General features: G+C 40.1%; 59 protein-coding genes (2 of these 59 cut by a window edge). 12 read left to right on the top strand and 47 right to left on the bottom strand.

Annotated features, from left to right (window positions below):
• The 4 genes from trmD to ffh form a co-directional block, all read right to left on the bottom strand.
• A protein-coding gene (gene trmD, locus AC27JL_RS03195; protein WP_305397834.1) for a tRNA (guanosine(37)-N1)-methyltransferase TrmD crosses the window boundary here: on the bottom strand, nt 1-713 show its 5' portion. It extends 55 nt beyond the left edge of the window; only the first 713 of its 768 coding nucleotides appear in the window; its start codon is at nt 711-713; the stop codon falls past the left edge of the window.
• A complete protein-coding gene (gene rimM, locus AC27JL_RS03190; RefSeq protein ID WP_006792802.1) occupies nt 713-1,249 on the bottom strand; it encodes a ribosome maturation factor RimM in 537 nt (178 codons plus the stop codon). The genes trmD and rimM overlap by 1 nt, the downstream gene beginning before the upstream one ends.
• 17 nt (nt 1,250-1,266) lie before the next feature.
• Nucleotides 1,267-1,515 carry a 30S ribosomal protein S16 gene (gene rpsP / locus AC27JL_RS03185; RefSeq protein ID WP_006792801.1) on the bottom strand — a complete coding sequence of 83 codons (249 nt, stop codon included), beginning with the start codon at nt 1,513-1,515 and terminating at the stop codon, nt 1,267-1,269.
• Nucleotides 1,516-1,775: 260 nt separating this feature from the next.
• Nucleotides 1,776-3,155 carry a signal recognition particle protein gene (gene ffh / locus AC27JL_RS03180; RefSeq protein WP_006792800.1) on the bottom strand — a complete coding sequence of 460 codons (1,380 nt, stop codon included), beginning with the start codon at nt 3,153-3,155 and terminating at the stop codon, nt 1,776-1,778.
• 249 nt (nt 3,156-3,404) lie between these two features.
• Between ffh and AC27JL_RS03175 the strand changes: the two genes are divergently transcribed.
• On the top strand, nt 3,405-4,211 hold the full coding sequence (locus AC27JL_RS03175) for a cytochrome C assembly family protein (RefSeq protein ID WP_006792799.1): 807 nt from the start codon (nt 3,405-3,407) through the stop codon (nt 4,209-4,211).
• A gap of 61 nt (nt 4,212-4,272) precedes the next feature.
• Nucleotides 4,273-5,544, top strand: a complete 1,272-nt coding sequence (locus AC27JL_RS03170; protein ID WP_008132535.1) for an HlyC/CorC family transporter — start codon at nt 4,273-4,275, stop codon at nt 5,542-5,544.
• 43 nt (nt 5,545-5,587) lie between these two features.
• On the opposite strand, the gene AC27JL_RS03165 is transcribed toward AC27JL_RS03170, so the two are convergent.
• Together AC27JL_RS03165 and gshA are read right to left on the bottom strand one after the other, a co-directional pair.
• Nucleotides 5,588-6,202, bottom strand: a complete 615-nt coding sequence (locus tag AC27JL_RS03165) for a transglycosylase SLT domain-containing protein (protein ID WP_039036803.1) — start codon at nt 6,200-6,202, stop codon at nt 5,588-5,590.
• Nucleotides 6,203-6,336: 134 nt separating this feature from the next.
• On the bottom strand, nt 6,337-7,914 hold the full coding sequence (gene gshA / locus AC27JL_RS03160) for a glutamate--cysteine ligase (RefSeq protein ID WP_487194780.1): 1,578 nt from the start codon (nt 7,912-7,914) through the stop codon (nt 6,337-6,339).
• Nucleotides 7,915-8,355: 441 nt separating this feature from the next.
• On the opposite strand from gshA, the gene AC27JL_RS03155 reads away from it, so the two are divergent.
• Entirely contained in the window at nt 8,356-9,903 is a 1,548-nt protein-coding gene (locus tag AC27JL_RS03155; protein WP_487194855.1) for a methyl-accepting chemotaxis protein, read from the top strand.
• A gap of 64 nt (nt 9,904-9,967) precedes the next feature.
• On the opposite strand, the gene clpB is transcribed toward AC27JL_RS03155, so the two are convergent.
• The 3 genes from clpB to rluD form a co-directional block, all read right to left on the bottom strand.
• Entirely contained in the window at nt 9,968-12,544 is a 2,577-nt protein-coding gene (clpB, locus tag AC27JL_RS03150; RefSeq protein WP_487194779.1) for an ATP-dependent chaperone ClpB, read from the bottom strand.
• A gap of 97 nt (nt 12,545-12,641) precedes the next feature.
• The gene (pgeF, locus tag AC27JL_RS03145; protein ID WP_487194778.1) at nt 12,642-13,373 is read right to left on the bottom strand and encodes a peptidoglycan editing factor PgeF; all 732 of its coding nucleotides are present in this window, start codon (nt 13,371-13,373) and stop codon (nt 12,642-12,644) included.
• A complete protein-coding gene (rluD, locus tag AC27JL_RS03140; RefSeq protein WP_006792792.1) occupies nt 13,373-14,350 on the bottom strand; it encodes a 23S rRNA pseudouridine(1911/1915/1917) synthase RluD in 978 nt (325 codons plus the stop codon). The genes pgeF and rluD overlap by 1 nt, the downstream gene beginning before the upstream one ends.
• A 141-nt stretch (nt 14,351-14,491) precedes the next feature.
• Here rluD and AC27JL_RS03135 point away from each other — a divergent pair, with 141 nt between their 5' ends.
• Entirely contained in the window at nt 14,492-15,256 is a 765-nt protein-coding gene (locus tag AC27JL_RS03135) for an outer membrane protein assembly factor BamD (RefSeq protein WP_006792791.1), read from the top strand.
• A gap of 56 nt (nt 15,257-15,312) precedes the next feature.
• Here the strand turns inward: AC27JL_RS03135 and glnB are convergent, their stop codons facing one another.
• Nucleotides 15,313-15,651 carry a nitrogen regulatory protein P-II gene (gene glnB, locus AC27JL_RS03130; RefSeq protein ID WP_006792790.1) on the bottom strand — a complete coding sequence of 113 codons (339 nt, stop codon included), beginning with the start codon at nt 15,649-15,651 and terminating at the stop codon, nt 15,313-15,315.
• Nucleotides 15,652-15,810: 159 nt separating this feature from the next.
• On the opposite strand from glnB, the gene AC27JL_RS03125 reads away from it, so the two are divergent.
• Nucleotides 15,811-16,362 carry a GspH/FimT family pseudopilin gene (locus AC27JL_RS03125; protein ID WP_487194777.1) on the top strand — a complete coding sequence of 184 codons (552 nt, stop codon included), beginning with the start codon at nt 15,811-15,813 and terminating at the stop codon, nt 16,360-16,362.
• A 78-nt stretch (nt 16,363-16,440) separates the two neighbouring features.
• Entirely contained in the window at nt 16,441-16,968 is a 528-nt protein-coding gene (locus tag AC27JL_RS03120) for a GspH/FimT family pseudopilin (protein WP_008132543.1), read from the top strand.
• 2 nt (nt 16,969-16,970) lie between these two features.
• Here the strand turns inward: AC27JL_RS03120 and AC27JL_RS03115 are convergent, their stop codons facing one another.
• The 13 genes from AC27JL_RS03115 to murJ all read right to left on the bottom strand — a co-directional run bounded on the left by AC27JL_RS03115 (nt 16,971) and on the right by murJ (nt 31,858).
• Nucleotides 16,971-17,387 carry a type IV pilin protein gene (locus tag AC27JL_RS03115; protein ID WP_277054216.1) on the bottom strand — a complete coding sequence of 139 codons (417 nt, stop codon included), beginning with the start codon at nt 17,385-17,387 and terminating at the stop codon, nt 16,971-16,973.
• A gap of 9 nt (nt 17,388-17,396) precedes the next feature.
• Nucleotides 17,397-20,624: a pilus assembly protein gene (locus AC27JL_RS03110; RefSeq protein WP_487194776.1), complete on the bottom strand. Its 3,228-nt coding sequence runs from the start codon at nt 20,622-20,624 to the stop codon at nt 17,397-17,399.
• A gap of 1 nt (nt 20,625) precedes the next feature.
• Entirely contained in the window at nt 20,626-21,129 is a 504-nt protein-coding gene (locus AC27JL_RS03105; RefSeq protein ID WP_276753783.1) for a pilus assembly protein PilX, read from the bottom strand.
• Nucleotides 21,117-22,124 (bottom strand): PilW family protein, encoded by a 1,008-nt coding sequence (locus AC27JL_RS03100; protein WP_277054215.1) that lies wholly within the window; start codon nt 22,122-22,124, stop codon nt 21,117-21,119. Before AC27JL_RS03100 ends, AC27JL_RS03105 begins: the two co-directional genes overlap by 13 nt.
• Before the next feature lie 2 nt (nt 22,125-22,126).
• A complete protein-coding gene (gene pilV / locus AC27JL_RS03095; RefSeq protein WP_008132554.1) occupies nt 22,127-22,687 on the bottom strand; it encodes a type IV pilus modification protein PilV in 561 nt (186 codons plus the stop codon).
• 106 nt (nt 22,688-22,793) lie between these two features.
• Nucleotides 22,794-23,501, bottom strand: a complete 708-nt coding sequence (locus tag AC27JL_RS03090; protein ID WP_487194775.1) for a LytR/AlgR family response regulator transcription factor — start codon at nt 23,499-23,501, stop codon at nt 22,794-22,796.
• The gene (locus tag AC27JL_RS03085; RefSeq protein WP_487194774.1) at nt 23,498-24,532 is read right to left on the bottom strand and encodes a sensor histidine kinase; all 1,035 of its coding nucleotides are present in this window, start codon (nt 24,530-24,532) and stop codon (nt 23,498-23,500) included. The genes AC27JL_RS03090 and AC27JL_RS03085 overlap by 4 nt, the downstream gene beginning before the upstream one ends.
• A gap of 40 nt (nt 24,533-24,572) precedes the next feature.
• Complete coding sequence (ispH, locus tag AC27JL_RS03080) at nt 24,573-25,502, bottom strand: 4-hydroxy-3-methylbut-2-enyl diphosphate reductase (protein WP_424072519.1); 930 nt, start codon at nt 25,500-25,502, stop codon at nt 24,573-24,575.
• Nucleotides 25,502-25,942: an FKBP-type peptidyl-prolyl cis-trans isomerase gene (gene fkpB, locus AC27JL_RS03075; protein WP_008132561.1), complete on the bottom strand. Its 441-nt coding sequence runs from the start codon at nt 25,940-25,942 to the stop codon at nt 25,502-25,504. The genes ispH and fkpB overlap by 1 nt, the downstream gene beginning before the upstream one ends.
• On the bottom strand, nt 25,939-26,439 hold the full coding sequence (lspA, locus tag AC27JL_RS03070; RefSeq protein WP_010555931.1) for a signal peptidase II: 501 nt from the start codon (nt 26,437-26,439) through the stop codon (nt 25,939-25,941). Before lspA ends, fkpB begins: the two co-directional genes overlap by 4 nt.
• Nucleotides 26,440-26,451: 12 nt before the next feature.
• Nucleotides 26,452-29,280: an isoleucine--tRNA ligase gene (gene ileS / locus AC27JL_RS03065; protein WP_487194773.1), complete on the bottom strand. Its 2,829-nt coding sequence runs from the start codon at nt 29,278-29,280 to the stop codon at nt 26,452-26,454.
• A 5-nt stretch (nt 29,281-29,285) separates the two neighbouring features.
• The gene (ribF, locus tag AC27JL_RS03060) at nt 29,286-30,236 is read right to left on the bottom strand and encodes a bifunctional riboflavin kinase/FAD synthetase (protein WP_006792776.1); all 951 of its coding nucleotides are present in this window, start codon (nt 30,234-30,236) and stop codon (nt 29,286-29,288) included.
• Between the two features lie 83 nt (nt 30,237-30,319).
• Nucleotides 30,320-31,858, bottom strand: a complete 1,539-nt coding sequence (gene murJ, locus AC27JL_RS03055; protein WP_487194772.1) for a murein biosynthesis integral membrane protein MurJ — start codon at nt 31,856-31,858, stop codon at nt 30,320-30,322.
• Between the two features lie 294 nt (nt 31,859-32,152).
• Here murJ and rpsT point away from each other — a divergent pair, with 294 nt between their 5' ends.
• Entirely contained in the window at nt 32,153-32,413 is a 261-nt protein-coding gene (rpsT, locus tag AC27JL_RS03050; RefSeq protein ID WP_006792774.1) for a 30S ribosomal protein S20, read from the top strand.
• A gap of 65 nt (nt 32,414-32,478) precedes the next feature.
• On the opposite strand, the gene AC27JL_RS03045 is transcribed toward rpsT, so the two are convergent.
• Nucleotides 32,479-32,862, bottom strand: a complete 384-nt coding sequence (locus AC27JL_RS03045) for a response regulator (protein WP_006792773.1) — start codon at nt 32,860-32,862, stop codon at nt 32,479-32,481.
• Between the two features lie 113 nt (nt 32,863-32,975).
• On the opposite strand from AC27JL_RS03045, the gene AC27JL_RS03040 reads away from it, so the two are divergent.
• From AC27JL_RS03040 to smrA, 3 genes are all read left to right on the top strand, one after another.
• Nucleotides 32,976-33,419, top strand: coding sequence for a hypothetical protein (locus AC27JL_RS03040; RefSeq protein ID WP_487194771.1), 444 nt, complete (start codon nt 32,976-32,978; stop codon nt 33,417-33,419).
• A gap of 107 nt (nt 33,420-33,526) precedes the next feature.
• On the top strand, nt 33,527-33,772 hold the full coding sequence (locus AC27JL_RS03035; protein WP_006792771.1) for a hypothetical protein: 246 nt from the start codon (nt 33,527-33,529) through the stop codon (nt 33,770-33,772).
• A 128-nt stretch (nt 33,773-33,900) separates the two neighbouring features.
• A complete protein-coding gene (gene smrA / locus AC27JL_RS03030) occupies nt 33,901-34,479 on the top strand; it encodes a DNA endonuclease SmrA (RefSeq protein ID WP_058428560.1) in 579 nt (192 codons plus the stop codon).
• A 205-nt stretch (nt 34,480-34,684) separates the two neighbouring features.
• On the opposite strand, the gene AC27JL_RS03025 is transcribed toward smrA, so the two are convergent.
• Complete coding sequence (locus AC27JL_RS03025; protein WP_487194770.1) at nt 34,685-35,605, bottom strand: 2-hydroxyacid dehydrogenase; 921 nt, start codon at nt 35,603-35,605, stop codon at nt 34,685-34,687.
• 155 nt (nt 35,606-35,760) lie between these two features.
• Here AC27JL_RS03025 and olsF point away from each other — a divergent pair, with 155 nt between their 5' ends.
• Nucleotides 35,761-37,467 (top strand): bifunctional ornithine lipid synthase OlsF, encoded by a 1,707-nt coding sequence (gene olsF / locus AC27JL_RS03020; RefSeq protein ID WP_487194769.1) that lies wholly within the window; start codon nt 35,761-35,763, stop codon nt 37,465-37,467.
• 51 nt (nt 37,468-37,518) lie between these two features.
• Here the strand turns inward: olsF and dapE are convergent, their stop codons facing one another.
• Nucleotides 37,519-38,703 (bottom strand): succinyl-diaminopimelate desuccinylase, encoded by a 1,185-nt coding sequence (dapE, locus tag AC27JL_RS03015; protein WP_487194768.1) that lies wholly within the window; start codon nt 38,701-38,703, stop codon nt 37,519-37,521.
• 262 nt (nt 38,704-38,965) lie between these two features.
• On the opposite strand from dapE, the gene AC27JL_RS03010 reads away from it, so the two are divergent.
• Nucleotides 38,966-39,619: an OmpW/AlkL family protein gene (locus tag AC27JL_RS03010; protein WP_487194767.1), complete on the top strand. Its 654-nt coding sequence runs from the start codon at nt 38,966-38,968 to the stop codon at nt 39,617-39,619.
• Nucleotides 39,620-39,654: 35 nt separating this feature from the next.
• On the opposite strand, the gene AC27JL_RS03005 is transcribed toward AC27JL_RS03010, so the two are convergent.
• From AC27JL_RS03005 to fliM, 21 genes are all read right to left on the bottom strand, one after another.
• Nucleotides 39,655-40,056: a DUF2802 domain-containing protein gene (locus tag AC27JL_RS03005; RefSeq protein WP_008132584.1), complete on the bottom strand. Its 402-nt coding sequence runs from the start codon at nt 40,054-40,056 to the stop codon at nt 39,655-39,657.
• A gap of 17 nt (nt 40,057-40,073) precedes the next feature.
• Nucleotides 40,074-40,571, bottom strand: coding sequence for a chemotaxis protein CheW (locus tag AC27JL_RS03000; RefSeq protein WP_006792763.1), 498 nt, complete (start codon nt 40,569-40,571; stop codon nt 40,074-40,076).
• A gap of 24 nt (nt 40,572-40,595) precedes the next feature.
• Nucleotides 40,596-41,396, bottom strand: a complete 801-nt coding sequence (locus AC27JL_RS02995; protein ID WP_487194766.1) for a chemotaxis protein CheW — start codon at nt 41,394-41,396, stop codon at nt 40,596-40,598.
• Nucleotides 41,397-41,399: 3 nt separating this feature from the next.
• Complete coding sequence (locus AC27JL_RS02990) at nt 41,400-42,170, bottom strand: ParA family protein (protein WP_006792761.1); 771 nt, start codon at nt 42,168-42,170, stop codon at nt 41,400-41,402.
• 12 nt (nt 42,171-42,182) lie between these two features.
• Nucleotides 42,183-43,142: a flagellar motor protein MotB gene (locus tag AC27JL_RS02985; protein WP_138740368.1), complete on the bottom strand. Its 960-nt coding sequence runs from the start codon at nt 43,140-43,142 to the stop codon at nt 42,183-42,185.
• A gap of 2 nt (nt 43,143-43,144) precedes the next feature.
• A complete protein-coding gene (locus AC27JL_RS02980; protein WP_243532973.1) occupies nt 43,145-43,909 on the bottom strand; it encodes a flagellar motor protein in 765 nt (254 codons plus the stop codon).
• Entirely contained in the window at nt 43,902-45,056 is a 1,155-nt protein-coding gene (locus AC27JL_RS02975) for a protein-glutamate methylesterase/protein-glutamine glutaminase (RefSeq protein ID WP_138740369.1), read from the bottom strand. The genes AC27JL_RS02980 and AC27JL_RS02975 overlap by 8 nt, the downstream gene beginning before the upstream one ends.
• 59 nt (nt 45,057-45,115) lie before the next feature.
• Nucleotides 45,116-47,365 (bottom strand): chemotaxis protein CheA, encoded by a 2,250-nt coding sequence (locus AC27JL_RS02970; protein WP_487194765.1) that lies wholly within the window; start codon nt 47,363-47,365, stop codon nt 45,116-45,118.
• A gap of 15 nt (nt 47,366-47,380) precedes the next feature.
• Nucleotides 47,381-48,148, bottom strand: coding sequence for a protein phosphatase CheZ (locus AC27JL_RS02965; protein WP_006792756.1), 768 nt, complete (start codon nt 48,146-48,148; stop codon nt 47,381-47,383).
• An 18-nt stretch (nt 48,149-48,166) separates the two neighbouring features.
• On the bottom strand, nt 48,167-48,550 hold the full coding sequence (gene cheY, locus AC27JL_RS02960) for a chemotaxis response regulator CheY (RefSeq protein ID WP_008132609.1): 384 nt from the start codon (nt 48,548-48,550) through the stop codon (nt 48,167-48,169).
• Nucleotides 48,551-48,589: 39 nt separating this feature from the next.
• Complete coding sequence (locus AC27JL_RS02955) at nt 48,590-49,300, bottom strand: RNA polymerase sigma factor FliA (RefSeq protein ID WP_008132612.1); 711 nt, start codon at nt 49,298-49,300, stop codon at nt 48,590-48,592.
• Between the two features lie 26 nt (nt 49,301-49,326).
• Nucleotides 49,327-50,187 carry a MinD/ParA family ATP-binding protein gene (locus AC27JL_RS02950; protein WP_006792753.1) on the bottom strand — a complete coding sequence of 287 codons (861 nt, stop codon included), beginning with the start codon at nt 50,185-50,187 and terminating at the stop codon, nt 49,327-49,329.
• The gene (gene flhF, locus AC27JL_RS02945) at nt 50,180-51,655 is read right to left on the bottom strand and encodes a flagellar biosynthesis GTPase FlhF (RefSeq protein ID WP_487194763.1); all 1,476 of its coding nucleotides are present in this window, start codon (nt 51,653-51,655) and stop codon (nt 50,180-50,182) included. The genes AC27JL_RS02950 and flhF overlap by 8 nt, the downstream gene beginning before the upstream one ends.
• A gap of 20 nt (nt 51,656-51,675) precedes the next feature.
• Nucleotides 51,676-53,784 carry a flagellar biosynthesis protein FlhA gene (flhA, locus tag AC27JL_RS02940; protein WP_058550993.1) on the bottom strand — a complete coding sequence of 703 codons (2,109 nt, stop codon included), beginning with the start codon at nt 53,782-53,784 and terminating at the stop codon, nt 51,676-51,678.
• Nucleotides 53,785-53,857: 73 nt separating this feature from the next.
• A complete protein-coding gene (gene flhB, locus AC27JL_RS02935) occupies nt 53,858-54,988 on the bottom strand; it encodes a flagellar biosynthesis protein FlhB (protein WP_010555918.1) in 1,131 nt (376 codons plus the stop codon).
• A 9-nt stretch (nt 54,989-54,997) separates the two neighbouring features.
• Nucleotides 54,998-55,777, bottom strand: a complete 780-nt coding sequence (gene fliR, locus AC27JL_RS02930) for a flagellar biosynthetic protein FliR (protein ID WP_006792749.1) — start codon at nt 55,775-55,777, stop codon at nt 54,998-55,000.
• Between the two features lie 3 nt (nt 55,778-55,780).
• Nucleotides 55,781-56,050, bottom strand: coding sequence for a flagellar biosynthetic protein FliQ (locus AC27JL_RS02925; protein WP_006792748.1), 270 nt, complete (start codon nt 56,048-56,050; stop codon nt 55,781-55,783).
• 40 nt (nt 56,051-56,090) lie between these two features.
• Complete coding sequence (gene fliP, locus AC27JL_RS02920; RefSeq protein ID WP_006792747.1) at nt 56,091-56,831, bottom strand: flagellar type III secretion system pore protein FliP; 741 nt, start codon at nt 56,829-56,831, stop codon at nt 56,091-56,093.
• A 4-nt stretch (nt 56,832-56,835) separates the two neighbouring features.
• Nucleotides 56,836-57,219, bottom strand: coding sequence for a flagellar biosynthetic protein FliO (fliO, locus tag AC27JL_RS02915; RefSeq protein ID WP_006792746.1), 384 nt, complete (start codon nt 57,217-57,219; stop codon nt 56,836-56,838).
• A complete protein-coding gene (gene fliN / locus AC27JL_RS02910; protein ID WP_006792745.1) occupies nt 57,216-57,614 on the bottom strand; it encodes a flagellar motor switch protein FliN in 399 nt (132 codons plus the stop codon). The genes fliO and fliN overlap by 4 nt, the downstream gene beginning before the upstream one ends.
• Nucleotides 57,615-57,634: 20 nt before the next feature.
• Nucleotides 57,635-57,671, bottom strand: partial view of a flagellar motor switch protein FliM gene (gene fliM / locus AC27JL_RS02905; RefSeq protein ID WP_010555915.1) — the end only. Its footprint extends 1,055 nt past the window's final position; 37 of the gene's 1,092 nt are visible here — the last part of the coding sequence; its start codon lies beyond the right edge, outside the window; its stop codon occupies nt 57,635-57,637.

Here is a 57,671-nt window from a genome sequence, read left to right as displayed (position 1 = left end):
TCCTCAGTCAGAGCTAGGTTATGCAACAAGTCAGGACGTCGTATCCAAGTTCTGCCTAATGACTGCTTAAGCCGCCACCTTGCTATCGCTTGGTGATTACCACTGAGTAATACAGCAGGAACTTGTTTGTCGTCCAATGTTTCTGGTCGTGTGTAGTGAGGGCAATCTAGCAAGCCATCCGAAAATGAATCTTGCTCTGCTGATTGGTTATGACCTAACACGCCTGGCACCAATCGCGCTACTGCGTCAATTAATGTCATGGCAGGTAGTTCACCACCACTCAAAATAAAATCACCAATTGACCATTCTTCGTCAACGTATGACTCTATTATTCTCTCATCTATACCTTCATATCGACCGGCAATCAAAATCAGTTTGTCAGAGTTAGCGAGTTCGCTAGCCCCTTGCTGATCAAGTTTGCGCCCTTGTGGGGACATATAAATTACTTTAGCACCATCACCTGCCGCTTTTTTAGCGTCAAGAATAGCTTTTTCCAATGGTTTAACCATCATTAACATACCAGGCCCGCCCCCGTAAGGACGATCATCTACAGTTCTGTGCTTATCTAAAGCATAGTCACGTGGATTCCAGCAGTTAAAATTAATTAAACCATTTTTTACTGCGCGACCAGTAACCCCTTGTTGGGTAATTGCGTCAAACATGCCCGGGAAAAGGCTTATCACCCCAACCCACAATGAACTAGTTTGAGTCATTAAAACCCAGGGTCCCAGTCTACGGTAATTTCTTTTACGTCGTATTTAACATCTTTGATAACTGAATCAGTTAAAAAAGGTATTAAACGCTCCGATTGACCAAATGCATCTTTACTGTTTGCTTTCACAACCAGTACATCATTTGACCCTGTCTCCATCAAGTCATCAACAGTGCCTAAGTTATAACCTTTATCAGTTACAACCGACATGCCAATGAGATCTCGCCAATAGAACTCACCTTGCGGTAGTTCTGGTAATTGCGTTGCATCCATTGAGATTTCTGCATGGGTATAAGCCATTGCTTCGTCTCGATCGTTTACTTGCGCAAATTTAGCGATAAAGCCTTTGTTGTGGCGACGCCAGTCGACCACTTCTAAGGACTGCCATTTACCTTGTTGCCCTATCAACCACGGGCTGAAATCGAAGATCCCTGCGGGATCATCAGTAAATGAATGTACCTTAAGCCAGCCCTTTATACCATAAGGGGCGCCGAGCTTTCCTACGACAATTATTGATGAGGTGTTCTCTTGACTCATGGTTACACTTACGCCTATTAAGCCGCTTTACGAGCGTCTTTAACTAATTTAGCTACACGATCTGAAAGACCTGCGCCTTGACCTACCCAGTGATCTACACGAGATAAATCTAAGCGAAGTTTTTCTTCCTGACCCGAAGCGATTGGGTTAAAGAAACCAACTTTCTCGATGAAGCGACCGTCACGCGAGAAACGGCTATCCGCAACCACAATTTGATAGAAAGGGCGTTTTTTAGCGCCACCACGTTGCAAACGAATAGTTACCATACCGTCCTCTAAATAGATTGACTGTTTTCATTAATAAGATTTACTCCCCAGTATGGGGAGCCGGTGAATTGTACGAGTTTTTAGCAATAACGCAAGTAAGAAGTGAAGCAAAAAGCCAGTTTAGTAGGTTAAACCGTGATCTAGGCTAAAAATTAGAGTTAATGCAGTACCGAGTGCATAAATTATTCAACAAAAAAGGAGCAATTTGCTCCTTTTTTGTATACGTTGTGATTAATTTAAGTGCAACGCTTACTAAAAATCTAAAATTTTGGACCGCCGCCGCCCATCATGCCCGGTGGCAACATGCCTTTCATACCGCGCATCATTTTTTGCATCCCGCCTTTGCCTTTCATTTTTTTCATCATTTTTTGCATCTGCGTAAATTGTTTAAGCAACTTATTGATCTCTTGTACCTGTGTACCAGAACCTGCTGCAATACGTTTTTTTCGCGACCCTTTAATGATTTCTGGACGAGCTCGCTCCTGTTTTGTCATAGAGCTGATGATAGCCTCCATTTGAATAAAGGTTTTATCACCCATCTGACCTTTTACCGCGTCAGGTAAATTAGACATGCCAGGGAGTTTATCAAGCATCGACATCATGCCGCCCATATTTTTCATTTGCTTTAACTGGTCAGCAAAGTCATCCAGCGTAAAGCCTGCGCCTTTAAATACTTTTTCGGCAACTTTGGCAGCTTGCTCTTTATCCACTTTCATTTCGACTTCTTCGATTAATGAAAGTACATCACCCATGCCTAAAATTCGCGATGCTATTCGGTCAGGGTGGAAAGGTTCAAGTGCGTCTGTACGTTCACCCACACCCATAAACTTAATGGGTTTACCTGTAATATGACGAATAGATAAAGCAGCACCGCCTCGGGCGTCACCATCTGTTTTAGTTAATATCACACCAGTAAGTGGCAGAGCTTCGTCAAATGCTTTTGCAGTATTTGCCGCATCTTGACCCGTCATAGCATCAACAACAAATAATGTTTCAATTGGGTTGATAGCTGAATGAAGATCTTTAATTTCATCCATCATGTCGCTATCCACATGCAAGCGACCCGCAGTATCAACTAATACAACATCAATAAATTTCTTTTTAGCGTGTGTAATAGCCGCAGTAGCAATATCAACAGGCTTTTGTGAAATATCACTTGGAAAGAAATCTACATCAACTTCTGTGGCTAACGTTTCAAGCTGTTTTATTGCTGCAGGACGATAAACATCGGCACTAACAACAAGCACTGATTTTTTCTTGCGCTCTTTTAAAAACTTAGCAAGTTTACCAACACTGGTCGTTTTACCGGCACCTTGCAAACCAGCCATCATAACAACTGCTGGCGGTTGTGCGTTTAAGCTCAGCTCTTCGTTTGCTTCGCCCATCGCTTTTTCAAGCTCTTCACGCACAATTTTTACAAACACTTGCCCAGGCGTTAAGCTTTTAGTTACCTCAACACCCACTGCACGTTCTTTAACTTGCTTTACAAAATCGCGAACAACTGGCAAAGCCACATCGGCTTCCAAAAAGGCCATGCGCACTTCGCGAAGAGTATCTTTAATGTTGTCTTCTGTTAGGCGGCCACGGCCACTGATATTTTTTAAGGTTTTACCTAATCGTTCTTGGAGATTCTCAAACATGTATCGGTTCCGATAAAACGTTATACCAATTTAATTACTCAGCCGATTTAGCTACTAGCTCGACTAATGACATTGATATTATTAAATTTGAATTAAAAACAGTATACCGTAAATAGTGGTGGACAATACAGTGTTCAAGTGCAGTGAATTAAGTTTCTTTTTTAAGGTCTATTCATTTGCGTTGCTATAAAATACAATACGTTTGTACTTGCAAGGATTTTTTGACTCAAATTAAGTGGCCCAAGCAAAATGCTGATCATCAGTTTAACTATTATCACCAGTTTATTTTATGTGTTAGCAACGTCACACGTGCTTTCACGGCTTTTTCATAAACAAGGCCCAAACCAAAAAGTAACTGTTATCTTGAGTACCGTCGCTATATTGGCGCATATGTTGTTATTGGTGAACTCGGTGTTTCGTTCTGACGGTCAAGATCTAAGCATTGTAAATGTCGCACTGCTAACCTGTTGGGTTATTGTTGTGTCTGTAACAGCTGTCTCCTTAAAATTTCCAGCCACTTTATTATTGCCCGTAGTGTATGGCTTTGCAGCGCTTTTATCTGTTGCAAGCTTATTTATACCCCATCATATATTGCTGCAAAGTATAGATGTTGAGCTTGGTTTGGTTGCCCATATATCACTTTCCCTACTCGCTTACTGTATCTTAATTATTGCAACCTTATACGGCGTGCAATTTTACTTTATAGATAAACGCCTTAAGCGCAAAGATCTCGCCATTGTGCATAGCCATTTACCTCCGTTGATGGTTGTTGAGCGCCAGCTTTATCAACTGCTTAATCTTGGTACTGCGCTGCTTACAATTGCACTCGTGTGCGGGTTTGTATTCCTCGATGGCATGTTTGCCAAAGAGTTTATTCATAAAACCATACTTTCGTTGGTGGCATGGGCTATTTTTGTTGTAGTCGCTCTTGGCCATATTAAACAAGGTTGGCGTGGTAAACCTGTGGTAATTACCATCATGGTTGCAGCATTTGTCCTCACATTAGCTTATTTTGGCAGCCGTTTTGTACAAGAAGTCGTACTAAACAAGTTTTAACTTGACTCTAGTTGCTCACTCTAGCTTAATACGCATTGATTTATAAAAAAAGGATCCATCGTTGGACGACATATCGACAAGTACCCTGTTTATCACGTTAGGATTATTGGTACTTTTTTCTGCTTATTTTTCTGGTTCTGAAACTGGGATTATGTCAATCAATCGTATACGCCTGCGACATCTTGCAAAGCAAGATCACCGTGCAGCTAAACGAGTCAGTAAATTACTTAGCCGTCCCGATAGGCTTATTGGCCTCATTTTAATAGGTAACAACCTAGTAAATATAGCCGCAGCTCAAGTTGCCACTATTATAGGTATCCGCCTATACGGTGATTTAGGTATCGCAATAGCAACTGGTGTACTTACCTTGGTTGTGCTTATATTTGCTGAAGTAACACCTAAAACACTCGCAGCCCTTTACCCTGAAAAAGTAGCCTTTCCAAGCTCAGTGATACTTAAAGGCTTGCTGAAAATCATGTTTCCGTTTGTTGTAGTTGTTAACTGGCTAACTAACGGCATATTACGTTTATTTGGTATTAGTGCAGCCCAAATCGATGAGCACAGCATGAGCAAAGAAGAATTAAAAACAGTCGTGAACGAATCAGGTGCTTTATTACCTGCTCGTCACCAAAGCATGCTGACTTCTATCTTAGATCTAGAACAAGTTACTGTTGAAGATATTATGATTCCACGTAACGAAATTGTGGCGATTGATATAAACGACGATTGGAAAGTAATTAGCCGCCAGCTAACACATGCGCAACATACACGTGTTTTGTTGTATCGCGATAATATTGATGATGCAGTCGGTTTTATTCACTCACGTGATGCGCTGCGACTTTTAACAAAAGAGCAATTTGACAAACCGTCACTATTGCGTGCAGTTCGCGAAATTTACTTTATCCCCGAAGGCACATCATTAAATACACAACTGTTTAAGTTTCAACAATCAAAAGAGCGAATTGGTATAGTTGTTGATGAATACGGCGATATTCAAGGACTAGTAACCCTTGAAGACATTTTAGAAGAGGTGGTGGGCGATTTCACGACCACTCAAACACGTACGCCAAGTGAAGAAGTGACAACACAACCTGATGGTTCGTTTATTGTAGATGGTGGCGCAAACGTCCGTGACTTAAATAAAGAAATGGAATGGGACTTTCCTCTTGATGGCCCTAAAACATTAAGCGGCTTAATTGTTGAATATTTAGAAGATATTCCTGACGCAAATATCAGTTTACGTATTGCGGGATACCCATTAGAAGTACTCGAAGTAAAAGAAAACATGATTAAACAGGTTAAAATACAACCTAAAAAACGTACTCGTCAATAACAAATAAGGAGCCATAAGGCTCCTTATTTACGCTGTTGTCCGATTAAGTAAATAACCGCTCCAACCAGCCTTTATCGAGCTCATCTTCACATCGCTTTAATTGCGTGCCATAACGACTTGCTCTATTTTTTACTTTGTTGGCTACGCTCATTAACCATTTTTTCTTCTTATATGTGCCACGTTTATACCCGCCCCAGCCTTCATGATAATTAAGATATTGAGCGTAAGCATCCCATTTTGAAATGCCGTTTACTTTGTGCGTTTTATAAACAAACCACGCCATAAAGTCGATTGCATCATCAAAGTCATCCCTATCTGCTCCGCTGTTACCTGTTTCACGAACGTAATCAGCCCAAGTAGGCGTTTTAGCTTGTGAATAACCGTAGGCTGAACTTGCTCTACCTGTTGGTATAATCCATAAAAAATATTCCATAGGCGGAGCTGCATCGTGCTTAAACGAACTTTCTTGATACATCATGCTCATGAGTACATGTTTAGGAGAGCCCCACTTGTCTTGCGCGTCTTTTGCATCAAAATACCAGTCAGGCTTTTCTTCAAAAATTTTACAAAGATCATTTGGCTGTTTAGGTGGCGCTGTAGCACACCCGGCAAGGGTAAAAGCGAGAGTGAGAGATAAAATAAGTGCTTTTTTGTTCATTTTTTGTGTTCTCACTGAACTTTTATAAAAAGTGTTGGTCGTAATAATTAATGCAGCTGTATAGCATTGTTTCATCCCTGAATATTATTTACGCAGCCATATTAGGCTGCGTTTTTTTGCGTGCATGTTGGGTATCAGTTTTTATGAAAATACTCATCTAAAAACGCTGTAAACGACTGCGCATCTGCATTTTCTATATTACGCTGCGCTTCATTTGACTGCTCAACTTGCTGCTCGAGCCACGGCTTTAAAAACTCACTGTAATCTGTGTCTATGTGGCTTTGCTTATACTTATTTGCTAAGTCTAAGGCAAAGTGACCATTGTCTAAACCTGACTCTTTTAGTTTTGCTACATATCGTCCAGAGTAAGTAAGCGAAGGATCATTGACCCACGTGCTCATTCGCTCAATTGTTTCAACGTAATAACTAACGCCGTAAGCTTTATCCATCCATTTTGCAACATCAGTCAATTGAGCAAATATTTGATTCCCCCAAGATTGCAGGCTACGCGGAGTATTATTATCGTTGAGCATCAACCCTAGCTCTCTCCCCTGATTTACAACCGCATCTAAATTTTCAGTACTGCGAGCCTGTTCTTTCCAATCCATGTTTGGTGAATCTTTTAATAAGCAATACGTTAAAAATACATCTAAAAAGTGAATTTGCTCTATATCGATACCCACTTCACTAAATGGGTTTACATCTAGAGCACGAATTTCAACATATTCTATACCCGCTCTCAATAGTGCATCTGTTGGCGTCTCACCACTGTTCGCATTACGTTTAGGGCGAATTGGCGAATAAAATTCATTTTCTATTTGCAGAATATTTTTATTTAACTGTTTTGGCTGTTCGCTAGTGTAGTCGTCAATGTCGCTGTATATATCTGATGGCGTATTGATGGCCTTTTTCAAACCAGCAACATATTCATCAAGCGAGTTATACATGACACGCAAGGACGATTGTGCGCTGTTTGTGTAACCTAAGTTACCTAAACGCAGTGCAGTGCCGACCTCTAAGTATAAGGTACCTTTACCTAACTTTTTAAACGGTAAATCTGTTTTACGACCTTGCAAAAATGAGTTACACAGGGCAGGCGATGCGCCAAACATATAACTAATAAGCCACAGCTCGCGTTTGAAGTTTCTTATCAGCGATAAATAACCATCAGATATAAAATCCTGCAAGCTCGTATTACTTTGCTTTAACGAATGCAGAGACTTCCAAAGTGACTCTGGAAAAGAGATATTAAAATGCACGCCAGCAATAGCCTGCATCATACTGCCGTATCGATTTTTTAGCCCTTCACGGTAAAGCGTCTTCATTTTGCCTATATTCGAGCTACCAAACTGAGCAAGTACGATATCGTCTTGGTGGTTGATGAAGCACGGCATACTGATAGGCCAAAGCAGTTCGTCACCCATATTTTCAAGCGTGAACTTTTGAAGATCGCGCAGTTGCTTTAATGTTTGCGTTGATGACTCGCTAACCGGTGTAATAAATTCAAGTAAAGATTCAGAAAAGTCAGTCGTTATATGACCATTGGTTAGTGCACTCCCTACCCCTTTAGGATGACCTGTAGGAGATATAGCACCGTTGCTTTGTATTCTTAGCGACTCTCGTTCAATGCCACGTTTAATGCCTTTAATTGCGTTTTGGTGTTCACCAGTCGATAACGCGTTAAGCGCATTTGTTAGATCTTGTGTTGTCAAAAATATTTCCTCGGGCCACGTGGCGTAATCATACGGTTATGGGGGCTAATTACCGATTACTCAAGATTAAATTGTTAAGAACCATTTAGTTTTTTCAATTAGTCTTAAAATCCCTAATTTGAGCATACGCTTGATTTAACTATCTTCGTAAAATTATGTTGTAATCTTGCCATTGCTATTTACTTTATACAATTGCTTTACGAAGGTATTTACTAATAACACGGTATGCAATGAAGCATTAAACCAATGCGGATAGGAGACCTGTTATTTCGATTAAAGAATTCAATTTTATTTCGCTGACGTTATTAACCACAGAAATCTTGATATAGATCAATAAAGCATTCAATTCATCGTCAATATAAACATAATCGAGCTTTAATTTTGCTTTGTGTAAATAACTGAATATACTTCAGTTAATTAAAAAGGATGATAGTGAATGCAATGCACAGTAATAAAACATTAATTAATGAAGAAGTTCATTTTGATGAGTCACAAGAGCTTGTTTCAACAACCGATTTACGCGGTGTTATTACCTACGCTAATACAGAATTTTGTACAGTTGCTGGTTACTCAATACAAGAGCTTGTTGGCAAAAACCATAATATAGTTCGCCACCCAGATATGCCTAAAGCAGCGTTCAAAGAAATGTGGGAAACATTAAAACAAGGTCACTCTTGGCGCGGCATGGTAAAAAATCGCTGTAAAGATGGCCGTTACTATTGGGTTGACGCTTTTGTTACGCCAATTTTTGAACATGGCCAGCTGGTTGGCTACCAATCAGTAAGAACAAAACCGAGTCAAGCACTCAAAAATAAAGCGCAAAGCTTATACAACACCCTTAATGCTAATAAATCATTGTTCAGTATTCGCGAACAAACTGGAGTTAGGCAGAGTATCACCATAGCGTGTGTGTTACTTTGGTTAATAAGCTCTTTAGTATTTGCTCCAATAGCCATTGCTTTACTTAATGTTATTGTTTGTATATTAGTAATCGCCCTAAATTACGATGAGCTTGTTGCAACCCCTAAAATATTGCGCGAGCATAAAGCTAAATCGGACTCTGTTTCTCGCTATATATACAGCGGTACCACAGCCCACAGCGTTAGTGACTTCAAAGAACAACTGCTAAATGCCAAGTTGCGTACTGTACTTGGGCGAATGAAAGATTCAACTCTTAATTTTAATAGTATTGCGACTAATTTAGACAAACAATCAACACTTACAGAGCAAGGAATTGCTTCTCAGGGTGAGCGCTTGGAACAGATTGCATCTGCGATGACTCAAATGGGATCGACCATTGGCGAAATTTCAGTAAACACAGCTGAAACGGCAGATAAAGTAAACGCAACGCATAGCAGTTGCTCTGAAATCAAAATACACATTGCTGATAATAGTAATATGATTTCTGAACTAGCATTGCAAGTTGAGCATGCAGCAACCACCGCAAGTAGCTTGGCCTCAGAAGCTGATAAGATTGGTCAGGTAATGAGTGAAATAGAAGGCATTGCAGATCAAACAAACCTACTTGCACTTAACGCAGCAATAGAAGCAGCTAGAGCGGGTGAGCATGGCAGAGGGTTTGCTGTCGTTGCCGATGAAGTAAGAACTTTATCGTCTCGTACACAAAGTGCTACAACACAAATTCACAGCTCAATAAAAGAAATACAAGATACTTTATTTAGCTGGTCAAAAGTGATGCAAGACACAAAAGAGCAAGCCGATAATTGCGTTAGTACCACAGAAAAAACGCAAGTGGAGCTAGAAGGTATCTTTTCTCAAATTAGTGAAATATCGCATTTAGCCATTCAAATATCGTCTGCAGCAGAAGAGCAACAAATGGTGAGTAACGATATCAGCAACAATGTGACTGATATTAAAGCCTTTGGCGATAACAATTTGAGTTTAAGCTTTGAAGTAGCTAAAGGTGCAGCAGAACTGGTTGAAGGCTCACGAAAAGTAAATGACTTGCTATTAACTTTTAAAGTATAAACATTATAGGTTAAAAAACCGCTTAGTTTCAGGAGATAGGCAACTAAGCGGTTTTTATAATTATTTACCGGCTAGTAAATACTAACCCATCACTGCCAGCATCAATAACAATGACACATCCCGGAATATAATCACCATTAAGTAACTTTTGCGCCAACGGATTTTCAATTGTTTGTTGAATGGCCCGCTTTAATGGACGTGCGCCGTATACAGGATCAAACCCACTTGCAGCAATAGTATCGAGCGCCGCATCGCTAATTTCTAGTAAGTACCCCATCTCAGTTAAACGTTCACGTAACTTCATTAACTGAATATCAGCAATCTCTTTAATGTGCTGATTCGCTAGCGGATGAAATACCACGGTTTCGTCAATGCGGTTTATAAACTCAGGTCTGAATTCACTGATCAATACATCCATTACTTTTGATTTAAGTGTTGCGTAATCATTATTACCCGCCTGCTCTTGAATAATATCTGAACCTAAATTTGAGGTCATGATGATTACGGTATTTTTAAAATCAACAGTACGCCCTTGTCCGTCGGTTAACCTACCATCATCAAGTACTTGTAATAAAATATTGAACACGTCAGGGTGTGCTTTTTCTATTTCATCAAGCAATATGACCGAGTATGGCTTACGGCGAACAGCTTCTGTTAAGTAGCCCCCTTCTTCGTACCCTACGTACCCAGGAGGCGCACCTACTAAACGGGCAACAGAATGTTTTTCCATAAACTCAGACATATCGATACGCACCATGGCATCTTCTGTGTCAAACATAAACCCAGCAAGGGCTTTTGTAAGCTCTGTTTTACCTACGCCTGTTGGCCCTAAAAACAAAAATGAGCCAATCGGTCGGTTTGGATCAGCAAGCCCAGCTCGGGAGCGACGAATAGCGTTAGACACCGCAACAACTGCCTCGTCTTGCCCTATTACCTTACTGTGCAATCTATCTTCCATTTGCAGCAGTTTTTCACGTTCACCTTGCAGCATGCGTGACACTGGAATACCAGTCCAACGAGAGAGTATCTCTGCAATTTCATCTTCGCCTACTTGGTTTTTAAGCAGCGTCATGTCTTGCATTTCGGCTTGTGACGCTAAGTCTAATTTGCGTTCAAGCTCGGGTATACGACCATATTGCAACTCAGACATGCGCTGTAAATCACTTGCTCTGCGAGCAACGTCTAAGTCGAGCCGAGCTTGCTCAAGCTCAGCTTTAATTACTTGCGTACCTTGCAGTGATGCTTTTTCTGCATTCCAAATTTCATCGAGTTCGCGGTATTGGCCGTCAAGATCGGTTATAAGCTCTTGCATTTCACTGCGGCGCTTTTGACTTGCCTCATCTTTTTCTTTAGCGAGAGCATTATCTTCAAGTTTTAACTGAATAATGCGGCGTTCAAGCTTGTCCAATGACTCAGGCTTCGAATCAATTTGCAAACGAATAGAAGAACCTGCTTCATCAATTAAATCTATTGCTTTATCGGGAAGCTGGCGGTCGCTAATATAACGATGCGATAACTGCGCGGCAGCAACAATTGCAGGGTCGGTGATTTCAACTGAGTGGTGCAGTTCATAACGTTCTTTTAAACCACGCAATATTGCAATAGTGTCTTCAACTGAAGGCTCTTCGATTAACACTTTTTGAAAACGGCGCTCAAGGGCTGCATCTTTTTCTATGTATTTACGGTATTCGTCTAGTGTGGTTGCGCCTACACAATGCAGCTCGCCACGTGCGAGCGCTGGCTTAAGCATATTGCCTGCATCCATTGCGCCATCGCTTTTACCTGCACCTACAATGGTATGAATTTCATCAATGAATAAGATGACTTGACCTTCTTCTTTTGCCAACTCGTTTAAAACCGATTTTAAACGCTCTTCAAATTCACCTCTAAATTTAGCGCCAGCAACCAAGGCTCCTAAATCAAGTGACAGTACACGTTTATTTTTTAATCCCTCTGGTACTTCACCATTAATAATACGCTGCGCTAAGCCTTCTGCTATGGCGGTTTTACCCACTCCAGGCTCGCCAATAAGTACCGGGTTGTTTTTAGTTCTGCGCTGTAATACCTGAATGGTACGGCGTATTTCGTCGTCTCGACCTATAACGGGGTCAAGCTTGCCTTGCTCTGCACGCTCGGTTAAATCAATCGTATATTTTTCTAAAGCTTGGCGCGTTTCTTCCGCATTCGGATCATCAACTTTTTGACCCCCACGGATTGCTTTTATGGCGCTTTCTATTTTTGTTGCAGTGATATTAAGCGATCTCAAAATATCCCCAAGCGGGCCTTTGTCATCGCACGCAGCAAGAACAAATAACTCACTAGAAATAAATTTATCTTTGCGCTTTTGAGCGTACTTATCACATAAATTTATAAGCGAAACCATATTATTAGATAATTGTACATCGCCCCCAACGCCTTCAACTTTGAATAGCTTTTCTATTTCTTGGGATAACTTTGTATTAAGCTCATCGGCACTTACACCTGTTTGAGCAAACAAGGCACGAACGCTTGAACCACTCTGTTGAAGGAGTGCATACATTAGGTGAACGGGTTCTATAAATTGATGATCGCGCCCAAGGGCCAGCGATTGCGCATCAGAAAGCGCAGATTGAAATTTACTTGTAAATCTATCTAAACGCATAAGGGGTTACCTATTAAAAAATCTAATTGATTAATAAATGGGTATGTTGCACGATTTGTTCAAGGTACGAAAGAAAATATATTCGCTAAATGATTAATTACTTGCGCCAGATCAAACTAGCCATTCGCCCTGTTTGCCCATCTCTTCTATAAGAGAAAAATAAATGTGATTGAGAAACTGTGCAGTACTCACCACCAGCAATATTTATTACCCCAAGCTGCGATAATAAAGTACGCGCTATACTGTATATATCAGCATAATACTTGTTATTGAGTTGCGGCATGAATGCATCTGAGAATAGAGGCGATTGATTATTAAATGCTTCAAAAACCTCTACACCAACCTCAAACTGATCCGACCCTATTGCCGGACCAAGCCAAGCATATATATTTTCTGGTTTAGCGTTAAAGCATTTAAGTGCATTTTGAATAATACCTTGCTTTAGCCCTCGCCAGCCGCCGTGAATAGCTGCTACCTCAGTCCCATCATTACTTGCAAGCAATATAGGTAGGCAATCGGCAGTCATTATAGCCAAAGGTTGATCAACTAGGCGCGTATAGAGTGCATCGGCATTATGTAATTTATTAAAATCAAACTGCTGATCAACTGTAATTACATCTGCGCTGTGAATTTGATTTAGCCAGATAGCTGGATTTGGAAGGAAGTTATTTAATACTGAGCGATTTTTTAAAACGTCAGCTTGGCTATCATTAACATGAAGCCCCAAATTTAAACTGTTATAAGGTGCCTTTGATACGCCGCCTTCACGTGTGGTACTGAGGGTACCCACATTGTGAAGGCTTTGCCATGTTGCTGATAGCAACTGCATTATCTATCTATATCTGGGTTAGCCTGAGTATCTTCACGAAGTGCTAACGTCATTTCTACCATATCATCTGGGATAGGTGCTTGCCACGTCATCATTTCGCCCGTAATTGGATGCGCAATACTTAGTTTTACCGCATGTAACGCTTGGCGTTTAAAACTTCTAAGCAGTTCAAACAATTGCGGTGTTGCACCCTTTGGTGGACGCGGGCGACCGTTGTATGACTGATCACCAATAAGTGGGTGGTTCAAATAAGCCATGTGTACACGAATTTGGTGAGTACGGCCTGTTTCTAAACGCAAGCGCAAACGCGTATGCGCACGAAATTTTTCAGCAACACGGTAATGAGTAATGGCAGGCTTACCCATTTCATGTACAGCCATATGAGTACGCTGTGTTGCATGGCGACCAATTGGTTTTTCAACCATACCACCCGCTGTCATAGTGCCGTTACAAAGCGCTTCGTATTCACGAGTGAAGTTTTCACGCTTTTGTAGTGCCTTAACAAGGTGTGTTTGCGCTTGAATTGTTTTAGCAACAACCATTAAACCTGTTGTATCTTTATCTAAGCGGTGCACAATACCTGCTCGTGGCACATTAATAATGTCAGGGTAATGGTGTAATAATGCATTAAGCACTGTGCCATCTGGGTTACCAGCACCAGGATGAACCACTAATCCCATAGGTTTATTAATAACTAAAATATGGTCATCTTCATAAACAATGTTTAAGTCGATATTTTGTGCAAGGTATTCACGCGGTGCTTCAATGGTTGTTTCAACATTTAACACTTCACCGCCTAACAGTTTTGTACGCGGTGTGTTTAATATTTCGCCATCAACGGTGATTTTATCATCCAAAATCCAAGTTTTTATACGTGAACGTGAATAATCAGGGAACAATTGCGCTAATACTTGGTCTAGACGTTTACCACCTAAGTCGGTTGGAACCTCGGCTTGAAGAGAAATTTGCTCTGTCATTCGTAACTTTACCCAATTTACCAGTGCAAGCTTTGCTCGACTGGGTTAGAATCGCTTTTAATAAAAGCATAATATAATACGTATAGTTTACTCGGTTTTACCGACTTGGCCTAGCCGAAGACATCGAAGGTAACAAATAAAATGATAAATAAAATAGGGAAACGTGCATTTGCCATCGTTTTTTCAGTTTCGGTACTTAGTTTAGGTGCCTGTTCGTCAGCACCTGACCAAGAAGACATTCAACGTGTACCAAATAGATCAGCACAAGCTTTATACGAAGATGCAAAAGAAACACTAGATTCAGGTTTATATGCCCGTGCAATTGAGCTTTTATCAGCGATTGATTCGCGCTACCCATTTGGGCCATTTTCAAAACAAGTGCAAATGGATTTAGTGTATGCTCATTACCAGTCGGGTAACACTGAACAAGCATTAGCAACCATTGACCGTTTTATCCGTTTGAATCCAAATCATAAAGATCTAGATTACATGTATTACATGCGTGGTTTGGTAAATATTAAAGCAGACAAAAACGCGTTCCAAGAATACTTTGGTATTGATAGAGCAGATAGGGATGCTAACAGAACCCGCGTCGCTTTTACTGATTTATCAACGCTTGTAAAACGTTTTCCACAAAGCGGTTACGCACCAGAAGCAAAACGTCGTTTAGTATGGTTATTAAACCGTATGGCACGTTACGAGCTAAAAGTAGCTACATACTACTATGAGCGCGAAGCGTACTTAGCAGCTGCTAACCGTGGTAAATTTGTAGTTGAACACTACTCGCAAAGTAGTTATTTAAATGCAGCCCTTGATATGATGCAAAAAAGCTATGAAAAATTAGGTTTAACCGAATTAAGTCAAAACGCTAAAAAAGCACAAGCGCTGAATAAAAGAACACAGTAAATACAAAAAAGGCGCTTTAAAGCGCCTTTTTACTGACTAAGCTATTTAAGCTTAAATTAGATTGCGTCTTCATCTTCTTCTGCGGTACGAATACGAACTACACGCTCAACCTCAGTGACAAATATTTTACCATCACCAATTTTTCCGGTTTGTGCAGTTTTAACAATAACTTCAATCGCGCGATCAACACTTTCGTCAGCAAGTACTATATCAAGCTTCACTTTTGGCAAAAAATCAACCATATATTCAGCACCACGATAAAGCTCAGTGTGCCCTTTTTGACGACCAAAGCCTTTTACTTCACTCACGGTCATGCCGTTAATGCCCACCTCTGACAGCGCCTCGCGTACATCATCAAGTTTAAACGGTTTTATAATTGCTTCTATTTTTTTCATATTAATTACTTTTTAAAGCCTTAGATGCCACGATTTTAGACAATCATAAGGTTCATAGCAAACAAAGCAATTGAATTACGGTGATAAATTAATCAGCCATGATATAATTTTGGCCATATAAGAATCGTAATATAAAAATTAGCTGTAAATGAGATCGTTATGAAGATTAAACAATCAGGATTCACACTTTTAGAATTAATGGTAACCGTCGCAATTGTTGGCATAATAGCATCTATCGCTTTTTGGAATAGTAGCGACATGTTAGAAGAAAACCGTGCTGAAAACTTTTTACTTGAGCTGAAAAGAAACATTAGCTACGCGCGTTCTCAAGCTGCAAGCACCGATGAAATAGTTGTAATATGTGCAGCGCAACATGGTGAAGTAAAAAACCAAAACGATAATATGCAATGCCGAAACCGATGGGATAGGAATAAAATTATTATTGTTTTTATCGACTCTGATAACAGTGGCCACTACAACAAATCTACCGACTCATTATTACGCGTTATGGAAAAAATTAGCCTGGAAGATAAAGTTAAATTTACAGGTAACTCAAGGCGGCTACGGTTTAATACCAGTGGCCGAATTACAACAAACCCAGGAGAGTTTGTTTTTTGCCCTAACAACGGCACAGATAACAATAAAGCCCTCAGTGTTTCTCAATCTGGTACGTCGTTTTATTTAGGTGATAGTGCAAAAACTTGCGGTTAAAAAACAACCAATTTAGCTTGTCATATTTTATTCATTTACTAAACTAAATTAAAAGATAATTAATTTAGGACTTCAGGGATGAGGTTATCAATATCGAAATGTAAAGGGATCACGCTTCTTGAACTAATGCTTACACTCGCTGTTGTAAGCATTATCAGTCAAATATCTATGTGGTACTACCCAGATTTTCTAGCAAAAAACCGGCTAGAGAACCACGTTAACCTTCTGCACCGAACTATCAATTATGGTCGACTTTACGCAATTGAAAATAGTACTTACGTTACTCTTTGCTCGTTAAACGAAGGCGAATGTTCAAAAGATGAATGGGATGGTCAAATGTCTTTGTTTATCGATCTAGATAAATCAACAACATTAGATGACGATGAATTGTTACTTAGTACCTTTGAAAGAATAAATGAGGCTGATGCGCTTGAATACCCTCGCACTGCAATTACGTTTCGCCCTGATGGCTCATTAAACGGTTTTCAAAATGGGACGTTTATTTACTGCCCAAATGAAAAAGCCAACCTCGAAGGGTTGGCTTTGTCAGTGAGTCAAACTGGCAGAATAAGAATTAAATCAACCGATAAGTGTCAAAAAAATTAAACTCAACGGCCCCAGCAATAGTCAATATCTGAGTTACCTTTAGCGCCTTTAGCACCCTTTAGACCTGTATCGGTAATAGATAACTCCTTGCAGTCGTTATCACCCTTTACTGCACCCGCTATTGGCTTTGCTTTTATTGTAAATGCATTGCCATCAACGACATCAATGGATAATTCAAAATGTCCATTTTCGGTTTTATCTTGAAGTCCTAAGTCTGCAAATGTTTCTGTGTATTCACGGTTATCAACAAAAAACTGCTCTTGCTTATTAGCTGTATCTAAAAGTGCTGCAGCAGCTTCTGCTCTTGATGCCCGCTTTACATATTCAGTGTAATTGGGCACTGCCACAGCCGCTATAATGCCAACAATAGCCACCGCTATCATCAGCTCAATCAAGGTAAATCCAAGTTGCTTATTCATTTTTAGTCCTTAGTTTCCAACTTCATCGTTTTCTTCACGCTTATAGATATACGTCTGTTGCGTTCTAAATCCAAAGCCTAATGCGTTATCAGGGTTCACAAGCTGTACTTTACCATCAACCACATTTAAACCAGGACCTGTGATCTCCACCGGCTTCATTGGGTTTTGTGCATTTTCCCCTTTTATACCCGGTCCAATAAGATAAAATTGGCTTTCTTGTGTTACGGATAATGTTGGGTTGTCATCACACTTACCATCGCCATTACCATCTGCACACGAAGGACCTTCTCCAAAGTAAAGTTGCGGTGTATCTGGCACATCGTAACTGGTTGAAAATTTCAGGTCGTCATACACTTTTGTCCCGTAATGCAGGTGGAAAGCATACAATGAGCCCCCCCCGCCACTAAGCGAACATTGGTTTTCTGTTGATGAATCTGACGCCGGAGTAAAGCTAGTAAAGTACGCAACACCACCCACTACCGTTGAAGCGGCAAGTGACTTCTCACCTGTGCCTAACTCATAGCGCCAGCCATTGAATTTTGCTAAATCTATTTCTAGGTCTACAAAATCGTCCACATCATCAAGTGCATTACCAAACGGGTCTGAATTCATCAGCATTAAATCATCTGGTTTAATTGTATCTGGTGCGTTAGTTTTAAACGTTTGTGTAACTGTGTTTTCATCTCTTATCATAAAGAGTTGGTCTTGCTCGTTTGTACCCGTTGGTTTAGAGCGGTTACCACTGCCTATAACTATTGCATCATACGGTGTATCCAAACGTGTAATCACTTTTTTACCGTTAATCGTTATTTCTGATACTTTACTGTAAATAGTACGCGCAACAAGTGGCTTGTAAAAAAAGCGTCTGTCTTCTGTTGCTTTGTTACTGCCAAGTTCTGCCAGTTTAAAATGGCTAAAATCATTGGTGTTTGTGCCGGGCATATCTATACGCCACACATCACCGCCTGTATCGGCTGCGTATATTCTGTCTATATAGCCGTCATAGTCAGAATCTAACGTAGTAATATTTGCAGCAATACTGTGCTTGCCCTTAAACCCATTAATGTTAGGCGTTAAGGCCCACACTCGTTTACCGGTTTCGGCCTCAACAATGTATATGCCTCGGCCTACACTATCTTCACTTTTAATAACCGCGTCTTTATTTGTGTCGTATCCTGCTCCAAATACAAGTAATGGCTTATCGCCAAATGCTTTAATATAAGCAATCTGCGGCTTAGACCATGTTTGCCCCAGCTCTTGAAATTGACCTTTACCGCCTTCAATTGGGTTATCCCACAGTTTTTTAGGCTCATCTGGGTTGGTAATATCAAGCGCATAGTAATTTTCACCACCGCGACGCATACCCGCAAACGCCCATACTTTATCGTCCCCACTAGCATCAATAATTCCATCATTTAACCCATCGCTGTTTAAGCTTTTGTTGTTAAAGTAAACGCTTATAGGGCCATCCATGCCATATTTCTTACCCGTTTCTTTGGTGCGTAAGGGTTTTATTATGTCGTAAAGTTCAGAGGGAATAAAAGCCCAGCTTTCACTTACTGTGTTATTAACATCATCATCCTTAAACATATGTAAGAAACCGGCATTAGTGCCAATTAGAATACGAATATCATTATTACCGTAATCTAATGCAACAGGTTTAGAATGAAGCGGGTCGCCAAAAATATTTTGCCTTTGATCTGTAGTACTGTTGTCACTATCTTCATCATCAACGTCTATTCCCATAGTCCATTTGATATCAGAATCCGATAATAAAATAGAGTTATCTGGAACTAAGTCTAAAACTTCATTAACTATAGATGAAGTAAACCTGACAATACCTCCTTGCTTATCAGTATATATTTTACGGCGGTTTTCCAAATCACTGCCTGTTAAACTACTCAAGTGATAATTCACACCGCCCTGCGCAACAAGGTTACCGTCCGCTGATTGCCCAGAAGGTAACCAGAAGGTTTTTGCATCCGTATCAATTAAACCATTTGAGTCAAGTGCGTTGGCCCCTGTAGAGTCAACAATTTGGCTCCCAGACACTTTTAATTTTTTTAAATTGCCGCCCCAACGAGTATTAGTTTCTGGATAAAACATTGCAAAATAAATAGCGTCACGGCTTCTTGTTTGGTCTACATTATTACTGGCCACTGAAGGGGATGAAAAACTATCGTTTACTTCTCGAATGCGAGAAATTGCGCTGTTTAATGATGCCGAAAGTTGATCTGGTGTACTAGCCGGTAAATTCTCACCACCACCTAATTGAGCGGCTTGGCGCAATAATTCTTGTCCATCCTCACTCATACCTGAACCAAAGCCTATCGTATATAGGCGCCCAGTTTCATGGATATCAGGCGTTGATGGATATAAATCAACCGTTGTATCACTAGTGCCATGAATTATTTTAGCCATTTGGTGTAAATAATTACTGTAATAGCTATCGGTACTCCAGTTTAACTGATCACCAAAGTACCTTTGATGTTCATCACTAATATCACTATCGCTGCCGTTATCATTAGAAGGGTCACCATCGGTCATGTAGATAATATTAATGGAATTATCACAACGAGCTGCTTCAGCTTCACTATCTGCAAATGGCGATATATAGGTAAACCTCGTTTCTGGTACATAAACTGTTGTACAAACTTGTCGGCGGTTCCACCAAGGACCTCTCCAAACGCAAGACTCTTGCTCAACTTGGACGGTAGTACTACTTTCAACGCTTGTATCACGCTCTTGAGTCGAAACACCTTGTCCGTATTGAACCTCTTGCCCAGTGATATACAAATATGCTTCCCAGAGCGTCTCTGCGAGTGGCGTCCCCCCATCTGCAGGTAAACCTGCAATAGAGCTACGCACTATGGATGAATTACTACCAACACCATTTACAACATACCCACCATCTGAATTTCTTTCAAAGCGCATTAGGCCAAAATCGATAGTGTCTTCATTATCTGATACCACTTTATTCATGGCAAATTGCGCAGCAGCAAGACGGCTATCTGTACATAAGTTAAATAAGCCTGAAACGTTATTAAAACCACAGTCATTGCCATTAGTAGATGAAAAAGCCATACTTCCGGAGGTATCGAAAATGAGTAAAACACGGGGTTTTTCATCAAGGTCCAGGTCATGGTTCACATATAACTCAATGTCTTCTGCGCTTGCCGTTGTACTGACCGCTAAACCAAGTAATGCCGCTAGCACTTTGTTTAATTTAAAATTCATCTTAAATTCCCTTACTCATACTAGCCATTTCTTGTGCTACACCTGTCACAATTGTGAGTGAATGCTTTGCTTTAGATCCATATTCAACGGTAGTAGCAACTTGTACCATGTTGCACGATATACCCGCTGTAAAGTTAAAGCGCCTTGGGCATTCTAAATCAAGTGCACCTTGATTTAAGTTAATCATTTTACTTTGCATATCGCCATGCGTTGCAATTGTCATACCTTCACCGTTGTCTCCAGAATGGTGTGAGACTTCATCGGGTGTTAAAAAAAACTGGTTTGCAGCCCCTTTGTTAGCCTCATCAGAAATCATTCTTTGAACTTCACCAATGAGTTCGTTTTCAGCGACTTCTCGTTCTTGCGCCGCATTTGTAATTTTAACGTCAATACTGCTGCTACTCATGAGTGTTACAGCAATACCAGTGACGGCTATTACCATAATTAATGCAGTAATAAGCACAACACCTTGTTGTTTTGTAGGTGAGCTTTTTAAATACGCCATAAGTTTGATCCAACGTTGTTTAATCGAATTGTGGTAGTAAATACGGTGCGTCTGTAACTGTCATTAAATGTTATCTGGCGCTTATTATCGTCTTCGCCCAAGGTATATGTTTGATTCTTTAATTTAAGCCCGGGGTCTTCTTGTAAAGCTCTTATCAATAAGAATACTTGAACAGTTAAAATACCCTTTCGGTCTTCCCAGTCTGAATGTTCCATATCGCCGATACTTTTATAGGTATCAATGCGGCTGTCGTTATTTGTATCGAGGCCAAAAACAAAGCGCATATTTTCTACGCCTTCCATTATTGTCTCTGTAGAAATATTAGCCCCCACCAAGCGTTTTCTCATCAATGCGGGAACAGTAATATTTTTATTATTAACTTTGTACGTTTGCTCTGAAATGTAATAAACGTGGTGGCTATAAGGCCAAACCGTTGCATTAATATTTAGCGCACCAGCATTGACTACGCCGCGAACAAATTGCGCCTTTTCTTGCTCTGCAACAAAGTAGTTTTGACCTGCTTGGGTTTCGTTTCCTGCGGCTCCTACTGTTAAGCGGTTACCTTGTAAAAATTTAAGCTGTAAAATATCTGTACTTTTAACAGGGTTACTCACGCAATTTAGTTCTTTGGACTCTTCTGCAACCTTTGCATAAATGGTTCTAAAGTTAGTGGCAGACGCTAAATCAGGAAAACTCCCGTTATTAGCCCCTTCAAAACAATCTGGTGCAGGAGTTGTTGCCGTCGCCCTTGTTGTATTCCCTGCGACAAAAGAGTCATCGTAGTATGTGCCCCAAAATCCAATTTGTTCTATATCACGCTGCATAATGTTAATAGCAAGGCGCGCAGACTCTTGGATCTCACCTATGGTCATAGTGTCTTTTGTGGTTACTTTCATGCCAATGTAGGTGAACATAACGCCGCCAAGTACTAAGCCCCCTATAAAAAGCGAGATCATCATTTCTACAAGGGTAAAACCTTTTTGCTTAATGCTCATGCTTAACTCCTAAGGTAAATGTAACTAGTTAAAACCACTAAACGGCGCTTTTTGTCTGATTCGCCACACTCAATTGCGGCTGTTGCATCATTGGCTGTAAATTCTTGTCTGCCTTGCCATGAAATAATCACTTCTAAATTAAATGCTTTACCACCTGAGCCACCAACTGCTGTTGGCCTAATACACACAGTTGCGTCATCTAAGGCGCCTGTATTTTCTCGCGCTCTAATCGCGCGTTTCCATTGTTCTAAATCTAAAGCTGCAACTTGCGCTGCACTGCAGCTTGCTGTGAAGCAAGTTTGAGACGTTGTTGTAGAGGTTTCACTATTAAATGTTTTAGCGTAAAGCCCAACTAATTGCGGTGTATCATTTGCACGAATACGTTGAATAATATCGTTTCCTAGCGCAACAGCAGCAGCTCGCTGCATAGAATCAAAACTTGCCTGCTTAGCTTTAGCTTGCAAAGCCACGGCCCCTAATAAGCCAAAACTTAAAATTATAAATGCAATAAGTACTTCAATTAGTGTGAAGCCTTTTTGAAATTTTGTTTGAGACGATTGCATACCAAAACCAAATAAAAAATTGTCTGATTGTAAGTTTATGGCATTAAAATTTAGATTCAATACTTACTAGGATAAGCGGTAGGATTTGTTGATAAACGGTTAACAGCTAGGCATTTAATATATCTTTAACTGCTTTTAGTTCCCGTCGGCTTACAGCTAAGTGCTCTTTGCAACCAACAAGTTCTATTGTATGTACCCCTGTATTTTGTGTTTTCAAACATAGCAGCTTACTTTTGTTTACTAAGGTATTTCTATGAATTCGTAACAACTGGGCGGGGTAAAGTAGCTCTAACTGTTTTAAGCTCTGTTCTATAAAGGCCTCTCCACCTTCAAAAACCATGTTTGTGTATTTTTCCTGCGCGTTAAAATAAAAAATGCTGTCAAGCTCTACACTTTTTAGTACCCCTGCCACCTGATAACTAATTTTAGCTGATTGCTGCTTTTGCACATGTGCTTTATTTAAACGCCCTAGCTGATCTAGCACTTTACTTAAAGACTGCTCGGTAACAGGTTTAACTAAATATCCCGTAGCACTTAATTGCAGAGCATCTAATGCATGCTCAGGGTGAGCCGTAACAAACACAATAGCGGGTGGTAAAGGCATTCTGTTTAGCTTATGCGCTACTTCTAAGCCATTCATACCTGGCATATCAACATCTAAAAAAATTAAATCAGGGTTATACTTTTTAGCAAGCTCTAACGCTTCATTTCCATTTGCTGCCTCTGCTTTTATCACTATGCTTTTTTCAATTGCTAAAAGCCGTTTTAATCGCGTCCTAGCTAATGGTTCATCATCAACAATCAGTACATTCATACGCTATTCTCAATATGTTTAGGAATAACGACTTTCACTCTGTATACGCCATCTCTATTAGTAATAGTAAGCTGCGCTTTATTTTTATAATAAATATTTAAACGCTGGCGAATATTATCAAGCGCCATTCCATTATTAGGCCTAGTTTGCATCTTTGAGGCTGCAATTGGGTTTGAGACAATCATTATTATATAGCCGGTTGTGATATGCAGTTCTACATTTATTGTCGCGCCGTCTTCACTTGTTTCAACACCGTGGCATACTGCGTTTTCAATTAATGGCTGAAGTGTTAAACACGGTATATTTAATGCTGGTAAATCAGTGGGAATGTGCCAATTAACTTTTAATCGCTCACCAAAGCGCCATGTTTCTAAGGCAATATATTGCTTACTCAGTGTTACCTCATCGTTCAACAACACGCTTTGCCCTGAACGCATTGCCGCTTGTGACAATGCAGCTAATGCTAAAATAGCTTGCTCTGCAGCCGCGGCATCGTGATGCGTTAATTCTGCGGCTGTATTTAAGCTGTTGTATAAAAAATGTGGACGAATTCGTGCTTGCAAAGCGTCTAACTCAGCACGGGAAAGTGCCTTAGTTTGTTGCTCTTTTTCAGCATATATAAGTAAAAACTGTACAAATAAAGCAACCAAAAATGCAACAATAATAGTATTTTGAATAACAAAATAAATAAGGTGTTCCGTTGTATTTATATCAAACGCAAAGCGCGAAAATAAAACACTGAATAGGCTGGTAAATAATAAAAAGGAAACAAAAAAAAGTGAAAGTTGTAGAGCACGTGTACTCTTTTGTAAAAAGTGCCGAGCTATATATAACGAGGAAGTACTTGATAAAACAATTAAATGTAAAAATAGGCTAATTATTCCAAGCCTAAGCCATATATCACCCTGAGCATGCGGAGCAAATGCTAAAACAACCGCAATAACTTGAGTGACAACAAGCGAAGCAAGTACACCTCGCTCATTAAAAAGAGCTGAAAAAAGCAATACATCCGATTGAGGCGTTTTGCTCATCACAGCTCTCCTTGTAATCTAAATAATTAATTTATATAGATTAACGCAGCTCCACAGGAACAGCAAATACGATATTTTCTTCTTCACCTGGGTTTTCTACAACTTGTGTTCCACCCAACTCTTTTAAACGGCTTATTACCTGCTGTACAAGCACTTCAGGTGCTGACGCACCAGCCGTAACCCCTACTGAATTAGCGCTTGTAACCCACTGTTCTTGTACATCAGTAGCATCGTCAATTAAGTAAGCCGTTGTGCCCATTTTATCTGCAAGTTCGCGCAAGCGATTTGAGTTTGAGCTATTTTTCGCACCAACAACTAATAATACATCAACCTTATCAGCTAGGTCGCGAACAGCATCTTGGCGATTTTGAGTCGCGTAACAAATATCATCTTTACGCGGGCCGTCAATTGCAGGAAATTTTTCTCGTAATGCATCTATTACATCAGCAGTGTCATCAACAGAGAGCGTTGTTTGACTACAATAAAATAAGTTTTTTGCATCTTTAACATTAAGCGCAATAACATCGTCTACGGTTTCTACTAAATAAATACCGCCAGCATCATTGTCGTATTGCCCCATGGTGCCTTCAACCTCTGGGTGACCATGATGGCCAATTAAAATACATTCTATACCCTTACGGCTTGCGCGGGTTACTTCCATATGTACTTTAGTTACAAGTGGACAAGTCGCATCAAATACTTTTAACTCTCTGCGCTTGGCTTCAGAGCGTACCGCTTGAGATACACCATGCGCACTAAAAATAACAATGCTGTCGTCTGGTACTTGGTGTAATTCTTCTACAAACACTGCGCCTCGGTTCTTTAAGCCGTCAACAACATATTTGTTATGAACAACTTCATGACGTACGTAAATTGGCTTTTCAAAAATATCTAAAGCGCGCTCTACTATGCTAATTGCTCTATCAACGCCTGCGCAGAAGCCACGTGGATTAGCTAATAAAATATCCATTAGCCTTTTACCTCAATAATATCAACTTCAAATGTTAAACGCTGGCCAGATAACGGATGGTTAAAATCAATAGTAACCGACTCACCCTGCACTTCACGTACTAAGCCCGGAAGCTCTGTACCATCAGGTTGAGTAAACGCAATAATAGCACCTACTTTCGCAGGTGTTTCTGCGCCAAATTTACTACGATCAACATAATAAATGTTATCTGGATTTGGCTGACCAAATGCATCTTCAGGTTCTAATTCAAACGTTTTGCTTTCGCCTGCGCTTAGACCTAATAGGCACTTCTCAAAATTTGCCGTTAAGCTGCCATCGCCCATTGTTAACTTTGCAGGTTTGTTGTGCACTTTCGTTGAATCAGCGGCAGAGCCATCTTCAAGTTTTATAGAAAAATGAAAAATAACTTGCGAGTTTTCACCAATTACAGCTTGGCTCATGCTTTATGCTCCTTCGGACTCTCACCTGTAAAGGCGTCAAATAATAACAATGCCGCGCCTACACAAATAGCACAGTCAGCAAAGTTAAATACTGGAAAATGTGAGTCTTCATAAAATACGTGAATAAAGTCAATTACATAACCGTAAGCAATACGGTCGTATAAATTACCAATAGCGCCAGCAAGCACTAACGAGTAAGCACCACATAACACTTTATTAGTTGCGGGTAACCTTTTTAGCCACCACACCAATAAGGCACTTATAGCAATTGCAATTGCGCTTAAAAACCAACGTTGCCAACCACCAGCATCACTTAAAAAACTATAAGCAGCACCATAGTTATGCACATAGGTAATACTAAAAACAGGTAGTAAATTAATAGACTCGCTATAAGCCATAGTATTTACAACAAGTGTTTTACTGGCAAAGTCTATTGCTAAAAGCAATAGACTCAACCATAACCACACTAAACCACTTTTTTGGGCTAGTTTGCTCACTAAAAACATCCCCTAAGCGAATTGACGCTTTTCGCCTTCGCCATCAACATTACTAACACAACGACCGCAAATTTCTGGGTGAGCAGGCTCAATGCCTACATCGTCGCTGTAATGCCAACAACGTTCACATTTGGCGGCATCTGTTGCTGCAACACTAATGTACAAACCTTCAATTTCTGTTTCTTGCGTATCTGCAGGCTGGCTATCAACATGCGCTACATTAACAGCTGACGTTAGCAGTACAAAACGCAACTCATCACCCAATGCTGTTAATTTGTTTGCCAGCTCTTCGCCCGCAAATAAATTAACTGTAGCTTGAAGAGCCGCACCAATAACTTCTTCTTTACGTGCCGCTTCTAATAAACGGTTCACTTCGTCACGTACGTTTAAAATTGCTTGCCAGTCATCATTACTAAACTGGGTATTTGTTGGTGCTTGTAAACCTTCATACCATACTGATGTAAATACGTAGTCGCTACGTTCTCCAGGTAAAGCTTCCCAAATTTCTTGTGCTGTAAAGCTCATAATTGGTGCCATCCAACGCGTCATTGCTTCAGCAATATGGTAAAGCGCAGTTTGACAAGAACGTCGTGCATGGCTGTCGCTCTTAGCTGTGTACTGACGGTCTTTAATTACATCTAAGTAGAACGAACCAAGCTCACCGGTACAGAAGTTCATTAGCTTTTGCGTAACTAATAGCATTTGGTAGCTATCGTAAGCGGCTAAAATTTCGTCCTGAAGCTGTGCAGCACGGCCAACAATCCACTTATCAAGCTCAACCATATCCTCAACAGCAACCTGATCTGTTTTAGGATCAAAACCATTTAAGTTAGCTAATAAGTAACGGCTCGTATTACGAATACGGCGGTAGCGATCTGCAGAGCGTTTAAATATTTCATCCGATACAGTCATTTCAGCCGTGTAGTCGGTAGACGCGACCCATAAACGTAAAATATCAGCACCCAACTTATTCATAACGTTTTGCGGAGAGATAACGTTACCCAATGACTTAGACATTTTTCTGCCGTTTTCATCAACGGTAAAGCCATGCGTAAGCACTTGTTTATAAGGGGCATGACCATTAATTGCAACCGATGTCATCATCGACGACATAAACCAACCACGGTGTTGATCTGACCCTTCCAGGTATAAATCTGCTGGGCCTACTAACTCTTCACGAGCATCAACAACACACGCATGCGACACGCCTGAGTCAAACCAAACATCGAGTGTATCTTGCACTTTCATGTATTGTTTAGCGTCTTCTTCGCCTAATAGTGTTTCTGGCTCTAAGTCATACCATGCTTGAATACCTGACTTCTCAACTAATGCGGCAGCTTGCTCAATAAGCGCTTGGGTATTTGGGTGTAATGCACCGGTGTCTTTGTCAACAAATAAAGCAATGGGTACACCCCAAGTGCGTTGGCGAGAAATACACCAATCTGGGCGACCTTCAACCATGTTTGCAATACGGCTTTCACCCCATTCTGGTAGCCACTGCGTATTTTTGATTTCAGCCAATGAATCTTTACGTAAATTAGCCTGATCCATACTAACAAACCATTGTGGCGTAGCACGGAAAATAATAGGGGTTTTATGACGCCAGCAATGTGGGTAACTATGAGTAAGCGCATGGTGGTGCACTAAAGCGCCACGCTCTTTTAATACTTCAATTACGCTCGCGTTAGCTTTAAATACATGCTGGCCTGCAAATAATTCTGTATCAGGCAAGTACACACCGTTAGCGCCAACTGGGTTAGCAACTTCTAGGTTATAGTTTAAGCCTGCCACGAAATCTTCTTGACCATGACCCGGTGCTGTATGCACCACGCCAGTACCTGAGTCCGTAGTTACATGCTCTGCAACAATTACCGGTACATTAAAGTCATAAAAAGGATGCGCTACTTGCAAGTTTTCAAGTGCAGCACCTTTTACGTAACCTAAAACATGGTAATGATTAAAACCAAAACGATCCATAGCATCTTTTACAAGCTCTGAACCTAAAATTAAACGCTGCTCAGCGCCTTCATCTTCAACTTGTACTAATGCATATTCTAACTCAGCATGCACGGCTACTGCACGGTTTGCTGGAAGCGTCCATGGTGTTGTAGTCCATATTACAGTACCTACACTACCTTTACCTTGATGCCCTTGTGCCATATCAAATGCATTAACTACGGCGTCCTGGTCAGCAAAAATAAAACGCACATCAATGGCTGGCGACTGTTTATCTTGATACTCAACTTCAGCCTCAGCTAATGCAGAGCCACAATCAGTACACCAGTGCACAGGCTTTGCACCTTTGTGTAGGTGACCATTTTTAATAATACGACCAAGTACACGAATTGCATTCGCTTCAAAATCAAAATTCATTGTTAGGTATGGCTTGTCCCAATCGGCAAACACACCTAAACGTTTAAAGTCTACTTTTTGACCTTCAACTTGCTTTTTAGCATAAGCGCGGCATTTTTCGCGAAACTCGCTCGCAGTTACTTTAACGCCAGGCTTACCTACTTTTTTCTCAACCATTAGCTCGATTGGTAAACCGTGACAGTCCCAACCTGGAATATATGGTGAGTCGAAATCTGATAACGTTTTAGACTTTACAATAATGTCTTTTAAAATTTTATTTACTGAGTGACCTAAGTGAATGTCGCCATTCGCATATGGAGGACCGTCATGCAAAATAAAGGTTTTTTTGCCCTTTTTAGCGCTGCGGATTTGACCGTATAGGTCGTCTTCATACCATGCTTTTAGCATTTTTGGTTCACGTTGTGCCAAATTGCCACGCATTGGAAACGGTGTTTCCGGTAAGTTCAAAGTATGTTTATAGTCGCTCATTTATCCTACATTCCGTCTCTATCGGCTACCTGATTTAAACCAAAACACTGTTTAGCGGCGGCAACGTCTGTTGCTATTTGCGCCGTTAATTGTGTTAATGTCTCGAATTTTTTTTCATCGCGGAGTTTTTGTATTAACTCTACGTGCATAAATTGTCCGTAAATGTCTTGTGCAAAGTCAAAAAGATGAACTTCCAGAAGTGCACGTGTCCCATTAAATGTGGGTTTATTGCCTATATTAGCAACCCCAAAAACCTGTTTCCCAGCAATAGTCGCCTGCACAGCAAACACCCCATTCACGGGGCAAACTTGGCGCTTTAGCGCTATATTTGCAGTTCTAAAACCAAGTTCACGGCCTCGTTTCCAACCGTGTATAACACGCCCAGAAATCGCATAATTATGACCTAGCATCACTTTTGCATCGGCTAAGTTGCCACATGCCAATGCCTCACGTATTAACGTGCTACTTACTCTAGCATTTAACTGATGAAAACTCGCAGTGCTTTGTACATCCATGCCTGCTTGTTTGCCCATATTTACAAGTAAATTAAAATTACCTTTACGTTGTTGGCCAAATCTAAAGTCGTCACCCACCGTTAACGCTTTAACACCGAGTTTTTTTATTAGTATCTCGTTTACAAACTGTTCTGCATGCATATTTGCAAACCGCTGGTTAAAGCTAATACAAATTACACGTTCAATGCCTAAATCACTTAATAAACGTAACTTGTCGCGTAAGCGAGTTAACCTTGCTGGGGCATTATTTTTTGCAAAAAACTCTTGAGGTTGAGGCTCAAACAACAACACCGTACTGGGTAAATTGTGTGCTTTTGCGTCAGCTAACAAGCCTTTTAATACTTGCGCATGACCTAAGTGAACGCCGTCAAAATTACCAATAGTTAACACACACCCAAAATGGTGTGGGCGAATATTGTGTATACCTCTAATTAACTCCATGCCACCTAAAGCCTTTTTTCAGCAAGTATTATCACGACTTATATCAAGGAAAAGCCACAAGGCTGCCGATTATAATCTTTTTTTTAGTTTGATTCAGTAATTGCTACACTTTTTATCGTATTTAGTCTTACACCCATTAAAAAGAGCATTGAAAAATAGCTAACTCCTGCTAATACAACAAGGGCAATTAATAATATAACTTGTTGTGCGAAAGCCCACGAGGCCCAGAAATAGTAACTACTTACATACCATGTAACACAACCCATGACTAAACTTGCAACGATGCACTTTATAGTGAAACGCAAACTCATAGAAGAAAACTGATAAACATTTTCTTTTTTGAGCTGCCTATAAAGTAAAAATGCATTACAACTGGCTGACATTGATGTAGCAAGTGCTAACCCTAAGTAACCTATAAAAGGGGCTAACATAATATTAAATATCATATTTAGCACAAGGGTTATAATACCAATGCGTACGGGCGTTTTAGTATCTTGACGTGAATAAAACCCAGGCGCGAGCACTTTAATCAACATAAAACTAACTAACCCAACAGAGTAAGCTATAACACCTAAACTTACCGCTTTTACATGATCAACACTGTCCTCTTTAAAGGCACCATGATCGAATAGGACCGTAATTATAAGTGGGCTTATTATCATTAAGCCAACCATTGCTGGTATACCTAAAAATATTACAAAGCGAACTCCCCAATCTAACGTATGCTGAAAATCGCTCAATTTTTTACTGCTGTGCAATTTAGAAAGCGCCGGTAAAATGACAGTGGCTATACCAATCCCAAATAAACCAAGCGGAAACTCTATTAGCCTGTCTGAGTAATAAAGCCATGCTATAGAACCTGTCATCAGTAATGAGGCAATCATAGTATCTAGTAATAAATTAATTTGGCTTATCGATACGCCAAACAATGCGGGCAGCATAAGCTTACGCACTTTTTTTACGTTTTCGTCATGCCAAGCCCAGCGCGGGCGAGCCAACATTTTAGCGCGTAATAAAAAAGGTAATTGAAATAACAACTGAACAATGCCACCAACAAACACACCAACGGCCAACGCATAGGCGCCTACACTAAATTTGTCATGTAAAAAAATTGCACAGGTAATAATTGATATATTGAGTAACACAGGGGTAAATGCCGCAACGGCAAAACGGTTGTAAACATTCATTACCGCACCGCTCAGCGCGACTAAACTTACAAACAACAAATACGGAAAGGTAAATTTTAATAACGAACTGGCCAGCTCAAACTTTTCTGCATTGGGGCCGCCTTGCCACCAATCAATAAACCAGCCGGTACCAAATAAAGCGGCGATAACCGGCGAAGCTACTACACCAAAAATAGTCACTAACAATAAAATAGTGCCCAGCGTACCTGCAGCTTGGGCAACAAAGAGCCTAACTTTATCATCACCTTGCTGCTCTTTTATTTCACTTAAAACGGGTACGAATGCCTGTGCGAAAGCGCCTTCTGCAAATAAGCGACGTAAAAAGTTAGGAATTCGGTTAGCAAATAAAAATACATCAGCCGCAGCACTTGCGCCGAGTAAATTGGCAACAACTGCATCTCTTACGAGCCCTAAAATACGCGAGATCATAGTCATACAACTAACAATCATACCGGAGCGAAATAAACCTTTTGACACCTTAAACCTACTTAAAAATCCCTAAGATACGCGATTATGCCACAGTCTTTTTTATAAATCGCTTTAAAGCACTAGGCTGGGGGTCTGTGCTTTGTTACAATAGCGTCATTAACTGCTAAAGCGGCAAATTAATGTTCGTTATAAGGAGCAGTTTTTCTTGAATAGTTAAATTTAATTGACATTCATGATAGAAACAGGCATATTCCACGGCCTTTAATTTAAGCTTTATTTTAAGATTGTTAGGAGCAAACCTTGGCTAACATCAAGTCTGCAAAAAAACGCGCTATCACTAGCGAAAAGAACCGTCAGCACAACGCAAGCCGTCGCTCAATGATGCGCACTTACTTCAAAAAAGTAGTTGTTGCTATTGAAGCTGGCGATAAAGAAGCTGCACAGCAAGCTTTTTCTGTTGCTACACCTATCCTAGACCGTTACGCAACTAAGGGTCTAATCCACAAAAACAAAGCAGCTCGTCATAAGAGCCGTTTAGCAGCTAAGATCAAAGCGCTATAATTTGTTTTTGTTAGAATATAAAAAACCGGCTTTTGCCGGTTTTTTTTTACTTAAAAATTTTTGCACTACATAATTTCTAAATCTGGATAAAACTTTTTAAGCATGGCTGCTATTTTTTTAGGTGTAAACGGTTTTACGATAAACCCTTTAGCGCCTTTATCTATGGCATCTTTTACATTTTCAACAGCTGAATGCGCAGACACCATAATTACATTCGTTTCTGGACTCATCTCGTTGATTTGTGCAATTAATTCTTTTCCGTCTCCATCCGGTAACTCAATATCCAAAAAAATCATACTGTATTTTGCAGCTTGGCATTCACTAATACACTGTGAGGCAGTAGATGCTTCCTTTACATTATCTATCCCTAGATGCATGAGCGTTTGGCTCAAAAAACTACGCACCGTGCTAACGTCATCCACTATTAAAATTGATAGCTGCGTGTCCATCTTCATTCCTCATAGGCTATAAGCTAACTTTACGTTATTATAATAATTAGCTTAGTATATAAATTTACTATTTGAATTATAAAGACCTATGTAAAAAAGGCCAGATCTGCTTTATGTCAAAAACACCAAAAAAACAATCCTTGCTAGGTAAAACACCGGCAAAAAAAAATACAACACAAAAAAATAAAACTCGGGCAACTTCTCAAAGGCAGGCACAAACTAAACAACACACTATTGATACAGAGTTAAATAGCCAAAACCCTAAACCTAAAAAAGGGCTGTTAATAACGCTCGCTATTATTGCAGTTATCATTATAGCTTTTCCAAAACCAACTTTACTCACCTATAAAAAATTAGGGATGGTTAACAAAAGTATTTATTGGCCTGGTGTATTTGGATACGGTGCAACGCTTGTTGACTCGCATTTACATCCTAAGTTTGACGATAAGCGTAAATCTCTTTATTTATGCAGTGATTTACAGAATCCTCAGAGCTGCCAAAAGTATCAAGTTATTGCTGACGACGGTCTCATTTCAGCGATTAAAAGTTACTTTTAGCATTAATAAAACTAATCTGAAAAATGTAAAATTACTTGGTTGAAAGGTGCGCAAAAGATCACCATAATGGCGCTCCTTTTTTCAACAACTGAACTATTGAAACGACCATGCTAAACGAGCTAGATTGGCTTTTAAACACGATACTACTTGCACTAGGTTTAGGTGCATTCTTTATTAACCACATAACATTACTGCGCGTAGCCGCAATAAGTGCATGTGGCCTGTTATTTTTATCATTTAGCTTAGATCTTATGTCGTCGAGTGTTATTTCAAATATGAGTTTAGTATTGATCAATACATTTTATCTGTTTAAGGTTTATACATTTGGGCAACTTAATGTAACTCAGAGCTAACAATTTCCCCTAGAATATTTTATAGCCCAGCATTGCTGGGCTTTTTTATTGTATAAATCAAAATGGTTGGGTAATTAGGTGAACTAAGATAATATTGACCTCGTACTACATTATTTTGAGATTTCGGTATGTCCTTATCTGATTTTGATTTGTTTTTATCTTCTATGGAAGATGTGACCCCTATTAGCAGTGATACTATTAAACCGTTATCAAGCAGCCCTCATTCTTCACTTGCGCAACAACAAAAGCGACAAGCGGCCGAAAATACTCTATCAACAGATGAAAACTACTTAAGCACAGAGTCTGTAGAGCTTGTTGAACCATTTGCTATATTAAGCTTTAAAAAAGACGGAGTACAAGGCCCTGTATTTAAAAACTTACGTTTAGCAAAGTATCAAGTTGATGCGACCTTAGACCTTCATGGCCAGCTACTTAAAAATGCACGCAATACGCTCTTTAATTTTATTAATGACTGTCAGCAGCAAAATGTTCGCGTGGTGCTTATTAGGCATGGTGTAGGAATTAAAAATAAAACTAAACCAGGAATACTAAAAAGTTTTGTAAATAAATGGCTACCTGAATTACCCGCGGTTTTGGCATATCATACTGCACAGAGGCATCATGGAGGGAGTGGTGCGACTTATGTTTTACTCAAAAAAAGTGCCGATAAAAAACACGAAAATAGAGAAATCCACAGCAAGCGCTAAACTTGCTGTGGTGCCATTCTATAAAATAGTTGGCTGATTAAACCAAGCAGATACGCCTAATATTATTATAGAAATTATAATTAAGCTTAATCTAGCACCACCCTGATTTGTTTTCATTTCACCCTCTTTATATTTTTATTGTTGAGAACATATACAACATTAATAAAAATTACATATGTTAACAAGCTGTTTCTTTAAATATTTATCAATATCCTTTCGTTCTATCTATTCGATTATTTAAAGTAATACCTTGCTGCAAGCGTTCAACGTTTTCTGCTATTTGTGCTGCAACACTGTTTATATCTGATAATGCTGCACAATGCGGTGTAAGGGTTATTTTATCATGCTGCCAATAAGGGTGTTCTTTACTAAGGGGTTCGTGTTCAAACACGTCAATGACTGCAGCCCGAAGCGAATTCTCTTCTAAGGCTTTAAGTAAATCCGCTTCTATAACATGCTCTCCTCGTGCAACATTAATAATAACAGCATGATTAGGAAGCATACTAATTGTACTTTTATTGATAATACCTTTCGTTTTTTTGGTTAATGGCAACAAACAGACTAGATAATCAATGTCGCTAAGCATATTTTGAAGCCCTTGTTCGCCATAAAATAAATTAACTGTATTACTGGTTTTATGTGTATGAGCCCAAGCATTTACAGTAAACTTATTGGCAATAAGTCGTTTCGCACATGCTTTGCCTAGCTCCCCAAATCCCAAAATACCTACATTGTTTTGTTGATAAGCCCTTTTGGGCTTCCATTGGTGCTGCGTTTGCTTAATAAAGTATTCTTTTAATCGCAATTTTTGCGCTAAAACATGCGTAAGCACATATTCGGCCATATCTTGTGCCAATTTTTCATCAACTATACGCACCACATCTACGTCATCACCAAGCAAATTTAAATCAATACTGTCTACACCCGCACCAAATGACGATACCGCTTTAAGGTTTGGCAACTTTGCCCACATATCATGCGGTGCTTTCCATGCTAATACAAAATCAATAGTTTCTAGGTTATTGCAATCTGGCCACTGCTGTATTTTTGTAGAGGGTAATCGGGCTTGTAATTGCGCTATTAACTTTGTGTTATCTCGACCTGTAATTGCTACTAATACCGACATAGTTACTTCCAAATAAGTTTTTATAAAATCCATACTGACTAATCAACACTTGGCACCCTTTACACTTTAAAAGGTCACACAACTGCAAAATAACTGTCACACCCTTTTTTTACTCTACAGATATGGCAGTCGTGCTAAATTAAAAAGAGGCTTGTATGATCAGTGTTGATAAAGTAATTGCAGCAAACTTACCACAATTAGAAAGCTCACCAAAAGTAAAAAGCCTAGTAAAAAAGGGATTAGGCTATTTACTACATGAACAAGAGTTTGTGGCCTTTGCCGACACCTATCCTCATTTACAAGGGCTAGAATTTGTTGAACAAGTTCTCGATGAGCTCAATTTTGATACACGTTACAAGCCAAAGCAAATAGAGCATATTCCTAGCGAAGGTAAATTAATTATTGTTGCAAACCACCCTATAGGCTCTTTAGATGCGCTTGCATTAATTAAAGTGCTCTCAAGCGTAAGAAAAGATTTAAAGGTTGTTGCTAACCGTATGCTCATGTCGGTGACTCCAATGCACGACTTACTTTTACCTGTAAATAACTTATCTGGCACAAGTAAGAAACAAGAGCTTTATAATATTCACCAGCATTTGAAAAATGAGGGGATATTATTGATATTTCCCGCTGGTGAAGTATCACGGCTGAGCCCTACAGGTATCAAAGATTGTAAATGGAACAGCGGTTTTTTGCGCATGGCAAAAAAAGCCAATTGCCCTATATTACCTATTTATATAAAAGCTAAAAACAGCCCATTATTTTATGGGACTTCAATAATTTACAAACCCTTAGCAAGCTTGTTACTAGTAAAAGAAATGTTTAAACAACGCCAGAAATCGTTAGAGTTTGAAATTGGTGCGTCTATTCCTCCAGCGTCATACCTCATAGAAAATTTAAAAGATAAAGAGATTGTTAATTTAATACGAAAGCAACTGTATCGCCTAACAACTAAAAAAACCTTACCACTTAAAACACAAACTCCTATTGCTGTTCCTGAGTGTAGGAAAGAGCTTAAAAAAGCAATAGATGCGTGTCAGCTTCTGGGGGAAACACAAGATGGTATGCATATTCATTTATATCAATATACGGGTAGCTCACCTATTTTTAGAGAGCTAGGTAGGTTGAGAGAAATAGCTTTTAGAGCTGTAGGTGAAGGCAGTGGAAAACGCCGTGATATTGATAAGTACGATATGGACTATCAACACTTAGTTCTTTGGGACCCAACACAATTAGAGCTGGTAGGCGCGTATAGGCTAGCTTGCGCTAAAGAAATAATTGATAAACATGGCCGTAAAGGGCTGTATACCGACAGTTTATTTACTTATAGCACTGAAATGGGCCCCTACCTAGAGCAAGGAATTGAACTTGGTCGTAGCTTTGTTCAGCCAAAATATTGGGGACGTAAAAGCTTAGATTACCTGTGGTACGGCATTGGCGCATTTGTTAAAAACTACCCACAATATCGTTATTTATTTGGCGCTGTTAGCGTGTCTAATATGTTACCTGACCCGGCAAAGGCCATGCTAGTGTATTACTATCAGCATTATTATAAAACCGATGAAGTACTTGCGACTCCAAACAATGAATTCAAACTAAGCGAACATGAACTTGCGCAGTGTGACATGATTTTTTGCAAAAACGACGTTAAAGAAGACTTTGTAGAACTAAAGCATGTGCTTGCTAATATGGGTGCGCAAGTTCCCACTTTATTTAAACAATATACAGAGCTATGCAAACCTGGTGGGGTGAAATTTTTAAGTTTTAGCGTAGATCCCGACTTTAACAATTGCATTGATGGTTTAGTATTGGTTGACTTGCAAAATGTTAAAGATAACAAAGCAAAGCGATACTTAAGCTAATTGAAGCGAGGTTACCCTCGCCACTATCTGGGTTTTATTTGAAAACTAACATTACCGTTCTATATAAATACGTGAAAGTAAGTCATAATAAATTGCTTCAACTTTTATTAAGTCATCAATAGATACGTGCTCATTAACCTGGTGAATTGTATGGTTTCTTAGCCCACATTCAATTACTTGAGTATGGCTGTTAGCAAAAAAACGACCGTCAGATGTGCCACCACTGGTACTTAGAACTGGGTAGTTTCCAGTTTGACTATGTATGGCTTGTTCAACACAAGTAATTAAACTCCACTTGCTCTTAGGTTGGGTATAGTAAGGTTCACATGGACGCTCCCAATTAATCGTTATGTAACGTGAAAATTCATCCAACGAGTTGCTCAATATTGATTTAATTTTTTCACTGCTGTACCTATGGCTATAGCGAATATTAAATGTTATTTCGCATTGACTAGGGACCAAATTATCGACCACATTGTCAATATTTATGCCTGTTACTTGCAGTGTTGTTTTTGAGCCTGCGTCATCTAAGTGCCACGCTTGTTCACTCAGTTTATTGACTATTTTGGCACTAATATGTGCGGCGTTAATGGTATTTTGAGGATAAGCTACATGACCTGCCCTGCCCTTTACCAGAATACGTGCTGAAAGCGCACCACGGCGACCGTTTTTAATTGTATCGCCAACATGTGTCGAACTCGTTGGCTCGCCGACAATACATCCGTCTAAAACAATCCCATTTGAAGAAAGCTTATTAGCTATTTGCGCAGAACCAAACTCAGCCTCGCCTTCTTCATCAGAGGTAATGAGCCAATAAAAAGTCCCTGCTTTTGATGATGTGCTATTTATTAATTTTTTTGTCGCAGTCAGCATAGCTGCCACACCTCCTTTCATATCAGCGGCACCTCTTCCGTAAATTACCCCATCAATTATTCTTCCATCAAACGGAGGGGTTAGCCAGTCAGCGTTATCTGCGGGAACCACATCAATGTGCCCTGAAAAAGCGACACACGGTCCCTCATTGAATTTAATATGCGCAATTAAGTTAGTGACACCATTACTCGTAAATTTTTCACAACTAAAACCTTGCTCACATAACTGCTCAACCAGCCAATCTATTGCGCCGGCTTGATTCGGCGTCACTGATTTAAATTGGATAAGCGTTTGTAATTTATTTATTAATTCGGCGTTTAACCTTTGAGAAGTGACTGCTTGTTGTGAAACAACTAAAGACATTTTTTAACACCTTTATTACTAAGTAAGGCATTATTAAATAGTGAGAGTATGACTAAGAGATGTCAGCTTTTATACATTCTGATGATTATTCTTTACATAGATTGTCAATCATTGCTGTTACGAAACAGCGCCAAAATTAATCTAAATCAATAAAATACTTTTCAACGTTCAATCATTTTTGAAACTTTGATCTAGAACAGGTTTTCCATATTTGTTAAGCGTAATAATGGCGTCAATCAAAAAGTAGTTCTTGGAGAACAACATGAAAACCAAAATTAGCATTGCACTATTAACCTCTTTATTAGCACTCTCTCCAGCTGCACACGCTAACTTCAGCGTAAATCTGGGCGCTATTAACGTTAACCCAGATAACAGTGGCTCTGCAATTAACGAAGCCCCCTCATTAGGTCTAAAAGGTGATTCGAATACTCAGCTAGGTATTACGGTAGACTATGCATTTAATGACAATTGGGTATTAGAATTGATTGCTGCTACGCCATTCTCTCATGATGTAAATGGAACAGGCGGCCTGGCTGGTAATAAAATTGCTAACATTAAACACTTGCCCCCCTCGTTAGTGGCACAGTATCACTTTTTAGATACAAGCTACCAGCTTAGACCATTCATAGGTGTTGGTGTTAATTATACAACCTTTTTTGATGAACAGCCTTCACAAGCTCTTAAAGCAACCCTTGGTACAGACGATGTTAAAGTTGAGCTTGATGACTCTTTAGGGTTTTTAGTACAAGTAGGGGCTAATTATAAAATGGATGATCACTGGGGACTTCACGCAATGGTTTCTATAATGGATATTGATACAGATGCAACTGTGTACGCTAACAATGCAAAAGCATTAACATCAACAGTTGAGCTTGACCCTGTAGTGGCAATGTTTGGTGTGAAGTATAGTTTTTAAAGTCTAAATACAGTGTTATGTGTGTAAAAAAGGCGCTAAGCGCCTTTTTTTTTGTGCAACGAAAACAATAACTCGGCCTCAGCCCTAGGTAACTCACACTCGCGAATAACTTCTTCTAAATCTGCACCTAACTCAACCATTTTCACAGCACGGGAATAAATCTTAGCATCGGGATCATCGTATTTTTGAGCCGATTGCTGCTGCAGTAAATCTTGGTTTTGTTGCTCAACCTCTAGAACTCGCTTGCCGATACTGAGTAAACCGGTTCTTAATTCAGCGGCTTCGCTTCTTAAAATATGAACTTGTTCTGCACATTCTTTAAGCTTTTGATGTACATCAGCAACATCGCTGGTGTGTTTATTTTTAAATGCAATAATAAGCGTTAACGATATAAGACCTACCGCTAACGCGCTTACAGCAATACTAAGTAACAGCATAGTTTATCTGATAAAGCTTATAAATCGCTTAACTCATCCCATTCGTCATCACTAAGTAGCTTATTTAAATCAACTAAAATAAGAAGCTCATTATCTCGATTACAGACACCTTGGATAAACTTAGCGCTTTCTTCAGTACCCACATTTGGCGCACTGTCAATCTCAGAGCTACGCAGGTATACAACTTCAGAAACGCTATCAGCTAAAATGCCTATAACTTGTTCTTCAGCTTCAATAATTAATATACGTGAGTTATCAGTTGCATCAGCTGCTGACAAACCGAATCGAGCACGTGTATCAATAACGGTTACTACATTACCACGTAAGTTAATAATGCCTATTACATAAGAAGGCGCACCAGGGACTGGTGCAATCTCGGTGTAACGCAGTATTTCTTGAACTTGCATTACATTAACACCGTAGGTTTCCTCTTCTAGTTTAAAAGTAACCCACTGTAATATTTCATCATTATTATCTGCATTTTTATTTTCTGACAGTAATTTCTCTTGGTTCATGCTGTTACCCCATAATGGTCATTACTACTGACGGCTATCTAAGCCCTCTTCTAATAACGTATTTAAATTGTCTACATCTATTAAAGCACACATTTTTTCTTTAATAACCCCGGCAAGCCATGGGCGCTTACTTTGATCTGTACGCCATTTTACATCTTCTTTTGTCAATGTAATGTTATTTATAAGCTTCTCAGCTAATAATCCCCATTGGCTATCTCCTAAAGTTATTAAATACTGATAATCAAGTGATGCCTCAAGTTTTTCATCGTACTTCTCTGGCATAACCCAGCGTGCTGTATCTACAACATTGAGCTTTTCATCACGATTAAGCATAACGCCTTTAAACCACTTTGGTTTACCAAACAGGTGATTCACTTCACCTAATTGATGTATACCGCCAAGAGCTTTAAGCGGGACTGCTAGCGTAAGTCCTGCAACTTCAAAGAACAATGCCTGAAATTCGCCGTCAAAGTAATCTGACTCACTGTTATTTGAAAGATTTAATTGTTTCTGTTTTGCTATTTTAAGGTCTGTACTCGTTGTCTCTTTTGGCGTTTCAATGACGTTAACTTTCGGTGTTGTAGCTTCTGCTTCTTTAACTTCATGCGTATCATCTAACGAAGATGATCCCTGCTCAGCCACTACTTTAACATTAGTAACTGGCTTCTGACTTTCATGAGTGGCTTCTTCGCTTGGCAAGTCACCCGGTATATTTTCTAAAAGTTTTGCTACGGGCTCTAAGTCACTGGCAAGCTCTTCTTCGCAAAGTAAGGCACCTAAGTACTGAGTCATTACTTTTTCATTAGCAAATAATTGCTTACTCATTCATTAACCTTGTTCAATTAAATAATCTAATAATGCTTTATAAGCAAATACACCACGAGAGCGAGGACAAAATTCTATGGGTACTTTTTGTGCTAAGCTTGCATCTCTTAGTTTTGTGTCTACGGGAATAACACCTGGCCAAACTCTATTACCGTAGGTTTTTTGTAACGTTTTGTAGGCTTCGAGTGATGCCTTCGTTCTTTTATCGTACATTGTAGGTATTATAGTATATTCGTAACTTTTCGCTTGTGAGCTCTGCATTAATTCCATTGTACGCATCATTCTATCTAAGCCTTTAAGCGCTAAAAACTCAGTTTGAACAGGGACTAAAATGCGCTCACTCGCAGCCAATGCATTAACCATTAAAACCCCTAAAACAGGGGGGCAATCTAAAATAGCATAATCGTAATGTTCGCTTATTTTGGCAAGCGTCTTTTTTAAAATTAACCCCATGCCTGTTTTATTGCCCATGCTTCTATCTAATGTAGCAATAGCCATAGTAGCAGGTAATATATCTAAATTTTCGAGAGTGGATGGGCACAATGCTTGAAGTATTTCCTCACTTTGCATACTAGTCCCACGAGCGAAAATATCGTAAACGCTGACTTCTAAATCTTCAGAATCAATACCAAAGTAATACGTTAAAGACGCATGAGGATCGGTATCTATTAGTAATACACGTTTACCCTGCAGTGCTAAAGTACCAGCAAGACTGACCGCAGTCGTTGTTTTACCAACGCCACCTTTTTGGTTGGCTACAGTCCAAATCTTCACATCATATCCTAGTTACTGTTCATTGCGAGTTGTAATACGAATTCCACCATGTGGTAAACGAATAATTTTTATTGTGTCATCGTCTGACGGTAATTCTACTTCTGGCTCAGGCGCTACTGCCTCAACTATTGGCTCTTCTGCTGAATTATTTTTCTCTTCTGGCAACCCATATTTAGATAACGCTATTACTACTTTTCTATTTTCAGCTCGGCCCTCATCTGTGTCGTTAGGTGCAAAGGGTGAATACTGTCCATACCCTTCAATCGCCATTCGGGCCGAATTTATGCCAAGTGCTTCAAGCTCAACAAGTATTGAAGTTGCGCGAGCGACAGAAAGCTCCCAGTTAGAGCGAAATATTTCATTTTTAATTGTTTCATCATCTGTATATCCACGCACACGTATATAGTTATCCACTGGCGCGATAATATCTTTTACAATTTTAACAACTTGTTTTGCTCTAGTATGAGCAACTGCGCTACCACTTGAAAATAACATACCTGAACTCAGTTCTATTATGAGCCAATCTTGATGCAATTCTAGATTGGCTTCACCATCACGTATTTCATCAATAAGCGCTGACTGAAGTTTTGTTAATAAGCTATCAAGTGGTTTTCCTAAATATTTTTGCTGTATATTACTTGTCTCACTTTGGCCGTCTAACAACTCTGGGCCTTGCTCTTCCTTGTTGATACTTTCGCCATACAGTAATTCATCTTCGGGAGTAACCCTATCAGTAAGTATTCCAGTACCATCTACACCCGTACCTTGCTGAGAATAAACACGAGCCGACTTGTCGAATACTTGCTCTAGGGAATCGGATAAAATTTGGAAGTTTTCTTCTTTGTTAATCGCAATCGCATACATTACAACAAAGAAGGCAAACATAATGGTCATATAATCCGCATAAGATACTAACCAGCGCTCTGTATGCTGGTTTTTATGGGCCGAGCGACCAAATCGTCGACGCATCATTTTTATGCGTCCACTAGGCTTGGCCGTTCAACACGATAAGCTTCTAACTTTAGCTCAATGTTCATTGGGCTTTGGCCATCGCTGATTGCAATTATCCCTTCTGCAAGCATTTCGTGGTAAAGCATCTTTTCTTCTACACGTTGCTTGAGCTTATGTGCCATTGGCAAAAATAATAAATTAGCTAACCCCACACCATAAATCGTTGCAATAAAGGCTGTTGCAACTCCAGCGCCAAGCAATTGTGGATCGGTAATAAAAGACATAGCCTGAATAAGTCCAAGAACAGCTCCTAAAATACCGATGGTAGGGCTATAACCGCCCATTGCTTCGTATACACGTGCAGCTTCAAGCAAACGCTCACGCTCCAACATTAAATCTATTTCAAGCGTATCACGTAGCCTCTGCTCTGAGCCTCCATCAACAAGTAAACTCAGCCCTTTTGCGGCATATACATCTGAGTGTGTTAGGGCCTCATCCTCTAATGCCAAATACCCCTCTTGTCTCGCTTTATGAGACCAACGTTTAACTTGCTCAATTGCATCATCAATATTGTAATTGGGAGTCACAAATACCCAGTGACTCATTCTAAGCATTTTTTTAAAGGTACTAGCAGACGTTTGCAGCATTACAGCGCCTACGGTCCCACCTAGTACTATAATAAGCGCAGGACCATTAAAAAGTGCGGCAATCACACCACCTTCTAGATGATAGCCAATTGCTATTGCACTTAGTGCAACTATTAACCCAAGTACGGAGAGCTTATCCACAACCGGTTTCACTTTTTATCCGCGTTGCAATATCGTCAAGCGCTAAACTCTCACTTGAAAGTCCCGCATTAGCAACAGCTTGTGGCATACCATAAACAACACAGCTTTTTTCATCTTGTGCCCAAATAGTGGCGCCAGTTTGTTTTAACATTCTTGCGCCATCTCTACCATCAGCCCCCATGCCGGTTAAAATAATAGCTAAAACATCTCCCTGATAAGCTTTTGCAATACTTGCAAATGTAACGTCAACACTGGGCTTATAAGTGATTCGCTCGCTATTGTCTTCAAAAACGCGCAATGTTTTAGAACCACCTCGACCTTCAACCATCATTTGTTGCCCGCCAGGAGCCAAATAGGCAGTTCCGGGGTCAAGACGATCACCTTGCTGTGCTTCTTTTACTTTTATTTTGCACAATCCATTTAAACGAGCTGCAAATGCCGGTGTAAAAGCAGCAGGCATATGCTGGATAAGTAAAATAGGATGCGGAAAATTAGCGGGTAATTGCGTAAGCACATTTTGTAAAGCAACAGGACCACCAGTAGATGTACCGATAGCCACAAGCTTGTATTGCTTGCCACTTGCACGAGTTGGTACGTTGTTTTGTGTTTTTGTTAATGTCGATGCGGTTGTTGAACGCTGAAAACTTCTATCTGGTTGCCTGATTGAAGACGCAGTATTACTGATTTTATCAGGCACAGAGCGTGCCGCTGGTTTCTGGTGTGTTATTGGCTTAAAGGCTCTAGGAATACGCTTATTACCAATTTCTTTGACTTTAGCTTGAAGGAGCTTTATCGCATCTTCATTATTACGTGCAATATCTTCAAACTTTTTAGGTAAAAAATCCATCGCTCCAGCATCAAGCGCATCAAGTGTTGCTGTTGCGCCAGCACGGGTTAAAGAGGAAAACATTAATATTGGCGTGGGGTTACTTGCCATTATCTCTTTAACAGCACTGATACCATCAAGCACAGGCATTTCTACATCCATCGTGATCATATCAGGACGAAGCTGAGCCGTTTTTTCTACAGCCTCTCTGCCATTAATGGCAAAACCAATAACTTGTATGTCGCTGTCTTGTTCAAGGATTTCGCTTACTCTACGACGAAAAAAGCTCGAATCATCAACAACTAAAACTTTTACGGCCATTTAGCTCTCTTATTAAATTTATACGTAGGCACACATATTATGTGTACCTACTTTATGATTTAGCCAGCGTAGTGTTTTAACATATTTGGAACATCTAAAATTAGTGCAATTCCACCATCTGATGTAATAGTTGCGCCTGCCATACCTGGAGTACCCTGCAAAAGAGCATCAAGAGGTTTAATTACAACTTCTTCTTGACCTATTAAAGAATCAACTACAAAACCAACCTGCTGAGTACCTATTTGAACAATAACAACATGACCTTGCGCTTTGCGCTGAGTACGATCTGCTCCTTTAACTAACCAATGCTCAAGATAAAATAGCGGTATCGCTTTCTTACGTACAATAATTGTTAATTGACCATCAACAACATTTGTTTTGGTTAGATCTAAATGGAATATTTCGCTTACACCTGCTAATGGTAATGCAAATGTTTGTTCGCCAACTACAACCATCAAGGTTGGTAATATCGCAAGTGTTAACGGTACTTTTATTTCTAAAATTGTACCAACACCTAGCTCTGACTGAATACTCACTGAGCCATTAAGTTGAGTGATTTTAGTTTTTACAACATCCATTCCCACACCACGGCCTGAGATGTCAGAGATCTCTTCTTTGGTCGAAAATCCTGGTGCAAATATTAAGTTGTAGGCTTCAGTATCCGATAAACGGCTCGCCTGGTCGTGATCTAAAACGCCTTTACTGATTGCTATTTTTTTGAGCTTTTCAGCATCCATACCCGCACCATCATCTTTGATAGTTAACAAGATATGGTCGCCTTCTTGAGACGCTGAAAGCGTTACATTACCCGTTCTAGGTTTGCCTGCTGCTTCACGAGCTGCTGGCATCTCTATTCCGTGGTCAACTGAGTTTCTAACTAAGTGAACAAGCGGGTCTGCAAGTGCCTCAACCAAGTTTTTATCTAAATCAGTTTCTTCACCAACAAGCTGTAAACTAATGTCTTTATTTAAGCTTCGTGCTAAGTCACGAACAACGCGAGGGAAGCGGCCAAATACCTTTTTAATTGGCTGCATTCGCGTTTGCATTACTGCGCCTTGGATATCAGCCGTCACAACATCTAAGTTAGAAATGGCTTTGCCCATTGCTTCACTTTCTGAGTTAGTGGCTAAACTTACCAATCTGTTACGAACAAGTACAAGCTCACCCACCATATTCATTATTTGGTCTAGGCGTTTTGTGTCAACTCGGACTGTTGTTTCTGCTTGCGGAGGAGCAGGCTTTTTCACAGCTGCAGGCGCTGGAGCTGGAGCTGCTTTTTCTGCAGGCTTTTGCACTGGTTTTGGCGCAGCGGCTTTCACAGGTTCAGGCTTTTTAACAGGCTCACTTACCTTAGCGACAGGTTTAGCAGCGGGCTTCGGCTCTGAAGCTGCAGGGCTCTCTATTGATTTAGGGGCACCTGATCCATGAAGTTCGTCAAGCAATGCTTCAAACTCATCATCGCTAATTTCATCATCGCTAGAATCACTTGCAGGTGAATGTGTTGAAGGCGTTGCAGAACTTTCTGCAGAATTATTACTTGCTGTTTGCTCTTTTACAGGCTCACTGGCCGCAACTGCACCAAAGCTTCCAACGCCATGAAGTTCATCAAGTAAGTTGTCAAACTCATCATCTGTAATGTCTCCACTGACATCACTACTACTGGACGCGCTTTCAGATACTGGGCTTTGACCTTTTCCATGTAATTCGTCTAGTAAGTTTTCAAATTCATCTTCTGTTATTTCGTCAATCTGAGTTTCATCATCGCTTTGTTCAACTGTTCCACCGCTAAATAGCTCGTCAAATGCAAACGGATCTTCTTCATCAGTTCCTGAGGCTTCCTCGGTAACTGGGGCATCAATAACCTCGGCTTGAGGTTCTTCAGTTGAATCAACTGGTGAGTCACCAGCAAGCTCTTCTTCTGTTGGAGGTAAACCTAGTTTATGAAGGGTTTCAAGAAGTTCGGGATCGGCGGGTTCTGGTTTGTCACGATTTTGAATGGTGGCAAACATCTCGTTAATCGTATCGAGAGCTTGTAAAATTACGTCCATCAATTCCGAATTAACCGTTCGTACGCCTTGCCTAAGCAGATCGAACACATTCTCTGCGCCATGACATGCGTCAACGAGCTCGGTCATAGCTAAAAACCCAGCACCACCTTTTACAGTGTGAAACCCTCTAAATATGGCATTGAGTAATTCGGTGTCCTCTGGATTGTTTTCCAGCTCAACTAACTGTTCAGATAAAAGCTCTAGGATTTCTCCTGCCTCTACAAGAAAGTCTTGTAAAATATCTTCATCGACTTCAAACATGCAGTTACTCTCCTCTTAGAAGCCCAAACTTGATAAAAGATCATCGACTTCATCTTGATCAGATACAACATCATTACGTGATTCTTTATCAATAATAGGGCCTTCTGGACCTGCTAAAGTTTGTTCGTCTAATGGTTCATTTGTTTTTTGTTGTTCTATTTTTTCGGCTTTACTTTCGCTTTGATCAGCGAAGGCTGTCAAAAGATGAATTAAGCTTTCTTCAACTTCTCTAACAAGCTCAATAACTCGGCGAATAACTTGTCCGGTTAAATCTTGATAGTCTTGTGCCATAAGTACATTAGTCATCAAACTTTGCAGCTCATCGGTTTTATGATGAGAATTGTTCATAAACTTATCAATGCTGTGGCATAACGATTTAAACTCCCCTAACTCAATCTCTCGATTCATTAGGCGATCCCATGTCGGTTTGATATGAGATATTTCGTCTGCCAACTGTTGAGCAATTGGTAGGCTAGCCTCAACTGCATCCATTGTTTTATTCGCGGCATTTTCTGTCATTTCTATAACATAATTGAGCCGTTTTTTTGCATCTGGAATAGCATCGGTAGTTAAGTCAGATAAGCGAGTGTCTAGCTCAAAGCTTTTTAAAGCTTCATGCAATTGACGGGTTAACTTTCCAACCTCAGCAAATATTTCAGATTGCTCCTTAGAAGCGGTATCTAAAATTAACTGATTGGCTTTGTCTTGCTCACCGTTTTCTAGAAAAACAACGAGCTGACGAGCTTGTTCTAAAGTTATTTGAGGCGCAGCAAGTGCTGACATAAGCCTCTCCCCCTATCATTAGCCTAAACGTTCAAATACTTTTTCTAATTTAGTTTTGAGTGTTCCAGCAGTAAATGGCTTAACGATATAACCATTAACACCTGCCTGTGCTGCCGCTATAATTTGTTCTTTTTTAGCTTCAGCCGTTACCATCAATACTGGAATGTGTTTAAGCTTATCATCCGCACGTATTGCTCTTAGTAGGTCTATACCCTGCATTCCTGGCATATTCCAATCGGTAACAACAAAATCAAATACTTGATTTTGTAGCATCGGCAAAGCGGTTGACCCATCGTCTGCTTCTTGAACATTAGTGAAACCTAAGTCACGCAACAGATTTTTAATAATACGTCTCATTGTTGAAAAATCGTCAACAACCAGAATTTTCATGTTTTTATCCAAAACATCCCCCAGTGAGGTCTTAACCTTGTTTACTTACTACTAATTTATCCAGTCATTGATTTTAGCTTTAAGCTTAATCATCGCCTGACCATGTATTTGACTTACACGCGATTCACTTACATCGAGTATATGCCCTATTTCTTTTAAATTCATTTCATCGTTATAGTACAAAGACAGCACCATTGCATCACGTTCTGGTAAAGATTTTATTGCACCTAATAAAGACTCGTTAAACCGCTCATTTTTAACATTATTAAACGGTTTGTCTAGCGCTAAATCTTGGCCCACTGGACTGATGGCATCTTCATCAACACCAAGGTCTTCAATACCGAGTACTTTACTTGCATTTACATCGTTTAAGATATGATGGTACTCATTTAACGAAATTTCAAGTTTTTCAGCAACTTCTATATCTGTCGGCTCACGGTTTAAGCTTTTTTCTAAAAATGCAATTGTTTCGGCCACCAAACGGCTTTTACGATGTACTGAACGGGGTGCCCAATCGCCACGTCGCATCTCGTCAAGCATTGCCCCACGAATACGAATCCCCGCAAAAGTTTCAAAGCTAGCCCCTTTGGTTGCATCAAAACTTTTAGATGCTTCAATCAGACCTATCATTCCTGATTGTATTAAATCGTCCAGCTGCACGCTGGCTGGTAAACGCGCTATAAGATGACATGCCACTTTTTTGACAAGTGATGCATGTTTTTCAACAATCACATTTAAATTTTGTGCTGATTGATATCCCATAACTTTATTCACCAATGTTGTCATAATTAGCCGTTTACTAGTTTCTCTATGAAAAACTCCAGATGACCTGATGGTTGATTAGGTATTGGCCATTTAACTGCTTTTGTTGCTAACGCTTGAAACGCAAGTGCCGCCGGCGAATTAGGAAAAAGCTCTACAATAACTTTTTGGCGACGCGTTGCTTTGCGCATATTTTCGTCGTAGGGAACCGTTGCGACCAGGTCCATTGATACATCTAAAAAACGATCGGTCACTTTGGAAAGTTTAGCAAATAACTCTTGCCCTTCACGCATACTACGGACCATATTTGCAACAATTTTAAATTTGTATACACCATGCTCGCGACTCAACACTTTAATGAGCGCGTAAGCATCTGTAATCGATGTGGGCTCGTCGCATACAACAACCATGACGTCTTGTGCCGCGCGAGAAAAACTCAGCACCATGTCTGAAATACCTGCGGCTGTATCGACAATTAAAATATCAAATTCTGTATTTAATTCACTAAAAGCCCGTATAAGTCCCGCGTGCTCTGAAGGCGACAATTCAACCATACTTTGAGAGCCTGATGTTGCGGGTACAATCTTTATACCTGCGGGGCCTTCAACTAAAATTTCATCAAGTTCACATTCACCAGATAAAACATGTGATAAGTTACGTTCAACACGTAGTCCTAGCATAACGTCACAGTTTGCTAAGCCTAAATCGGCATCAAGAACCAACACTCTGTTACCTTGCTGGCCTAATGCAATTGCAGTATTCAGAGAAACATTTGTTTTTCCTACTCCACCTTTACCGCCAGTGACAGCGATAACTTTTACGCCGTTGTTATTGTTTTGACTCATTTTGCGCAGGCCACTTGCTTGATCTAATACTGTGTTAATCATACATCCCTACTGTGCTTGGCGCCACTGCTTGGTGCCTTGAATGTTGTGCTTTTGCTCTTTTTAAATAGAGTTGCTCAGCCTTTTTAACTAGTTTTTCAGCATTTGCAACTCGAATATCTTCTGGTACTCGTTGACCGTTAGTAAGATACCCTATTGGAAGGCGATTTTGAATCGCTATACTAATAATCTCACCTAAACTTAAAGATTCGTCTAATTTGGTGAATATACAACCACTTAACTGCACTTTTTTAAAGTGCCTAACGGTTTCTTGCAACACATGTATTTGCGATGTTGCGCTGAGCACTAAATAACTGCGAATATCAACACGCTGATTACGCATTAGCGTATTAAGTTGCTCTGTTAAGCGCAAGTCGCGTTGGCTCATACCCGCAGTATCAATTAATACTAGTCGTTTATTTCGTAAATGATATAAAACTTCAGCTAATTCATTAGCATCTTTAACTTGCTTTACACCACAACCTATAATTCGGCCATAAGTGGCGAGTTGCTCATAAGCACCAATTCTGTATGTGTCTGTTGTGATTAAAGCGACTTTGTCTGCACCGTATTTTTGTGCGCCAAGCGCAGCTAATTTAGCAACGGTTGTTGTTTTGCCAACACCCGTTGGGCCGACTAAGGCGTATACACCGCCTTGACGTAAAATCTCGTTGTTGGTTGTCTGCATCTGATCTTCAACCATTGTTAAAAGTGCTTTCCAACCTTGCTGGCGAGATACATCGTCAGGTACAAAGCACGCCATTTGCTCAGCAACATCTTTATCTATTCCCATACCGACTAAACGATCAATCATGCATGCACGAGTAGGATCGCGTCTTGCCATGTCTTGTTGCATAAGCCCTGACACTTGATGTTCTAACAATTGACGAATGGCATTCATTTCGTCACGCATTGACGAAATTTGCTCACTTTCAGTATGCTTAGTTTCTTGGCGAGGTGTCACTGGACTGTCAAGATCATCAAAACCACTTTCTAAATCATCAAATCCAAGGCTGTCTGCTTGTGTTTGCGGACGCGCTGAAGCTTGACGTTCATTAGTGAATATAGGACGAGGACGCTGCTCTTGAACTGGCTCTTGGTAGTTGTCTGTAGTATCAATACCTGATTGAGAAAACATAGAAGCCAATTCTGCAGAACGAGGGCGTGGGGCTTGACGCTCTAATAATGCCTGAAGACTATCGGCTACTTTCGCTTGTGGCTCTGGTTTAGCGCGAAGAGGCTCTGGTTTTACAAAATTATGCACTGGCTGTGTTTTTATTGAGCTTTGTGCTGGAGCGCTAAGTGCCTGCTCTTTTTTAGGGGCTGCTTTGTCATAATCTACTGCTGCTACAATTTCTACACCGTTAGCTAGTTTTTTATTTGACATAATAACCGCATCAACACCTAATTCGTCTTTAACTTCTTTAAGTACTGTGCGCATATCTTTAGCAAAAAAACGTTTTATTTTCATGATTCAACCCCTTTAAAATCTTATTGTTGGCCAACAGAGCTGACTATCTTGATCTGTCTTTCATCTGGTACCTCTTGATAAGACATCACCCTTAAACCTGGGATGGTGTACTTAACAAAACGAGATAACACAGTGCGTAACATTCCCGACGTTAGCAATATTGAAGGTTCACCGGACATTTCTTGATTTTGATGCGCTTCATTTAGTGACACTTGAAGTCGCTCTGCAAGTCCTGGCTCTATACCGGCACCTTCGTCGCCTGCATTTTGTAGTGACTGATGCAACATCTGTTCCAACTCAGGCGCCAAGGTTATGACAGGGATTTCTGAAGACATGCCTACAGCGTCTTGAACGATTAATCGACGTAATGAAATACGTACTGCAGCCGTTAGCACATCAGGGTCTTGGCTACGTGGCCCATACTCAACAAGCGTTTGTACAATTGAACGCATGTCGCGAATTGCAACCCCTTCATTAAGTAAGTTTTGTAGTACTTTTACAATCACAGTTAACGGTAATACGTCAGGAACTAAACCTTCAACTAAGCGAGGGTGACTTTTACCTAACATATCTAATAAGTTCTGTACTTCCTCGTGGCCTAACAGCAGTGCTGCACTGTTTGTGAGTAACTGGCTAATATGTGTAGCCACAACTGTGGCTGAATCTACCACGGTATAACCTAGCGATTGTGCTTCGTCTTTTTGATCTGGTTTTATCCATACCGCATCAAGTCCAAAAGCAGGGTCTTTAGTTTCAACCCCTTTAATTGGCCCAAATACTTGACCAGGGTTTATCGCCAGTTCATCACCATGCTTGAGTTCACCTTCACCTGTAGATACCCCCATAAGCGTAATTCTGTATGCATTAGGGTCAAGCTCTAAGTTATCGCGAATGTGTACGGGTGGGACTAAAAAGCCCAGCTCTTGAGAAAGCTTTTTACGTACTCCCTTAATACGATTTAGTAGTTCTCCGCCTTGAGATTGGTCAACCAAAGGAATTAACCTGTACCCTACCTCTAATCCAATTACATCTACTTGCTGAACATCATCCCAACCCAGTTCTTTTTGTTCTTGTTTATTGGCAACGCCCGTACCAGCAGCTCCATTTGCAGCAGCTTCAGCCTCTGCTGCAGCGACTTTAAGTTTACTTTGTTGAGTGTAATAAGCTAAATAACCTAATAATGCGCCTAGGCTTAAAAATGCTAAATGAGGCATGCCCGGTACTAAGCCCATGGTAATTAAGATGCCAGAGGCTATAAATAATGACTTCTCGTTGCCAAGTTGTTTCTTAAACTGGTCGCCCATATTGAGTGACTCGTTTTGGCGTGTTACTACAATCGCTGTACCAATCGATAGTAACAGTGAGGGAAGCTGAGCCACTAGGCCATCACCAATCGTAAGCAGTGTGTAAACTTCCATAGCTTGGCCAAAACTTAAATCGTGCTGGATCATGCCAACAAATAAACCACCAACAATGTTGATAATTAAAATGACGATACCAGCAATAGCATCACCTTTTACAAACTTACTTGCACCATCCATTGAACCATAAAAATCGGCCTCGCGGGTTACTTCTTCTCGGCGATCCCGCGCTTGCTCGGCACTAATAAACCCAGCGTTTAAATCAGCATCAATTGCCATTTGTTTACCAGGCATTGCATCAAGTGTAAAACGTGCAGATACCTCAGAAATACGCCCTGCACCTTTTGTGATTACTACAAAGTTAATAATAATCAGAATTAAAAACACCACTAAACCAACAGCATAATTACCGCCAATAACAACAGAGCCAAAGGCTTCTATTACCTTCCCCGCAGCATCTCCACCATTATGTCCCTCTAACAATACAACACGTGTACTGGCTACGTTAAGTGCTAAACGCATAATTGTGGCGATAAGCAACACGGCCGGAAACATACCAAACTCAACGGGTTTCATGGTGTAAACGGTGACGAGTAGAACCACCAACGCTAACGCAATATTGAATGAAAAAAGGATATCAAGTAAAAATGGCGGTAACGGTAAAATGACCATTCCCAAAGCTGCAAGCACAAGCAAAGGCGTACCTACGCCCTTTGCATATTCTTTTTTATCTGCATTAAGTTGTTGTAATACCGCTTTAAAACTCATAATTCTACAATTTCAAAAAATTGACACTACGTAGAAGTAGCAATAACTATTCCAAGTTAATAAAGGGGTAATATTAATACCTGTAGGCATCAGGAATGGGGAGCTTTTTATTAAGCTTAGTCGGGCGTTTTCCGCGACCTTTATTGAAGCGTTTTAGCTGAAAAACATAAGCTAGCACCTGTGCAACGGCAGTAAACAGTTGATCAGGAATTTGTTCTCCTACTTCTGCGGTATGATAAAGCGCTCGAGTAAGCATTGGCGACTCAACAATGGGTACATCATTACCGTTTGCCACTTTTCGAATTTGCATAGCCAGTTCATCCACGCCTTTAGCAAGCACTATAGGTGCTCCGGCTCGCTCAGTGTCGTATTTAAGAGCAACAGAATAATGCGTTGGGTTGGTAACAACTACATCGGCATCGGGCACGTCTTGCATCATTCTTTTTTGAGACATTTGTCTCTGAGTTTGCCTAATACGCGCTTTTATTTGAGGGTCACCTTCAGAGTTTTTGTACTCATCTTTTACTTCTTGCAGTGTCATTTTTAACTGCTTATGGTGAGTATGACTTTGATACGGGGCATCGATTGCTGCAATAATTACCAATGTGCACGACAATGCCAAAAACATCCACGAGAGGATTTCGAGCGCATGGATAATATTATTAGGTGCAGACTCAATGCTTAAGTGTAATATTTCGTCAAAAAAGGTATTAATTAAAAAAAAGGCAAAACTTGCGACCACTAAAAACTTTAAAATAGCTTTAGTAAGCTCTACCGCAGCTTGTGGGCCAAACATGCGTTTAAAGCCTTTAAATGGAGACATTTTACTTGCTTTAGGAGCGGCTGCTTGCCAACTAAAATTAAAGCCACCTAGTAAAGTATTACCTATAATGCCCGCAAATAAAATAATGAATACAAACATAGCCATAGGAAAAATAAGCGCGTCGGCAACACTGGACCAAACCGCAAACATTTTAGTGGTATCGTAGGTTTCATTTCGATTAAGGCTGAGCATTCTGCCCATAATATTGTATAACCCCTTACCAATTTCAGGGCCGTACATTAACAATGAAATAGCTGAAAATATAAGAACAAACATAGTGCCTAATTCTTTTGAACGAGCAACCTGCCCTTTCTTTTTAGACTCTTCTATTTTTTTCCCTGTGGGTTCTTCTGTTTTTTCTTGACCTGAATCTTCAGCCATAACACACTCCTAAGGTGAACAACCAACTAAGGTACACATTAGTTCGATCATTTTAAGCCACTGAAATTCAAATTGCAGGATGAAGTTGCCTAGTGTTGCCCAAATAATGACAAGCCCTGCAACAAGGGTGAATGGAAAACCAATAGCAAAAATATTTAGCTGAGGCGCCGCACGGGTCATAATACCAAATGAAATATTAATAACTAGCATTGCCGTCAATGGTGCAAGTGAGAGCACTAAAGCCGTTGTAAACATCCAACCGCCCCACGTTACAATATCCCAGTAATGATCTACTGACCACCAATTACCATCAATTGGCAGTACTTCAAAACTATGTACAACCATCTGTATCATCATTAAATGGCCATTGAATACAAAAAATAATAGTGTTGCTAAAATAAGAAAAAACTGACCAACAGCCGGAACGCTGGCCCCATTTGAGGGGTCAATGACAGAGGCAAAACCTAAACCGGTTTGCATAGCAAGTATCTGACCTGCCAAAACGAAGGTATTGAGTAACAAGGTAGAAGCAAAGCCAATCGCTATTCCAATAAGCATTTGCTGTATGACCACTAAAATCATTTCAAACGAAAACAAGTTAGTAAATGTAGCTGGAGGAAGAACAGGCACAACCAAAAGAGTCACGACCACTGATAAACCCAGCTTTATACGTGTTGGCACATTTTTAGCGCCTAATCCCGCCATTATCATAATCATAGAACTAATACGTACCAAAGGTAGTAAAAAGTCGCTCAACCATTGAATGACAACTGAAAACGGGTACTCCACTTGCTAACCTGCAATTTCGGGAATGAGCAACACCAACCGGGTAAAAAAGTCCATAAGTTCTTGTGTAAACCAGTGACCACCAACAATTAATGCACTTATAGTAATTAGCAAACGCGGTAAAAAACTCAACGTTTGTTCATTGATAGACGTAGCCGCTTGAAACACCGCCACCACTAGGCCAATAATTAAACCTGGAACAACAATAGCCGATACTAATTTAATAACTAAAAACAGTGCATCGCTAAGAATATCAACAAAAATTTCTGGTTCCATGCTGTAATCCTATCTTTCAGTTACATTCAAAAAATACATACTATGTTCCTAAACCAAAGCTTTTGGCGAGGGTTCCCATCACTAAGCTCCAGCCATCAACAAGTACAAACAGCATTATTTTAAAGGGTAAGGAGACAATCATAGGGGAGAGCATCATCATACCCATAGCCATGAGTACAGACGCAACAACTAAGTCGACGATTAAAAAAGGTATAAAAAACATGAATCCTATGATGAACGCAGTTTGCAGTTCGCTTGTTACAAATGCGGGTATAAGAACTATAAGCGGAGTTTCTTCAGGTGACTCTAGCTTGTCGTAGCCTGCTATTTTGGCAAATGTTTCTAAGTCTTTTAAACGAACCTGCGAGAGCATAAATGCTTTCATTGGCTCTTTTGCAAGCTCCAACGCTTGTACAGACGTAACTTGCTCATTTAAATAAGGCTCTATGGCTACGTCATTAACCTTTTGATAAATAGGCGCCATGATAAAAATACTTAAAAATAAAGACATGCCCAACAGTACTTGATTAGAGGGTGTTTGCTGCAAACCAATTGCTTGGCGTAAAATTGCGAGTACAACAATGATACGTGTAAAAGACGTCATCATGATTATGGCTGCCGGAATAAAACTCAGCGCCGTCATAATGGCTAAAACTTGCAATGTCACCGAGTAATCTTGTGTGCCATCTGCGTTTGTTGTGATAGTAAGCGCATCAATACCTTCAGCGCTTACGCTTGGAACAAACACAATGGCAAAAATAATTAGCAGCCACTTAGTCATAGGTTTAGTTCTTTTTATTTTGTTTCGATTTGGGGTTTAACAGTTTACTAAATTGCTTAGCAAGTTCTGGGATTTCTTTTTCACTCAGTGGTGATTCTAATTTATGAAGGTAATTAATACTGTGCGGCGTGACGCCTAATAAATGCTGCGCATTATCAATTTCTACCACCATTAAGCGTTCGCGTGAGCCTAAGGGAAGACTTCGAACCACTTTAAATTCATCACTGTTTGCCAAATTAGGATTAAGTTTTTTTACAAAAATAGCCAGAACAACAATGAGCACTAGCACCACAATAAGCGAAAGCACCATAGAAATTAAATCGCCCGTAGGCGTAACTGACTCTGTTTTTGTAAATACAGACGCTGTTAGCGCAAAAAAGGCACTCATCGTAACTTTTTGATCCGCTCTACTTGGCTGATAACATCCGTTAGACGAATACCAAACTTGTCATTTACCACCACCACTTCACCGTGAGCAATTAAGGTACCATTAACCAATACATCTAATGGCTCACCAGCAACACGATCAAGCTCAACTACAGAGCCTTGGTTAAGTTGTAGCAAATTACGAATATTAATTTTTGAGCGTCCAACTTCCATCGATATAGTCACTGGGATGTCTAAAATTGTATCGAGCTTGCGCTTTTCTTCGCCTGTTATTTCGCTTTTTTCATCACTTAATTCATCAAGTTCGGCAACTTGCGCTTCGCCAGCATCATCGCCGCCTTCAGCCTCAGCAAGTGCGGCTGCCCATTCGTCCATTGTGTCTTGATCATCGCTCATACGTTTAACCTTTTAATCAATTACCAGTCTAAGTCTACACCGTCTGAAAGGTGTAAA

This window comes from Pseudoalteromonas sp. 4NS20-0020 (assembly GCF_057554385.1).
Note: the sequence above shows the minus strand (reverse complement) of the source record. Positions and strands in the feature narration are given on the sequence as shown.

What these genes read in the sequence shown, in the direction of transcription:
- murJ (WP_487194772.1), bottom strand. Translation starts at nt 31,858, where the DNA reads ATGACTATGATCTCGCGTATTTTAGGGCTCGTAAGAGATGCAGTTGTT.
- fkpB (WP_008132561.1), bottom strand. Translation starts at nt 25,942, where the DNA reads ATGAGCCAAGCTGTAATTGGTGAAAACTCGCAAGTTATTTTTCATTTT.
- AC27JL_RS03135 (WP_006792791.1), top strand. Translation starts at nt 14,492, where the DNA reads ATGATAAATAAAATAGGGAAACGTGCATTTGCCATCGTTTTTTCAGTT.
- AC27JL_RS03105 (WP_276753783.1), bottom strand. Translation starts at nt 21,129, where the DNA reads ATGGCGTATTTAAAAAGCTCACCTACAAAACAACAAGGTGTTGTGCTT.
- fliO (WP_006792746.1), bottom strand. Translation starts at nt 57,219, where the DNA reads ATGAGTGCCTTTTTTGCGCTAACAGCGTCTGTATTTACAAAAACAGAG.
- AC27JL_RS02995 (WP_487194766.1), bottom strand. Translation starts at nt 41,396, where the DNA reads ATGAGTAAGCAATTATTTGCTAATGAAAAAGTAATGACTCAGTACTTA.
- AC27JL_RS03115 (WP_277054216.1), bottom strand. Translation starts at nt 17,387, where the DNA reads ATGAATAAGCAACTTGGATTTACCTTGATTGAGCTGATGATAGCGGTG.
- rluD (WP_006792792.1), bottom strand. Translation starts at nt 14,350, where the DNA reads ATGACAGAGCAAATTTCTCTTCAAGCCGAGGTTCCAACCGACTTAGGT.
- AC27JL_RS03120 (WP_008132543.1), top strand. Translation starts at nt 16,441, where the DNA reads ATGAGGTTATCAATATCGAAATGTAAAGGGATCACGCTTCTTGAACTA.
- AC27JL_RS03085 (WP_487194774.1), bottom strand. Translation starts at nt 24,532, where the DNA reads ATGAGCAAAACGCCTCAATCGGATGTATTGCTTTTTTCAGCTCTTTTT.
- glnB (WP_006792790.1), bottom strand. Translation starts at nt 15,651, where the DNA reads ATGAAAAAAATAGAAGCAATTATAAAACCGTTTAAACTTGATGATGTA.
- AC27JL_RS03010 (WP_487194767.1), top strand. Translation starts at nt 38,966, where the DNA reads ATGAAAACCAAAATTAGCATTGCACTATTAACCTCTTTATTAGCACTC.
- smrA (WP_058428560.1), top strand. Translation starts at nt 33,901, where the DNA reads ATGTCCTTATCTGATTTTGATTTGTTTTTATCTTCTATGGAAGATGTG.
- AC27JL_RS03000 (WP_006792763.1), bottom strand. Translation starts at nt 40,571, where the DNA reads ATGAACCAAGAGAAATTACTGTCAGAAAATAAAAATGCAGATAATAAT.
- AC27JL_RS02970 (WP_487194765.1), bottom strand. Translation starts at nt 47,365, where the DNA reads ATGTTTGAAGTCGATGAAGATATTTTACAAGACTTTCTTGTAGAGGCA.
- AC27JL_RS03110 (WP_487194776.1), bottom strand. Translation starts at nt 20,624, where the DNA reads ATGAATTTTAAATTAAACAAAGTGCTAGCGGCATTACTTGGTTTAGCG.
- AC27JL_RS03165 (WP_039036803.1), bottom strand. Translation starts at nt 6,202, where the DNA reads ATGAACAAAAAAGCACTTATTTTATCTCTCACTCTCGCTTTTACCCTT.
- AC27JL_RS03090 (WP_487194775.1), bottom strand. Translation starts at nt 23,501, where the DNA reads ATGAATGTACTGATTGTTGATGATGAACCATTAGCTAGGACGCGATTA.
- pgeF (WP_487194778.1), bottom strand. Translation starts at nt 13,373, where the DNA reads ATGCAGTTGCTATCAGCAACATGGCAAAGCCTTCACAATGTGGGTACC.
- rpsP (WP_006792801.1), bottom strand. Translation starts at nt 1,515, where the DNA reads ATGGTAACTATTCGTTTGCAACGTGGTGGCGCTAAAAAACGCCCTTTC.
- AC27JL_RS02975 (WP_138740369.1), bottom strand. Translation starts at nt 45,056, where the DNA reads ATGGCCGTAAAAGTTTTAGTTGTTGATGATTCGAGCTTTTTTCGTCGT.
- fliP (WP_006792747.1), bottom strand. Translation starts at nt 56,831, where the DNA reads ATGACTAAGTGGCTGCTAATTATTTTTGCCATTGTGTTTGTTCCAAGC.
- ileS (WP_487194773.1), bottom strand. Translation starts at nt 29,280, where the DNA reads ATGAGCGACTATAAACATACTTTGAACTTACCGGAAACACCGTTTCCA.
- AC27JL_RS02965 (WP_006792756.1), bottom strand. Translation starts at nt 48,148, where the DNA reads ATGTCAGCACTTGCTGCGCCTCAAATAACTTTAGAACAAGCTCGTCAG.
- clpB (WP_487194779.1), bottom strand. Translation starts at nt 12,544, where the DNA reads ATGCGTTTAGATAGATTTACAAGTAAATTTCAATCTGCGCTTTCTGAT.
- AC27JL_RS02955 (WP_008132612.1), bottom strand. Translation starts at nt 49,300, where the DNA reads ATGGGATATCAATCAGCACAAAATTTAAATGTGATTGTTGAAAAACAT.
- ispH (WP_424072519.1), bottom strand. Translation starts at nt 25,502, where the DNA reads ATGGATATTTTATTAGCTAATCCACGTGGCTTCTGCGCAGGCGTTGAT.
- AC27JL_RS03100 (WP_277054215.1), bottom strand. Translation starts at nt 22,124, where the DNA reads ATGAGCATTAAGCAAAAAGGTTTTACCCTTGTAGAAATGATGATCTCG.
- ribF (WP_006792776.1), bottom strand. Translation starts at nt 30,236, where the DNA reads ATGGAGTTAATTAGAGGTATACACAATATTCGCCCACACCATTTTGGG.
- AC27JL_RS03155 (WP_487194855.1), top strand. Translation starts at nt 8,356, where the DNA reads ATGCACAGTAATAAAACATTAATTAATGAAGAAGTTCATTTTGATGAG.
- flhA (WP_058550993.1), bottom strand. Translation starts at nt 53,784, where the DNA reads ATGAGTTTTAAAGCGGTATTACAACAACTTAATGCAGATAAAAAAGAA.
- AC27JL_RS03125 (WP_487194777.1), top strand. Translation starts at nt 15,811, where the DNA reads ATGAAGATTAAACAATCAGGATTCACACTTTTAGAATTAATGGTAACC.
- AC27JL_RS03025 (WP_487194770.1), bottom strand. Translation starts at nt 35,605, where the DNA reads ATGTCGGTATTAGTAGCAATTACAGGTCGAGATAACACAAAGTTAATA.
- pilV (WP_008132554.1), bottom strand. Translation starts at nt 22,687, where the DNA reads ATGCAATCGTCTCAAACAAAATTTCAAAAAGGCTTCACACTAATTGAA.
- AC27JL_RS03035 (WP_006792771.1), top strand. Translation starts at nt 33,527, where the DNA reads ATGCTAAACGAGCTAGATTGGCTTTTAAACACGATACTACTTGCACTA.
- AC27JL_RS03045 (WP_006792773.1), bottom strand. Translation starts at nt 32,862, where the DNA reads ATGGACACGCAGCTATCAATTTTAATAGTGGATGACGTTAGCACGGTG.
- AC27JL_RS02985 (WP_138740368.1), bottom strand. Translation starts at nt 43,142, where the DNA reads ATGATGCGTCGACGATTTGGTCGCTCGGCCCATAAAAACCAGCATACA.
- AC27JL_RS03175 (WP_006792799.1), top strand. Translation starts at nt 3,405, where the DNA reads ATGCTGATCATCAGTTTAACTATTATCACCAGTTTATTTTATGTGTTA.
- AC27JL_RS02950 (WP_006792753.1), bottom strand. Translation starts at nt 50,187, where the DNA reads ATGATTAACACAGTATTAGATCAAGCAAGTGGCCTGCGCAAAATGAGT.
- fliN (WP_006792745.1), bottom strand. Translation starts at nt 57,614, where the DNA reads ATGAGCGATGATCAAGACACAATGGACGAATGGGCAGCCGCACTTGCT.
- rimM (WP_006792802.1), bottom strand. Translation starts at nt 1,249, where the DNA reads ATGAGTCAAGAGAACACCTCATCAATAATTGTCGTAGGAAAGCTCGGC.
- ffh (WP_006792800.1), bottom strand. Translation starts at nt 3,155, where the DNA reads ATGTTTGAGAATCTCCAAGAACGATTAGGTAAAACCTTAAAAAATATC.
- flhB (WP_010555918.1), bottom strand. Translation starts at nt 54,988, where the DNA reads ATGGCTGAAGATTCAGGTCAAGAAAAAACAGAAGAACCCACAGGGAAA.
- AC27JL_RS03005 (WP_008132584.1), bottom strand. Translation starts at nt 40,056, where the DNA reads ATGCTGTTACTTAGTATTGCTGTAAGCGCGTTAGCGGTAGGTCTTATA.
- dapE (WP_487194768.1), bottom strand. Translation starts at nt 38,703, where the DNA reads ATGTCTTTAGTTGTTTCACAACAAGCAGTCACTTCTCAAAGGTTAAAC.
- flhF (WP_487194763.1), bottom strand. Translation starts at nt 51,655, where the DNA reads ATGAAAATAAAACGTTTTTTTGCTAAAGATATGCGCACAGTACTTAAA.
- AC27JL_RS03040 (WP_487194771.1), top strand. Translation starts at nt 32,976, where the DNA reads ATGTCAAAAACACCAAAAAAACAATCCTTGCTAGGTAAAACACCGGCA.
- AC27JL_RS02925 (WP_006792748.1), bottom strand. Translation starts at nt 56,050, where the DNA reads ATGGAACCAGAAATTTTTGTTGATATTCTTAGCGATGCACTGTTTTTA.
- olsF (WP_487194769.1), top strand. Translation starts at nt 35,761, where the DNA reads ATGATCAGTGTTGATAAAGTAATTGCAGCAAACTTACCACAATTAGAA.